This window comes from Pandoraea aquatica (assembly GCF_902459565.1).
In the GTDB taxonomy this organism is placed as follows: Bacteria; Pseudomonadota; Gammaproteobacteria; order Burkholderiales; family Burkholderiaceae; genus Pandoraea; species Pandoraea aquatica.
The window spans coordinates 1080987-1136563 of record NZ_CABPSN010000002.1 but is presented as its reverse complement, the minus strand read 5'-3'; the positions used below and the strand labels follow the sequence as shown (position 1 = coordinate 1136563).

Annotated in this window: 58 protein-coding genes and 1 tRNA gene (2 of these 59 cut by a window edge); 34 read left to right on the top strand and 25 right to left on the bottom strand. The window is 61.0% G+C overall.

Going from position 1 to position 55577, the window contains the following annotated elements; genetic code table 11:
• Together PAQ31011_RS10735 and PAQ31011_RS10730 are read left to right on the top strand one after the other, a co-directional pair.
• Positions 1-83, top strand: the 3' end of a protein-coding gene (locus PAQ31011_RS10735; protein ID WP_150575747.1) for a DoxX family protein. The gene continues 370 nt to the left of window position 1, outside the view; 83 of the gene's 453 nt are visible here — the last part of the coding sequence; its start codon lies beyond the left edge, outside the window; it ends in the stop codon at positions 81-83.
• Positions 80-361 carry a XapX domain-containing protein gene (locus PAQ31011_RS10730; RefSeq protein WP_150575746.1) on the top strand — a complete coding sequence of 94 codons (282 nt, stop codon included), beginning with the start codon at positions 80-82 and terminating at the stop codon, positions 359-361. The genes PAQ31011_RS10735 and PAQ31011_RS10730 overlap by 4 nt, the downstream gene beginning before the upstream one ends.
• A gap of 16 nt (positions 362-377) precedes the next feature.
• Here PAQ31011_RS10730 and PAQ31011_RS10725 read toward each other — a convergent pair whose 3' ends face one another.
• Together PAQ31011_RS10725 and PAQ31011_RS10720 are read right to left on the bottom strand one after the other, a co-directional pair.
• The gene (locus PAQ31011_RS10725; RefSeq protein WP_150575745.1) at positions 378-941 is read right to left on the bottom strand and encodes a hypothetical protein; all 564 of its coding nucleotides are present in this window, start codon (positions 939-941) and stop codon (positions 378-380) included.
• A 115-nt stretch (positions 942-1056) separates the two neighbouring features.
• Positions 1057-1974 carry a LysR family transcriptional regulator gene (locus tag PAQ31011_RS10720; RefSeq protein WP_150575744.1) on the bottom strand — a complete coding sequence of 306 codons (918 nt, stop codon included), beginning with the start codon at positions 1972-1974 and terminating at the stop codon, positions 1057-1059.
• Between the two features lie 109 nt (positions 1975-2083).
• Here PAQ31011_RS10720 and PAQ31011_RS10715 point away from each other — a divergent pair, with 109 nt between their 5' ends.
• Entirely contained in the window at positions 2084-3505 is a 1422-nt protein-coding gene (locus tag PAQ31011_RS10715; protein ID WP_150575743.1) for an aldehyde dehydrogenase family protein, read from the top strand.
• 78 nt (positions 3506-3583) lie between these two features.
• On the opposite strand, the gene PAQ31011_RS10710 is transcribed toward PAQ31011_RS10715, so the two are convergent.
• Positions 3584-3940 carry a hypothetical protein gene (locus PAQ31011_RS10710; protein ID WP_150575742.1) on the bottom strand — a complete coding sequence of 119 codons (357 nt, stop codon included), beginning with the start codon at positions 3938-3940 and terminating at the stop codon, positions 3584-3586.
• Between the two features lie 369 nt (positions 3941-4309).
• A complete protein-coding gene (locus PAQ31011_RS10705) occupies positions 4310-5482 on the bottom strand; it encodes an AAA family ATPase (protein ID WP_150575741.1) in 1173 nt (390 codons plus the stop codon).
• Positions 5483-5730: 248 nt separating this feature from the next.
• On the opposite strand from PAQ31011_RS10705, the gene PAQ31011_RS10700 reads away from it, so the two are divergent.
• Positions 5731-6498, top strand: a complete 768-nt coding sequence (locus PAQ31011_RS10700) for an IclR family transcriptional regulator (protein WP_150575740.1) — start codon at positions 5731-5733, stop codon at positions 6496-6498.
• On the opposite strand, the gene PAQ31011_RS10695 is transcribed toward PAQ31011_RS10700, so the two are convergent.
• From PAQ31011_RS10695 to PAQ31011_RS10670, 6 genes are all read right to left on the bottom strand, one after another.
• Positions 6474-7310, bottom strand: a complete 837-nt coding sequence (locus PAQ31011_RS10695) for a citryl-CoA lyase (protein ID WP_174990069.1) — start codon at positions 7308-7310, stop codon at positions 6474-6476. The genes PAQ31011_RS10700 and PAQ31011_RS10695 overlap by 25 nt on opposite strands.
• Positions 7311-7312: 2 nt before the next feature.
• Complete coding sequence (locus tag PAQ31011_RS10690) at positions 7313-8512, bottom strand: CaiB/BaiF CoA transferase family protein (RefSeq protein ID WP_150575739.1); 1200 nt, start codon at positions 8510-8512, stop codon at positions 7313-7315.
• A 58-nt stretch (positions 8513-8570) separates the two neighbouring features.
• Complete coding sequence (locus PAQ31011_RS10685; RefSeq protein WP_150575738.1) at positions 8571-10004, bottom strand: MFS transporter; 1434 nt, start codon at positions 10002-10004, stop codon at positions 8571-8573.
• A gap of 232 nt (positions 10005-10236) precedes the next feature.
• Complete coding sequence (locus PAQ31011_RS10680; protein WP_150575737.1) at positions 10237-10872, bottom strand: flavin reductase family protein; 636 nt, start codon at positions 10870-10872, stop codon at positions 10237-10239.
• A gap of 9 nt (positions 10873-10881) precedes the next feature.
• Complete coding sequence (locus tag PAQ31011_RS10675; protein ID WP_174990067.1) at positions 10882-11784, bottom strand: GntR family transcriptional regulator; 903 nt, start codon at positions 11782-11784, stop codon at positions 10882-10884.
• Between the two features lie 85 nt (positions 11785-11869).
• On the bottom strand, positions 11870-12847 hold the full coding sequence (locus PAQ31011_RS10670) for a polysaccharide deacetylase family protein (RefSeq protein WP_150575736.1): 978 nt from the start codon (positions 12845-12847) through the stop codon (positions 11870-11872).
• Between the two features lie 540 nt (positions 12848-13387).
• On the opposite strand from PAQ31011_RS10670, the gene PAQ31011_RS10665 reads away from it, so the two are divergent.
• The 4 genes from PAQ31011_RS10665 to PAQ31011_RS10650 all read left to right on the top strand — a co-directional run bounded on the left by PAQ31011_RS10665 (position 13388) and on the right by PAQ31011_RS10650 (position 19744).
• On the top strand, positions 13388-14539 hold the full coding sequence (locus PAQ31011_RS10665) for an ABC transporter substrate-binding protein (protein ID WP_150575860.1): 1152 nt from the start codon (positions 13388-13390) through the stop codon (positions 14537-14539).
• A gap of 83 nt (positions 14540-14622) precedes the next feature.
• Positions 14623-15501: a branched-chain amino acid ABC transporter permease gene (locus PAQ31011_RS10660; RefSeq protein ID WP_150575735.1), complete on the top strand. Its 879-nt coding sequence runs from the start codon at positions 14623-14625 to the stop codon at positions 15499-15501.
• A gap of 17 nt (positions 15502-15518) precedes the next feature.
• A complete protein-coding gene (locus PAQ31011_RS10655) occupies positions 15519-18107 on the top strand; it encodes a branched-chain amino acid ABC transporter ATP-binding protein/permease (protein ID WP_246179472.1) in 2589 nt (862 codons plus the stop codon).
• A gap of 56 nt (positions 18108-18163) precedes the next feature.
• The gene (locus tag PAQ31011_RS10650; protein WP_246179471.1) at positions 18164-19744 is read left to right on the top strand and encodes a gamma-glutamyltransferase family protein; all 1581 of its coding nucleotides are present in this window, start codon (positions 18164-18166) and stop codon (positions 19742-19744) included.
• Between the two features lie 49 nt (positions 19745-19793).
• On the opposite strand, the gene PAQ31011_RS10645 is transcribed toward PAQ31011_RS10650, so the two are convergent.
• Entirely contained in the window at positions 19794-20729 is a 936-nt protein-coding gene (locus tag PAQ31011_RS10645) for an AraC family transcriptional regulator (RefSeq protein WP_246179470.1), read from the bottom strand.
• Positions 20730-20998: 269 nt separating this feature from the next.
• On the opposite strand from PAQ31011_RS10645, the gene PAQ31011_RS10640 reads away from it, so the two are divergent.
• Complete coding sequence (locus PAQ31011_RS10640) at positions 20999-21856, top strand: SDR family oxidoreductase (protein WP_150575732.1); 858 nt, start codon at positions 20999-21001, stop codon at positions 21854-21856.
• 374 nt (positions 21857-22230) lie between these two features.
• Here the strand turns inward: PAQ31011_RS10640 and PAQ31011_RS10635 are convergent, their stop codons facing one another.
• The 4 genes from PAQ31011_RS10635 to PAQ31011_RS10620 form a co-directional block, all read right to left on the bottom strand.
• The gene (locus PAQ31011_RS10635; protein WP_246179469.1) at positions 22231-23409 is read right to left on the bottom strand and encodes a formylglycine-generating enzyme family protein; all 1179 of its coding nucleotides are present in this window, start codon (positions 23407-23409) and stop codon (positions 22231-22233) included.
• Positions 23406-25100 carry an arylsulfatase gene (locus tag PAQ31011_RS10630; protein ID WP_217424852.1) on the bottom strand — a complete coding sequence of 565 codons (1695 nt, stop codon included), beginning with the start codon at positions 25098-25100 and terminating at the stop codon, positions 23406-23408. The genes PAQ31011_RS10635 and PAQ31011_RS10630 overlap by 4 nt, the downstream gene beginning before the upstream one ends.
• Before the next feature lie 12 nt (positions 25101-25112).
• Positions 25113-26141: a porin gene (locus PAQ31011_RS10625; RefSeq protein WP_150575731.1), complete on the bottom strand. Its 1029-nt coding sequence runs from the start codon at positions 26139-26141 to the stop codon at positions 25113-25115.
• Positions 26142-26306: 165 nt separating this feature from the next.
• The gene (locus tag PAQ31011_RS10620; protein WP_150575730.1) at positions 26307-26624 is read right to left on the bottom strand and encodes a c-type cytochrome; all 318 of its coding nucleotides are present in this window, start codon (positions 26622-26624) and stop codon (positions 26307-26309) included.
• A 384-nt stretch (positions 26625-27008) separates the two neighbouring features.
• On the opposite strand from PAQ31011_RS10620, the gene PAQ31011_RS10615 reads away from it, so the two are divergent.
• Positions 27009-27350: a carboxymuconolactone decarboxylase family protein gene (locus PAQ31011_RS10615; protein ID WP_150575856.1), complete on the top strand. Its 342-nt coding sequence runs from the start codon at positions 27009-27011 to the stop codon at positions 27348-27350.
• 86 nt (positions 27351-27436) lie between these two features.
• Here PAQ31011_RS10615 and PAQ31011_RS10610 read toward each other — a convergent pair whose 3' ends face one another.
• Positions 27437-27934, bottom strand: a complete 498-nt coding sequence (locus tag PAQ31011_RS10610) for a DoxX family protein (protein WP_217424851.1) — start codon at positions 27932-27934, stop codon at positions 27437-27439.
• Positions 27935-28416: 482 nt separating this feature from the next.
• Here PAQ31011_RS10610 and PAQ31011_RS26355 point away from each other — a divergent pair, with 482 nt between their 5' ends.
• Positions 28417-28557, top strand: coding sequence for a hypothetical protein (locus PAQ31011_RS26355; protein ID WP_174990065.1), 141 nt, complete (start codon positions 28417-28419; stop codon positions 28555-28557).
• Positions 28558-28857: 300 nt separating this feature from the next.
• Here the strand turns inward: PAQ31011_RS26355 and PAQ31011_RS10605 are convergent, their stop codons facing one another.
• The gene (locus PAQ31011_RS10605; protein WP_150575729.1) at positions 28858-29229 is read right to left on the bottom strand and encodes a type II toxin-antitoxin system VapC family toxin; all 372 of its coding nucleotides are present in this window, start codon (positions 29227-29229) and stop codon (positions 28858-28860) included.
• Positions 29226-29423, bottom strand: coding sequence for a type II toxin-antitoxin system VapB family antitoxin (locus PAQ31011_RS10600; RefSeq protein WP_039408500.1), 198 nt, complete (start codon positions 29421-29423; stop codon positions 29226-29228). The genes PAQ31011_RS10605 and PAQ31011_RS10600 overlap by 4 nt, the downstream gene beginning before the upstream one ends.
• Before the next feature lie 157 nt (positions 29424-29580).
• Between PAQ31011_RS10600 and PAQ31011_RS10595 the strand changes: the two genes are divergently transcribed.
• From PAQ31011_RS10595 to PAQ31011_RS10550, 10 genes are all read left to right on the top strand, one after another.
• Positions 29581-29847 (top strand): acyl carrier protein, encoded by a 267-nt coding sequence (locus PAQ31011_RS10595; RefSeq protein ID WP_150575728.1) that lies wholly within the window; start codon positions 29581-29583, stop codon positions 29845-29847.
• A 1-nt stretch (position 29848) separates the two neighbouring features.
• Entirely contained in the window at positions 29849-30169 is a 321-nt protein-coding gene (locus PAQ31011_RS10590; RefSeq protein WP_150575727.1) for a helix-turn-helix domain-containing protein, read from the top strand.
• Positions 30169-31023, top strand: coding sequence for an ImmA/IrrE family metallo-endopeptidase (locus PAQ31011_RS10585; protein ID WP_150575726.1), 855 nt, complete (start codon positions 30169-30171; stop codon positions 31021-31023). The genes PAQ31011_RS10590 and PAQ31011_RS10585 overlap by 1 nt, the downstream gene beginning before the upstream one ends.
• Positions 31020-31790: a thymidylate synthase gene (locus PAQ31011_RS10580; RefSeq protein ID WP_150575725.1), complete on the top strand. Its 771-nt coding sequence runs from the start codon at positions 31020-31022 to the stop codon at positions 31788-31790. The genes PAQ31011_RS10585 and PAQ31011_RS10580 overlap by 4 nt, the downstream gene beginning before the upstream one ends.
• A gap of 34 nt (positions 31791-31824) precedes the next feature.
• Complete coding sequence (locus tag PAQ31011_RS10575; RefSeq protein ID WP_174990063.1) at positions 31825-32898, top strand: nucleotide kinase domain-containing protein; 1074 nt, start codon at positions 31825-31827, stop codon at positions 32896-32898.
• Positions 32899-32910: 12 nt separating this feature from the next.
• Positions 32911-33795, top strand: coding sequence for a nucleoside triphosphate pyrophosphohydrolase family protein (locus PAQ31011_RS10570; protein ID WP_150575724.1), 885 nt, complete (start codon positions 32911-32913; stop codon positions 33793-33795).
• A gap of 1182 nt (positions 33796-34977) precedes the next feature.
• Entirely contained in the window at positions 34978-35199 is a 222-nt protein-coding gene (locus tag PAQ31011_RS10565; protein WP_150575723.1) for a hypothetical protein, read from the top strand.
• 922 nt (positions 35200-36121) lie between these two features.
• A complete protein-coding gene (locus PAQ31011_RS10560) occupies positions 36122-36922 on the top strand; it encodes a rolling circle replication-associated protein (RefSeq protein ID WP_174990061.1) in 801 nt (266 codons plus the stop codon).
• 30 nt (positions 36923-36952) lie between these two features.
• Positions 36953-37180, top strand: coding sequence for a DUF4224 domain-containing protein (locus PAQ31011_RS10555; RefSeq protein WP_246179468.1), 228 nt, complete (start codon positions 36953-36955; stop codon positions 37178-37180).
• Positions 37181-37361: 181 nt separating this feature from the next.
• Entirely contained in the window at positions 37362-38216 is an 855-nt protein-coding gene (locus tag PAQ31011_RS10550) for a tyrosine-type recombinase/integrase (RefSeq protein WP_246179467.1), read from the top strand.
• Between the two features lie 58 nt (positions 38217-38274).
• Here PAQ31011_RS10550 and PAQ31011_RS10545 read toward each other — a convergent pair whose 3' ends face one another.
• From PAQ31011_RS10545 to acs, 5 genes are all read right to left on the bottom strand, one after another.
• Positions 38275-38571: a hypothetical protein gene (locus PAQ31011_RS10545; protein ID WP_150575720.1), complete on the bottom strand. Its 297-nt coding sequence runs from the start codon at positions 38569-38571 to the stop codon at positions 38275-38277.
• Between the two features lie 136 nt (positions 38572-38707).
• A tRNA-Ser gene (locus tag PAQ31011_RS10540) sits at positions 38708-38798 on the bottom strand.
• Positions 38799-38885: 87 nt separating this feature from the next.
• Positions 38886-40904, bottom strand: coding sequence for a sodium:solute symporter family protein (locus tag PAQ31011_RS10535; RefSeq protein ID WP_150575719.1), 2019 nt, complete (start codon positions 40902-40904; stop codon positions 38886-38888).
• Complete coding sequence (locus PAQ31011_RS10530; RefSeq protein WP_150575718.1) at positions 40901-41563, bottom strand: DUF4212 domain-containing protein; 663 nt, start codon at positions 41561-41563, stop codon at positions 40901-40903. Before PAQ31011_RS10530 ends, PAQ31011_RS10535 begins: the two co-directional genes overlap by 4 nt.
• Positions 41564-41590: 27 nt before the next feature.
• Positions 41591-43573 carry an acetate--CoA ligase gene (gene acs / locus PAQ31011_RS10525; protein WP_150575717.1) on the bottom strand — a complete coding sequence of 661 codons (1983 nt, stop codon included), beginning with the start codon at positions 43571-43573 and terminating at the stop codon, positions 41591-41593.
• A 325-nt stretch (positions 43574-43898) separates the two neighbouring features.
• Here acs and PAQ31011_RS10520 point away from each other — a divergent pair, with 325 nt between their 5' ends.
• The 13 genes from PAQ31011_RS10520 to hemP all read left to right on the top strand — a co-directional run bounded on the left by PAQ31011_RS10520 (position 43899) and on the right by hemP (position 54433).
• Positions 43899-44825, top strand: coding sequence for a DMT family transporter (locus PAQ31011_RS10520; RefSeq protein ID WP_281349993.1), 927 nt, complete (start codon positions 43899-43901; stop codon positions 44823-44825).
• A gap of 156 nt (positions 44826-44981) precedes the next feature.
• Positions 44982-45551: a TIGR00645 family protein gene (locus PAQ31011_RS10515; RefSeq protein WP_150575716.1), complete on the top strand. Its 570-nt coding sequence runs from the start codon at positions 44982-44984 to the stop codon at positions 45549-45551.
• Between the two features lie 64 nt (positions 45552-45615).
• Positions 45616-47139, top strand: coding sequence for a fumarate hydratase (locus tag PAQ31011_RS10510; RefSeq protein WP_150575715.1), 1524 nt, complete (start codon positions 45616-45618; stop codon positions 47137-47139).
• A 231-nt stretch (positions 47140-47370) separates the two neighbouring features.
• Positions 47371-47850 carry a bacterioferritin gene (bfr, locus tag PAQ31011_RS10505; RefSeq protein ID WP_039396360.1) on the top strand — a complete coding sequence of 160 codons (480 nt, stop codon included), beginning with the start codon at positions 47371-47373 and terminating at the stop codon, positions 47848-47850.
• Positions 47851-47983: 133 nt separating this feature from the next.
• Positions 47984-48925: a glutamate racemase gene (gene murI / locus PAQ31011_RS10500; protein ID WP_150575714.1), complete on the top strand. Its 942-nt coding sequence runs from the start codon at positions 47984-47986 to the stop codon at positions 48923-48925.
• Positions 48926-49062: 137 nt separating this feature from the next.
• The gene (locus PAQ31011_RS10495; RefSeq protein ID WP_150575713.1) at positions 49063-49326 is read left to right on the top strand and encodes a (2Fe-2S)-binding protein; all 264 of its coding nucleotides are present in this window, start codon (positions 49063-49065) and stop codon (positions 49324-49326) included.
• Positions 49327-49709: 383 nt separating this feature from the next.
• Positions 49710-50429, top strand: a complete 720-nt coding sequence (locus PAQ31011_RS26565; RefSeq protein WP_150575712.1) for an energy transducer TonB — start codon at positions 49710-49712, stop codon at positions 50427-50429.
• Between the two features lie 49 nt (positions 50430-50478).
• Positions 50479-51216: a MotA/TolQ/ExbB proton channel family protein gene (locus PAQ31011_RS10485; protein WP_046290946.1), complete on the top strand. Its 738-nt coding sequence runs from the start codon at positions 50479-50481 to the stop codon at positions 51214-51216.
• Positions 51217-51243: 27 nt separating this feature from the next.
• Entirely contained in the window at positions 51244-51666 is a 423-nt protein-coding gene (locus PAQ31011_RS10480) for an ExbD/TolR family protein (RefSeq protein WP_039396348.1), read from the top strand.
• Positions 51667-51941: 275 nt separating this feature from the next.
• The gene (locus PAQ31011_RS10475; RefSeq protein WP_150575711.1) at positions 51942-52841 is read left to right on the top strand and encodes a pirin family protein; all 900 of its coding nucleotides are present in this window, start codon (positions 51942-51944) and stop codon (positions 52839-52841) included.
• Positions 52842-53034: 193 nt separating this feature from the next.
• Complete coding sequence (locus PAQ31011_RS10470; protein WP_246179505.1) at positions 53035-53445, top strand: OsmC family protein; 411 nt, start codon at positions 53035-53037, stop codon at positions 53443-53445.
• Positions 53446-53520: 75 nt separating this feature from the next.
• Complete coding sequence (locus PAQ31011_RS10465; RefSeq protein ID WP_174990057.1) at positions 53521-53991, top strand: SRPBCC family protein; 471 nt, start codon at positions 53521-53523, stop codon at positions 53989-53991.
• A gap of 187 nt (positions 53992-54178) precedes the next feature.
• On the top strand, positions 54179-54433 hold the full coding sequence (gene hemP, locus PAQ31011_RS10460) for a hemin uptake protein HemP (protein ID WP_150575709.1): 255 nt from the start codon (positions 54179-54181) through the stop codon (positions 54431-54433).
• Between the two features lie 448 nt (positions 54434-54881).
• Here hemP and PAQ31011_RS10455 read toward each other — a convergent pair whose 3' ends face one another.
• Both PAQ31011_RS10455 and PAQ31011_RS10450 read right to left on the bottom strand, forming a co-directional pair.
• A complete protein-coding gene (locus PAQ31011_RS10455) occupies positions 54882-55289 on the bottom strand; it encodes a GlcG/HbpS family heme-binding protein (RefSeq protein ID WP_150575708.1) in 408 nt (135 codons plus the stop codon).
• A gap of 122 nt (positions 55290-55411) precedes the next feature.
• Positions 55412-55577, bottom strand: the 3' end of a protein-coding gene (locus PAQ31011_RS10450) for a YdcF family protein (protein WP_150575707.1). The gene runs 659 nt beyond the window's last position; only the last 166 of its 825 coding nucleotides appear in the window; its start codon lies beyond the right edge, outside the window — the gene reads right to left on this strand; it ends in the stop codon at positions 55412-55414.

Here is a 55577-nt window from a genome sequence, read left to right as displayed (position 1 = left end):
TCGAACACCTCGGACTCGTCGGCGGCTTTATCGCCGTGGCGTGGTACGACCTCAGAACGCGCACCGCGCGGAGTCAATCATGAAGCTCTATGTCATTTCGCTTGCCGTGGGCGTGCTCGTCGGCATCATCTACGGCGGCCTTGGCGTGCGCTCACCAGCACCGCCTGCCGTCGCACTCATCGGTCTGCTCGGCATGCTGATCGGCGAACAGGTTGTGCCGCCGGTCAAGCGTCTGCTCGCCGGGGAGCCGGTGAACCTCGTATGGTTTCATCGCGAGTGCGTGCCGAAGATTACCGGGCTGCCGGGGCCGGTCGCGCAGGCGACGAAGGATGGGGATAAGGCTGAGGTGCCGAAGGGGTAAGCCCCGGCGCAACGCTTCACTCGCGCAAGGCGACGTTGAGTTTCTTGAAGAAACTCGCTGCCGCTGTCCGATCGCTTTCTTGAAACGTCGAAAGACGAAGGAACTGCGACATGACTCGAACCTGCCCCTCCCCTCCCTTCAGAGCCGCAATGTGTTCCAGCGCAATCAGGAGGGATTCTGTGGGGCATGATTCGATTTTTTTGAGCCATTCCAAAATTCGATCTGGCGGATGCTCCGAAGACTGCAACTTCAGTGCGTGTCGTCCTGTGCTCCCAACCTCGGATTGGAAGGGCATACCCATGCCGAGGCCCATGCGACGGCACAGTGCTATCTCATCACCGAAACTGTAGTCTTCGTGTTTCGGATCGCAGCCCATTTCCATCTCATCGCCGACGCCGCAGCCTTCGTGATTCGGATCGCGCAGCGTCAACGCAGCCTGCCAGCTTTCCAATTCCGACTTTTGCCTCGCGCCGGTCAGATCTGTGGAAAACTCGCCCTCATCGGCGTCGCCAGTGCGGCACTCCTCTTTCGAGACTGAGCCAGCGCACGCGGCTGGTTGTCCTGCTTCCCCAACGTACATGATGACTCTCCATAAGTGACCTAAACCGTCACCCTGGCACTCGTCTGGCACGTCGATTTGCGCGTCGGATCTGTGATTTTCGGGTTCTGGTGACACTGGATGCGAGAGACGGCCGTTACCTACGCGCGCGTCTGGGAGACTTCACGTCCGCCAGTTCGCGAATCACGTCGATCAACGCGCGCAGCGCCGCCGGAATGTGACGTCGGCCGGGATAGTAGAGCGCGAGGCCGTCGAACGGCGGCGTCCAGGCTTGCAGCACGCGCACCAGCGTGCCCGCTTCGAGATCTTTGTGCACATCCCACTCAGTCAGATATCCCACACCGACGCCCGAGCGCACGGCTTCCAGAATCAGCGCACCGTCGTCCAGCGTCATCGGGCCGTCCACATCGACGCGCATCGTTTGGCCGTGCCGCTCGAACTCCCAGTGGAACATCTTGCCGCTCGGCATCCGGGTGCGAATGCACTGATGCTTGCGTAAGTCGTCCGGCGTACGCGGCGGCTTATGGCGGGAGAAATACGCTGGCGTGGCGACAACCGCGAAGCACTGTTGGTCGCCGAACGGCACGGCGATCATGTCCTGCGGCACCGACTCCCTCAGCCGAATCCCCGCATCGAACCCTTCCACAACGATGTCGATGAGACGGCCTTCCGTCACGATGTCCAGCTTGACGTCCGGGTAGCGCCGCGAGAACTCGATCAACACGGGCATGACCCGGTGCACCGCGCCGGCCGAACTATTGATGCGCAGCGTGCCCGAGGGAGAATCGCGAAAGCTGCCGGCTTCATCGAGCGCCGTCTGAATCGTCGAGAGCGCGGGTGCGACGCTGTTGACGAATTGCGCGCCGGCTTCGGAAAGCGACACGCTGCGCGTCGTCCGGTTAAAGAGCCGCACGCCGATGCGCGCTTCGAGCGCCGCGACGGCATGGCTTAACGCAGAGGTCGATACACCCATATCGTTTGCCGCCGCCCGAAAGCTCCGGTGACGCGCCACCGCCATGACGGCTTCCAGCTCGGTGAGTCCCGACGTCTTCATTGTCTTAAATTCCTCAACAAGGCATCCCGGATTGTACGGCTAGTCAGATCAATGACGGCGGACTATCTTGAGTCATCGAGACAGCCTTTCCCCCCGCCCCCCACTCATCATGAAGATCATCGATCAGATTTATATCGACGGTGCTTTCGTCACCCCGCACGGTGACGAGCTTTTCGATCTGTTCAACCCGGCGACCGAGCAAGTCATCGGCCGCGTTCGTCTGGCAGACGCCGAAGACGCCCGCCGTGCCATTGCAGCGGCCAAACGCGCGTTCCCGACGCATTCGCGAAGCACCAAAGCCGAACGCATCGCCATGCTTCAGCGCATGCATGCCGCCGTGTCCGCACGCGAAGACGACTTGCTCGACGCCATCATCGAGGAATATGGTGCCCCCGTCGCGTGGGCGCGCTGGATGGCGCGTCATGCGAGCGACGTCCTGTTGCAGGCCGCGAAGACGCTCGACAGCTACGACTTCGTGCGCCGAGCGGGCACGGCGGAAGTCGTGATGCAGCCGCTCGGCGTGGCGGGACTCATCACGCCCTGGAATAGCGATGCGGGCTTCATCTGCGGAAAACTGGCTGCGGCACTTGCTGCCGGTTGCACGGCCGTGATCAAGCCGAGCGAGATGAGTGCGATCCAGACGCGCATCGTGACCGAAGCACTGCACGACGCGCAGTTGCCGCCGGGCGTCGTCAATATCGTGACGGGGCGCGGTGACACCGTCGGCGCGCAGATCAGCACACACCCCGACGTCGCCAAGGTATCGTTCACCGGATCGACGGCGGTGGGCCGGTCGATCTTGCGTGCGGCGTCGGACACATTCAAACGGGTGACGCTTGAACTCGGCGGCAAATCGCCGATGATCGTGCTCGACGACGCGAACTTCACCGAGGCCATCCCGCTCGCGCTCAGCGCGGGCTTTATGAACAGTGGTCAGGCATGTGTCGCCGGGACACGGATTCTCGTGCCGCGAGCGCGACTGCGCGAATTCGAAGCGGGCATCGCCGCGGCGATGGCGCAGTTCCCGGCCGGCGATCCCCGCGATCCGAAGACGCACATCGGCCCGCTGGTCAGTCGAAAGCAATGGGATCGCGTGCAGCGCTACATTCGCATCGGCATCGAGGAGGGTGCGCGGTTGGTCGCCGGTGGCGAGGGTCGCCCGGCTGGGCTGGACGCCGGGTGGTTCGTACGCCCGACCGTCTTCAGCGACGTGCGCAACGACATGACGATTGCCCGTGAAGAAATCTTCGGGCCGGTGCTCTCGATCATTGCTTACCGCGATGAAGCGCAAGCCATCGCCATTGCCAACGACACGCCTTATGGCTTGCAAGCGTATGTCTGCGGTACGGATGTTGAGCGCGCCGCCGCCGTGTCAGCGCAAATCGAAGCGGGGCGCGTGCTCGTCAACACCCTCACCCACGAACCTGCCGCGCCGTTCGGCGGATTCAAGCAATCGGGTATCGGACGCGAGTACGGCACCTTCGGACTTGAAGCCTTCATGGAACCGAAGGCGGTGCTCGGCGTGTTGTGAGCAAAGCCGGATGGCGCGACGGGCACCGTTGAAGCACAACGACGCCCGTCATGCTGTCGGCAATATTTGCTGCTGGACTTACTTCCCAATCTCGTAGTGAAGCAGTAGCGCCGCTACGCGTGCCCGGTCCGCTTCGGGGATGCGGTCCATCCCCACGTACGCCCAGAATTCCTCGACGGCGGCGATGCCTTCGCGGCCATCTGTGAGCAGACACGCGAGTGCATCCGCGCGTCGTTCCGGCGGCAGAATGTCGAGGCTCAGGATCAGCGCATCCATCACGCGCTGCTTGCGGCTGCCTTTGAAGAAACGATCGCTGATGTCGCTAACGAATGCGGACCACGCTTCGGACTCGCTCCCGGCCGTCGCCGCGACGCCCCACTTTTCGATGAGCGCGGGGTTCGCCTTTAACGGTTCACGGAAAAACATGTAATCCACTGCGGGTTTCGGCACTGTCGGGTCGATCGTCCGCCTCGCGGAGAGGGTCGGCAGGGGTTGCCCCGCGCCGCGCGGCTCGACAAACACCGCGTCGGGGATGACCGACGGGCGAAGCCCGTGTCCGCGCATGAGTCGAACTGTGGTGAGATCGGCGCGAAAACGTTCGCGAAGCGGGCACAAATGCTGGTGAAGCGTGCGCGTCGCCGTTGGTACGGCACTCATCGTTGCTGCGCTCAGGGGATTCATCGTCGACCTCCATCAAGGAAAGGAGATCGCATCCTGACAGCGCTTCGCCTTCGGACTTTGCGATAGCAGCGGCGGGCTGTCAGTTCTGACGCAACAGCGGCCACATGCCTGCGTTCGCCAACGTCAGTTGCCGTTATCCGCCCATCGCCATGCGGGACGGTCGAGCGCGTGCTGGCCGAGAATTGTCGTCGCCGAGAAGGACTTCTCCAACTGGATCGAATTGCAGTCGGGGTCTTCTTCAAGTGCAGCGGCAAGACGCTGCGAGTGCGACACCACCCAGAGTTGGCTGCGCTGAGATGCACGACGGATCAAACGTCCCAACGCGGGCATCAGGTCGGGGTGAAGACTGGCCTCCGGTTCGTTGAGCACCATCAGTTCGGGCGGACGCGGCGTGAGCAAAGCGGCGCTCAGCAGCAAAAATCGCAGCGTTCCGTCGGACAGCTCTGCGGCGCTCAGCGGTCGCAGCAGGCCGTGCTGATTGAACTCCAGCATGAGTCCGCCACGCCCCGTGCCATCGATCGTGACGCTCGCACCGGGAAAAGCATCCGCCACCGTCTGCGCCAGCGCTTCGTGGTCGCCGATTTCGCGAATCGTTTGCCAGGCAGCGGCGAGATCCCGTCCGTCGTGATGCAACGCCACGGTGCGCGTGCCGATCTGAGGCCAGCGCGCGGGGGCGTCTGCATCGGTACGGAAGTGATCGTAGAAGCGCCAGTTGCGAATGCGTTCGCGCACGGTGAACACCTCGGGGCAGCTGTTGTCGTTGGCAATGTGAGAAAAGAGGCTCTCAAAGCGTGGCAGGCTGCTGGTGAGGATGTCCCACTCTCGCCCCGCCTTACGTCGCACCACGCCCCCCTGCCGGTCCACGAGCGTATTGGCGGGACGCAGAAAGTCGCCAGCCCAGATGCTCTCGTGCTTGAACTCCGGATCGGCACCGAACATGGAAACCCCTCCCGCGCTGCTCATCCCCATGCAGATGGCATAGCCGAAGGTGTCGCTGCTGAAACCGAGACGCATGCGCTCACGCTTTTGACGCGGGCCGCCCTGAATCGGCACTTCGCCGCGACGCATGCGTTCACTGATCGTCTCCGGCCCGGCCCACAGCACGGAGCCCAACCCACCCTCGCGCGCGATGGGACCGATGATGCCGTCGTTTGCCGTGGCGGCCAGCAAGCGCAGCGCGCGGTAAAGATTGGACTTCCCGCTGCCGTTGGCCCCGCTGATGACGTTAAGCCGTGTGAGCGGCATCACGAGCGACTGAATGGAACGGTAGTTGTCGATGGCGAGGGCGGTGAGCATGGCAGGCGGGGGGACTTGACGAATCGGGAGGAAACGGGAGCAAACGGGAGGAAGCGCAGCGCTCGAGCGCGAGGATTCAAGGATGACGAGGTTCGCAGATTATCCCTTCGAGCACGTCGCGCCGCCGACGTTCCCTAAATCCGGTGCGGCGCTTTCGCAGACGTCCCCTGTTCAAGGGACGCACAGCCGCGCCCACATGACATAAACTCACCGTTTCGACCTCTCACAGCGACACCTCGCCTGCCCCGATGTCAGACGTTACCCCTGAACCGAAAGACAGCTCCGGCGTTGCCGTCATCGACCGCGCCTGCGCCATTCTGTTCGCGTTCAAACCCGACGACAGCGCCCTCACGCTGGCCGAACTGGCTGCCCGCACCGGCCTCTACAAGAGCACCCTGCTGCGTCTCGCGGGCGCGCTTATCCAGCACCGCATGCTCATGCGGCTCGACGACGGCCGCTATCAGCTTGGCCCGGCGACGTTCATGCTCGGCGCGCAGTATCAGCGCAACCTGAACCTCGGCGACATTGTGCTGCCGTTGATGCGCGAGTTGGCCGACGCAAGCGGCGAGAGCGTGTCGTTCTACGTGCGGGACGACGCCGTGCGCGTGTGTCTGCATCGTGTCGATTCCACGCACGCCGTGCGATTCCACGTGCGCGAGGGCGACGTGCTGCCGCTCGAACACGGCTCGGGGGGATTGGCGTTGCTGGCCTTCGGTGGCGAGACGGGCGACGTCTACGACCGTATTCGCGAGGTGGGCTACAGCGTGTCGATGGGGGATCGCGAGCGCGATACGGCGGGGGTGTCGATGCCGGTGTTCGGTGTGCGTCAGACGCTGCGCGGTGTGGTGACGCTGGCCGGCCCTAGCTCACGCATCGACCGCGCGTTCATCGACCGACATCTGACGGATCTGTTTTCATGCGCCGCGCGCGCCACCGACGGACTCGGCGGTGACTCGCGGGTGCTGCGCGCACAGTGGCGCGCGTCCGACGCTCAGGGCAGCGAGCGCTCCGGCTGACCGGTGTAGCGATACGGCAACTGACGCGGCAACGGGCCTTTGTTGCGCTCGCCGCGTCCGCGCTGTTCCCACGCGTGCGACAGAATGCCCACGGCGCGCGACAACACGAACACCCCTCGCGCCAGCTCCGGCGCAAATCCCAGCTCGGCATAGATCACGGCAGTGATGCCGTCGATATTCATCGGCACCGGCTTTTGCTTGCGCGCCTTCAGATGCGCTTCGATGCCGCGTGCGATGGCCGCGTAATGCCCTTCGATCACCCCTTGCGCCACAGCATCGTCAACGATGGCGAGCAGTCGCGTTGCACGCGGATCGACGGGGTGGAAGCGATGACCGAAACCCGGCAGGTATTTTCCGTGTGCCTCGTTGAATGCGGCGATACCCTCCGCCACCGCGTCAGTGAGATCCGGCACTTCGGCGGTCGAGTCCGTCAGCCGCTGCGCGATGTCCTGATACAGCTCGACGGCCTGCTGACCCGCGCCACCATGCACGTCGTCCAGCGCATTGATGGCCGAGGCCATCGCGCCGTTGAGCGGCAAACCGCAGCTCGTGGCAATGCGCGAGATCGCAATCGACGGCGCATGCGGTCCGTGATCCACCGACGCGACGAGCGCCGCCTCCAGCAAGCGTGCCTGCGCATCGGTCGGCAGCTCGCCGCGCAGCATCAGCCAGATCATCTGCGGAAAGCTCACATGGCCGATCAGTTCCTGAATCGGATAGCCACGCACGTTGATCGATCCCGGGTGGATATCGATGATCGACGTGCTCCAGTAATCGGCGCACAGCGCCGCAGCATCGAGTGTCGGGTTCATGGTCAGATCACGCCGTCGGCGCGCAGTTGGTCGATGGAGGCGGCGTCGTAGCCGAGGCCGCTCAGCAGGGTCAGCGTATCCGCGCCGAGCGAAGGTGCGGGTGCAGTTGGCGCAGCATCGCCGTCGGAGAGACGGAAGCCCGCGCGCGTCACGCGCTGCGGCTGCGCTTCGCCCGGCACATCCAGTTCGCGCACGAACTCGCGCGAGGCGAGATGCGGATGCGCGAGAACGTCCGGCACCGAGAGCACACGCCCGGCGGGCACACCGCTCGCAACGAATTTCGTCTCCCAGTTCGCAGCGCTGTCGTGCGCGAGCGCAGCTTCGATTTCCGCTTTGAGCGCGTGACGATTCTGTTTGCGCGTATCGCGTTGCGCGAAGCGGGGATCGTCGGCGATATCCGGGCGGCCGATCAGCGCGCAAAGACTGACGAACTGACGCGTTTCGTTCGCCGCGATGTTGAGCAGGCCATCGCCGGTACGGAAGGTGCCGGACGGCGCAGCGGTGAAGTTCTCGTTGCCCATCGGCACCGGTGCGACGCCCGCGTTGAGGTAGTTCGAGACGACCCACCCCATCGTCGCGAGCGTGGCTTCGAGCATCGAGACGTCGAGCATGCGGCCCTGCCCTGTCGTGCGCGCATCGAGCAGCGCGGCGCAGATAGCGAACGCAGCCGTCAGTCCGCCGACGGTATCGGACACCGGATAACCGACACGCAACGGTGCGCTCTGCGCGTCGCCCGTCACGCTCATCACCCCCGAAATGCCCTGAATGATCTGATCGTAAGCGGGCCGCGACGACAACTCGCCGTCTGCGCCGAAGCCCGAGATCGCGCAATAGACGAGACGGGGATTGATCTCGCGCAGCACGTCGAAATCCAGACCGAGACGTGTCATCACGCCCGGACGGAAGTTCTCGACGAGCACGTCGCTCGACGCTACCAGATCCTTCAGGATGGCTTTGCCGCGCGGGTCTTTCAGGTTCAGCGTGAGCGAGCGCTTGCCGGCGTTCACTGCCACAAACGACGCGCCCATCTGACGTGAGGCGGCCGCTTTGTCAGCCCCCAGACGACGGGCCAGATCGCCCCCTTCGGGGTTTTCGACCTTGGTCACGTCAGCGCCCATCAGCGCCAGTTGATAAGCGCAGAACGGTCCCGCGAGGACGTTGGAGAGATCGAGGACTTTCACCCCGGCTAGCGGCAATGCCATCGTTGGCTCCCAAGAATGCGTGTTTCGGTTGAAGCGAGTTGCATCGGATCAGTACAAATCAATGCGAGATTTCGTCCAGCGTGCGCTGGTTGGTACGCGGCCCGAACAGGCCGATGGACGCCATCACCATGACCATCGCAAACGTGATCAGCGCGAACACGCCGGTCACATCGAAATGACGCAGGGCAAAGGCAATCATGAAGCCGGAGAACATGGCCGACAGACGCGACATCGAATACACGAAGCCAACGGCCCGGGCACGAATGCGCGTGGGGAACAGCTCGGTCTGATAGGCGTGATAGCCGACCGACAGCAGCGTGCCGCACAGCGTGATCGCCACACCCAGGATCATCAGCATGGCGGGCGAGGTCTGCACCGCGAACAGCGAACCGAAGATTGCGATGCCCAACGCCGAGAGCACGACCAGCGTCTTGCGTTCGATGCGATCGGCAATCGCCATACCGATGAGCGGACCGAACGGGTTCGAGATGGCGATGACGAACGAGTACATCAGGCTGTGCGTGATCGTGATGCCCTTGGACACGAGCAAGGTGGGCACCCATGACGCGAAGCCGTAGAACCCGATGGCTTGAAACAGGTTGAAGACCAGCAACGTGATGGCGCGACGGCGATACGGCTTCTGCCAGATTTCGCGGAACTTCGCCTTGGTCGCAGCGGGCTCGACACTCAGCACCGGCGGCGGCAACGGACGACCGGACTCACGTTGCACGCGCGCCTCCAGCGCCGAGAGAATCGCTTCGGCTTCGGCCGTGCGGCCTTGCTGCGCGAGCCAGCGCGGGCTCTCCGGCACACGACGGCGAATCGCCCAGACGATCAGTGCGCCCAGCGCGCCGATGATGACCACCGTACGCCACCCGTCCATCCCGAAGACTTGTTGCGGCACCAGCCACCACGACAGCAACGCCACCGCCGGCACGGCGAGGTATTGAATCAAGTGCATGAAGGCGAAGGCACGACCGCGCAGATGCTTCGGCGCGAGTTCGCTCACATACGTATCGATGGTCACCAGCTCGACGCCGACGCCGATCCCGGCAATCAGACGCCACAGGTTGATCATCGGAGCGGTGGTCTGAAACGCCATGATGAGCGTGGCGATGGAGTACCAGAGCAGCGAGACAGTGAAGATCGTGCGACGGCCGTAGCGGTCGGCGAGCCCCGTCAGAAAGAACGTGCCGATGAACAGCCCGGCGAAAGACGCCGCCACGAATGCACCGAGACCCGACACGCCGAAGAACGACGCCGTCGTTGTGGAGTACAACCCGCTCTTGACGAGGCCGGGGCCCACGTACGCGGTGAAGAAAAGATCGTAGAACTCGAACCAGCCGCCCAGCGCGAGCAGCAGGATCAGCATCCAGACGGAGCGCGTGGCCGGCAACCGGTCGATGCGCGCGTTGATCTGCCGACTCGCGTCGGACGGCCCGGAGTGGGCGGCGGGCGACTCGTGCACCGCGCCGACAGGCAAACTCGACATCTCAATCCTCCTTTGGATTGCGTTGCTGGTCATTCCGCAAAGTTCTGTCAGACAGAATGACGTTCTGTTTTATGAGAAGTCGAAGGGTATGCCTCGACATAGTGGGCGGATATCGGGGTTTACGCGGAGTGTCGGGGGGGGGGGGAAGGAGGAGGAGAGAGGGGGAGCGGTTCGGGCGCTGACGCCCGCCGCGAGTTCGGATCTGTGGACCTGGTCGATGGCCGCCAGGCCGTCACATCTCGTCCACCGCTGTGGTGGCGGTCGGCTGACCATCGTGGCACTCCAGCGAGAAGCGATTGCGCGTGTCGATGTAAAAGCTCGCACCGAAGCGTCCCACGGGGAAATAGTTTTGCAGACGCACACGCCACGCCTGCGTGTCGATCAGTTCGTCGCGCGCGTGCATGCGTTCCACGCGTCCGATGAAGATGTGGCGGCTCGGTGTCTCGAGCGTCTCCCAAAGTGTGCATTCGAACGCGACCGGGGCTTCGGCGATGCGAGGCGGGGCTACGAGACTACTCGCCACGGGTGTGAGCCCCGCATGCACGAGTTCGCTTCGCGTCGGCGGCAGACGCTCGCCGCACGCGTGCATGCGCGCCGCCATCGCCTCGTCCGTCAGGTGCACGACATATTCGCGCGTGCGCAGAATATTCACCGCCGTATCCTTGAGCGAATCGTCGTCTCGCCGGTTGATCGATAGCATCACGATCGGCGGTTCTTCGCCGAGCATGTTGAACATCGAGAATGGCGCGGCATTGACAACGCCCCCTTCGTTGACCGTCGTGACGAGTGCAATGGGACGCGGCACGATCAGGCTGGCCATCAACTTGTAGCGTTGATAAGCCGTAATTTCCCGGAAGTCGATTTCCATGCGATGGCCTCAGGCGCGCTGGCGAGTGGTGGATTTGGTTGATTTGGTAGCGCTGGTCGACGGTTTGGCGGCGTCGCGCTGCGCAGCGCCGGCCTCCGACAATCCGAGCAGCGAGGCAAGACTCTTCTGCCCACGCATCCGGGTCGTCTCGATGCGTCGCTCCAGTTCCTCCAGATGCGATTGCATACGGTCGATGGCACCCGCGGCATCCCGTTGCTCGATGCACGCCACGATGGCGGTGTGTTCGTCGTGCTCGCACGGCGCATAGCCCGGTGGCTCGTACAACCCCACGATGAGCGAGCAGCGCGAGATCAATTCACCGAGATAGCGCAGGAGCACCGCATTGCCTGCGAGCGCCGCCACGCGTAGATGGAAGTCACTCGCCAGCCGCGCCCAGGAGGGCTGATCGAAGCGGTGCATGGCCGCATGCTCGGCATCGAGTTGCCGACGCAGCATGACCAGATCCTCATCGGTCACCCTTGCCACCGCCAGTTCAACGAGCGCGCGCTCCAGCGCACGTCGCGCTTCGAAGATCTCGCGCGTTTCTTCCGGCGTCGGCTCGGCGATCACCGCGCCCTTGTTGGGACGCAGCGTGACGATGCCGTCATGCGCCAGACGTTCGAGCACTCGGCGTACGACCGCCCGGCCCACGTCGAAGAGCTGACAAAGCTCCGGCTCGGGGAGCTTGGTGCCGGGTGTCAGGCGGTGCGCCAGCACGCCGTCGACGATGGTCCGGTAGATATGCGTCTCGACGCGCGTCTCGGCGCTCTGCTCGAGCGTGTCGTCGGCCGGAGGAGAGTGCAGCGAGTGGAGCGAGAGCGGGCCGGAACCGGCGAGCCCGGTCGCTGCGGCGTCTGCGGCAGCACTGGTGGAATGACGGCGCGCTCGCGGCGCAGGCTTGTTGGTGGGCATAGCAGCTGAAGGCAGTAAGGTCGACGTCGGATCATCCGGACAATCCGGGCAATCGGGACAGTAAGGCTTGAGCGTCATGATGTCCTCAGCCCATCACGGCATCGGGCCGCGTCAGACTGACCGAGGCGACGTGTGCGGCGATATCGCCCGGGCGCGTGAGCCAAATCTCGCCGCGCTGTGCGGCTTGCACGATCGGTGTGAGCACCCGACGCAAGTGCCGCAGCCGGTAGGGTTGCCCTACGAGATAAGGATGCAACGCGATCCCCATGACCAGCGGCTGAGCGCGGGTCGGATGTTCGGCCTGTGCGTACATCTCGTCGAAGTTGTCGGCAATCATGTCGGCGAACGCCATGCCGTCCATCTGACGACCAACGATCATCGGAATGTCGTTGACCTCCTGCGGATAGGGCACCGACCAGAGCGTTCCATGGGTGGTTCGCATGCGCACCGGACGGTCGTCGTGGCACCAGTTCAGCGTATAGCGGTAACCGGTGCTGGCGAGCAGATCCGGCGTGTGATGCGTCTCCGAGATCCACGGCGAGAGCCATCCCGTGGGAGCACATCCCGTTGCCTGCGCCAGACGCGACCGGCAGTGCATGAGCAGATCGTGCTCGTGCGCGGGCTCGAAGTCGCTCTGACGTTGTGCGTTCGTGTGTCCGTGTCCGATCAGCTCGTCACCGCGAGCGACACAGGCGTGCACGAGCGCCGGGCAATGATCGAGCAGCGACGTGTTGAGCACGACACCTGCGGGCATCGACAGATCGTCGAACAAGTCCAGACAACGCCATGCGCCGACCCGATTGCCGTATTCGCGCCAGCTGAAATTGAGCACGTCCGGCTGCGGCGAAACGGGACCGAGATTCGCGCCCATCCCCTCCCCGAAGGCGAAGTGCTCCAGATTGAAACCCAGATAGACGGCCAGGCGCGCGCCATTGGGCCATCGATACGTATCGCGCGCCGTGATCGGCAGATAGTCGAAGCGGTCGTGGGAACGCAATGCGCCGAAGCGCGTGTCGCCGTTCGCCAGATCGTCACGTTCCGGAAGCGTCAGAGCAGAAGTCATCGGTATGTCGTCATTACGGTACGGCATCGCAGCAGGCTCAGCGACCAAGGCCGTTCATTCATCGTCGAATCGTTCGTTGTTCGAATCGCTTGTCCGGCGTCGGGCAGCTACACGACCGGACATGCATCCGCGTCATGAGCCGTCTTGAAACATCGGCGCACTGCCGCAGTGCGCGCGCGTTCCGAGTTGGCGCAAAACGCGTCGTCAACGAACACCACACAGAATCGTTCGCAATTTCAATGCCAGATCGTCAACACATTGCCGCGCATATCGTGCAAGGCGATTGCCATGAAATGTCGACGTGGTGGCACGCCTCTTGCGTACGGCGAAAACGTAGTGAGGGGTGCCCAATGCCTAAGCGCTCCTCGCCTTCGAATCGCTTCAGATGTGCCTTATGTGTTCTTACGGAGATTGCTCATGTCTGCCTCTGCACGTCGCCACACCCCCTGCTCCGCCCTCACCGGGGGCCCGGCACCGCTCGCCGCCCCCACCCGCCGCCGCTGGCTTCGCACCGGCGCGCTCGCCCTGGCGGCAGTGGGTATGACGTTTGCCGGCGTTTCGAGTTACGCAGCGGAAACGATCAAGATCGGCCTCGTCACCGCCCTCTCCGGCCAGTCGGCGCGAGCGGGTGACGCGTTGACCCGCGGCATGACCATCGCCATCGACGAGATCAACGCGAGCGGCGGCGTGCTCGGCGGCCGCAAGCTCGAACTGGTACGTCGCGACGACGAGGGCAACCCGGCCAAGGGCGTGCTCGCTGCGCGCGAACTGATTTACAAGGACAAGGTGGCTGTGCTCTTCGGCGGGCTGGATACGCCGGTCTCGATGGCCATCGTCCCGATCGCCAATCAGGAGAAAGTGCCTTTCATGGGGCCGTGGGCGGCAGGCACGCCGATTACCCGCAACGGTGCGAATCCGAATTACGTGTTCCGCGTCTCGGCGGTCGACGAGATCGTCGACGGTGCGATGGTGAACTACGCGCAGCAGACTTTCGGTGCGAAGAAGCTCGGCCTCATTCTCGTGAACAACCCGTGGGGTGAATCGAACGAAAAAGGCATCGTCGCGGCGCTCTCGGCAAAAGGCATGAAGCCTGCAGCGGTCGAGAAGTTCGAAGCCAACGACGTGGACGTCACACCGCAATTGGGACGCCTGAAGGCTGCCGGTGCAGACACACTGCTCATGGTCGGCAACGTCGGACCTTCGGCACAGGTCGTGAAGTCGCTCGACCGCATGGGCTGGAAGGTGCCCATCGTCTCTCACTGGGGCCCGGCAGGCGGGCGCTTCACCGAACTTGCAGGCCCCAACGCCAGAACCGTGCACTTCGTGCAGACGTACAGCTTCTTCGGTGCGACGTCACCGGTGAGTGCACGGGTGGTGGCTGCACTCAAGGCGAAGTACCCCGACATCAAGGGGCCGGACGACATCACGCCAGCGGTGGGCGTTGCCAATGCCTACGACGCGATGCGTCTCACAGCGCTCGCCATCGACCGCGCCGGGTCGACCAACGGGGATGCAATCCGCACAGGCTTCTACAAGATCGACCGCTACGACGGCCTCATCAAGACGTACGTAAAGCCGTTCAGCGAGCAGCAGCACGACGCGCTCTCTGCGCAGGACTACGTGTGGGCGCAATTCATCGACAACCGCATCGTGCCGGTGGCCGCCGCAGGGGCGAAGGTCGCGGCGAAGTAAAGCTTACGTAATGCCCGCGTCGTCGGTGACACGACGGCGCCAACGAACGGGCGTTGCCGAGGCAGCGTCCCGGAGGACATCTCATGCAATGGATCTCGGCGCTCGTCGCCGGCCTGGGGCTCGGCAGTATGTACGGCCTCATGGCGCTAGGCTTTCATCTGACTTTCGCCGTCAGCGCGACGGTCAATTTCGCGCAGGGCAGCTCGATGATGCTCGGCGCCGTACTGGCGTACACGTTTTCACAGACGCTCGGCTGGCCGATGCCGCTCGCCGTCGCCGCAGCGCTCGCGCTTTGCGCCGTCTACGGTCTGGTGGTCGAGCGGCTCGCGGTGCAGCCGTTCGTGCGGCGCGGTTCGAGCGCGTGGCTCATGGCGACGGTGGCGCTCGGCATCGTGCTCGATAACCTCGTCATGCTGACGTTCGGCACGGAGCCGCGCAGCCTGCCCTCTGCGCTCGCGCAAGGCGCGTTGCAGATCGGTGACACCGGGCTCGGCGTCTATCCGTTGCAACTGTTGATCCCCGTCGTCGGCCTCGCGCTCGCAGGCGTGCTGCATTACATCTTGCGACGCTCGCGCTGGGGTATCGCCATGCTGGCCGTTGTGCAGAACCGGGATGCGGCGCGCCTCATGGGGATTCCGATCCGGCGCACCATCGCCGGGGCCTTCGCTGTCTCGACGCTGCTTGCCGGGATTGCGGGCGTACTCATCGCGCCGCTGTTCAACGTGCAGGCGGACATGGGCACGGTCTTCGGTCTCAAGGCCTTTGCTGTCGCGATTCTCGGCGGATTGTCCAGCGCGTGGGGCGTGATGATTGCCGGCCTGCTGTTCGGCGTCGCCGAGGCGATGATCACGGCGACGCTCGGATCCGGCTACACCCAAATCATCACGTTCGGTCTGGTCATCGTGTTGCTGGCAATGCGTCCGGACGGCATGTTCGGTCGCGCGGAGGTACGTAAGGTATGAGCGATTCCGTGTTGCAAATGGCATCGAAAACCAACAGCGCCCGCGCAACGGCGACGCCCCGGCGTTCGCGCGACGATCTGGCATTGGGCGGCGCAATCGCCGTCGCGCTCCTGTCGATGGCCGGTGCTGCGTGTGTGGTGAACGGCTATTTCGTAGTGGTGATCGCTGGCGTGGCGTTGCTGGCTATCTGCGGTGTGGGCCTGAACCTTCTGCTGGGTTTGGCCGGACAGGTGTCGTTCGGCCACGTCGGCTTCTATGCGATTGGCGCCTACGCCGTGGCGATTCTGACCACACAGGCAGGCTGGCCGTTCTGGCCCGCGTGGCTGGCGGGTGGCGTCATCGCAGCATTCACCGGCGCCCTGCTGGCGGTACCGGCGCTGCGCGTGCGCGGGCCGGGACTCGCGATGGTGACGATTGCGTTCGGGTTCATCGTCGAGCATGGCGCGGTGGAGTGGCGCACGTTGACCGGCGGTCAGAACGGACTGATGGGCGTGATGCCGCCGGGCGTATTCGGCATAGCGGGCAGTGAACGAGTGGTGGCCGTGGCCGCGCTGGCGGTGCTGGCGGTCGCACTCGTCGTCTACGTTCGCATTTCACGTGGCACCTGGGGCGCTGCCATGCGCGCGGTGCGCGATAGCGAAACGGCGGCCGCATCGATCGGTGTCGACCCGCTGGTTGTGAAGACGGTGGCATTTGCGCTTTCTGCCGCGCTCGCCGGACTTGCGGGCGGACTCTTTGCGCCGTTGCAAGGCATGGTCACACCGGGCATGTTTTCCTTCCTGCAATCGATTCTCTTCGTGCTTGTCGTGATGATCGGCGGGGCGGGCACGATTGCGGGACCGCTCGTCGGGGCCGCGATCGTGGGCTTGCTGCCGGAGTTTCTGGCTAGTCTGGAGAACATGCGTCTGTTGTGCTTCGGCGTGTTGCTGCTGGTCGTGCTGTGGGGCGCGCCCAATGGCGTCATCGGGGTGCTCGGGCAATGGTGGATGTCGCGCAGACGTGTCGTGTCGGACAGCACGGACCTCGCGGCGACATCGACGCTGGCCCTGCCGGTGCTTGAAGCATCGCGACGAAAGGGACTGATGGCGCAAGGGCTGACGATGACCTTTGGGGGCGTCAAGGCCGTCGCCGATCTTTCGTTCACGTTGCCGGCAGGGCGTGTGACAAGCCTGATCGGGCCCAATGGCGCGGGCAAGTCGACCGTCCTCAATATGCTCTCGGGCTTTTACCGGCCGCTGTCGGGCACGCGTGCGCTCGGTGGTCATGCACTGGCAGCACGCGGCGCTTGCGACAGCGCGCGGCGCGGGGTGGCGCGCACGTATCAGACGTCGCAATTGTTCGGTGGCATGAGCGTGCTCGATAACGTCACGCTGGCACGCAGTGCCGGACGTCTCGGCGCACTGCTCGGCGGCGCAAGGATGCGGGGCGAGACACCGCGCCGGGAGGCCCTGGCGTTGCTGCGTGCGTGCGGCTATCTGGGCGACGTCGAGCTGATGGCAGCGGATCTCGCGCACGTCGACCGGCGTCTGGTCGAAATCGCGCGAGCGTTGGCAACGGGCCCGTCGGTGCTCCTGCTCGATGAACCTGCGGCCGGGCTCTCGACGCAGGACAAGGCGCAGTTGGGCAAGCTGTTGCGTCGCATTGCCGAGAGCGGCGTCACCGTGGGACTCGTGGAGCACGATATGTCGCTGGTAATGGGCGTATCGGACGGCATCGTCGTGATTGACGCAGGGCGCTTTCTTGCGCAGGGCTCGCCCGCCGCGATTCGTCATGACGAGCGGGTGCGCGAGGCCTATCTGGGGGCGTCGGTCCCCGACGCGACCGGCGCGCCGATAGCCCCAACAGCGCGCGACAAGGCAGTGACGCCGGAAATTCTCGGGGTCGGCAAATTGACGGCGGATTACGGCGCAGCGCCGGTATTGCACGACGTGTCGATTCAGGTACGGGAAGGAGAGCTCGTCGCCCTGCTCGGTGCCAACGGCGCAGGCAAGTCGACGCTCATGCGCGCGCTCGCGGGCCTTCACCGTCCGGTCAAGGGCGGCATCACCTTCAATGGACGCGATCTGTCACGTCTGGACGCCGCGCAGATCGCTGCGCTGGGCGTGGTGCTCGTCCCGGAGGGGCGGCAGGTGTTCCCCGAGTTGTCGGTCCTCGACAATTTGCGTCTCGGCGCTTTCCCATGCGGGCGTTTGCCGAGCGCCACGCTCGACGCACGCATCGCGCAGATGTTTGCACGCTACCCGCGACTGCACGAGCGTCAGCATCAACGCGCGGGCTTGCTCTCCGGCGGCGAGCAGCAAATGCTGGCAATTGCGCGAGCGTTGATGTCGTCGCCGCGCGTGTTGTTGCTCGACGAGCCTTCGCTCGGTCTGGCCCCGAAGGTCATTGCGTCGTTGTTTGCGTCGCTCGATGCGCTGCGCCGCGAATCGCTTTCGATGCTGCTCGTCGACCAGATGGCGGCCATGGCACTGTCGATTGCCGACCGTGGCTATGTTCTCGAAGAGGGACGTGTGACGGTCAGCGCAGCGGCGAGCGAACTGGCAGGCGACGCACGGCTGGCCGCAGCGTATCTCGGGGGCGAGCATGGCGCAGGGGCGGCAGCATGATGCGTGACAAGACCGTTTGCGAGTCGCCCGGTGCCGCAAGTGGGTGTCGTGGATTGGTGACGAGCCCACACACGCTTGCGAGTGCTGCAGGCCGCGACGTGTTGCAACAAGGTGGCAACGCCATCGAAGCGGGCATCGCCATCGCCGCGATGCTGTGCGTGACGATGCCTCACTTCACCGGCCTCGGCGGAGACGGCTTCTGGCTTGTCGCCGACGGTGCGTCCGAGGGCGGCGCAGCGCCGCTTGCCATCTCCGGCATCGGACAGGCTGCGCGGGATCTGCCGTCACGCTGGCTCAGCGGCGAGGCCATTCCCGTGCGCGGGCCGAGCGCCGCATTGACCTCGGCGGCGACGGTGGCGGCATGGGAGGCGGCGTTCCGCATCAGCCGCAGCACGTGGGGCGGGCGATTGTCGTGGGCATCGCTGCTCGCACCGGCGATCGCAGCCGCTGACGACGGATTCCCGACGAGTCGTTCTCAGGATTTCTGGTACACGTATCGCGCCGACGAGATGCACGATACGTCGACGTGGCGCGGCTTTGCACAGACGTTTCTGCCTGGCGGTCGCGCCCCCGCGGCAGGCGAGACATTTCGTCAACCGGCACTGGCAGCGACACTGCGTCGGCTGGCAGACGGCGGGCCCCGCGAATTCTATGAGGGCGAGCTGGCAGCGCGCATGGCGCACGGCTTGCAGGCGGCAGGCGCGCCACTCACGCGCGAGGATCTTGCCGCCACACGTGTGCACGTGTCGCCCGCGCTGACGATGCCTTATGCAGACGGCGTGCTCGCAACGATGCCGCCGCCGACGCAGGGCATCACAACACTCCAGATCATGGGCATTCTCGAGCGCGTCGGACTGAAAGACTGCGAACACGGCAGCGCGACGTATTACCACCGGCTGGTCGAAGCCGTGAAGCAGGCATTCCTCGATCGCGACCGATACGTCGCGGATCCGGGGTTCGTCGACGTTCCCATCGCGGCGATGCTGTCGGATGACCATCTCCGGGCTTGCGCCTCGAGAATCGACGATCGTACGGCGCTCGAATGGCCTCATCGGTTTCGCGAGGGCGATACGGTGTATTTCGCCGCGACCGACGCCGCTGGCCGGGCCGTGAGCGTTCTGCAAACGATCTATTTCGATTGGGGAAGCGGTGTCATGGCGGGCGACACCGGCGTGCTTTGGCACAACCGGGGCGCGGCCTTTCGTCCCGCTGGGAGCACGCATCCGAATGCGCTCATGTCGGGCAAGCGGCCGTTTCACACGCTCAATCCGGGCATGTATCTGAAGGGCGGGCGCGCACGGTTGTTGTACGGCACTCAGGGGGCCGACGGACAACCGCAAACGCTGAGTGCATTGCTGACCCGACTGATCGACTTCGGGATGTCTCCGCAAGAAGCGTTATCCCATCCACGCTTTCTGCTCGGACGTACGTTCTCCGACAGCCGGGACAATCTCAAACTCGAGCGCGATGCCGGGAAAGCGGTATTCGACAGCCTCAGCGAGCGCGGACATTCGGTGGCCCCCTTACCGGCCCACAGCCCGCTGGCCGGTCAGGCGGGCGTCATCGCGATTGCGGAGGATCGTGTTGCGACGGGCGCACATGACCCTCGCAGCGATGGGGTGGCGTTGGCGGTTTAGGGCCGATCTGCCTCGGGGTGGGCCGACGGTGCTTTCTCAGGCCATCCTTTTAATGCGGCAGAGCCAGCGCTTCAAGTTGGGCGGGGGCCATCAGCGCGAACGCCGAGCGCATCTCGCGCGCCTCTTCTCCCGGGCTTCGGCCGAAGAAGCGCTTGAATTCCCGATTGAATTGCGATGCGCTCTCATACCCGACCTTTGCCGCTGCGCCCGCAGCGGTGAGGTTGTCGCGAATCATCATCAGCCGCGCATGATGCAGGCGCACCGACTTGATGTATTGAATTGGCGACGTCGCCGCGACCGCCTTGAACTGCACGTGAAACGCCGGAACGCTCAGGCCTGCATCGCGTGCGAGCGTGCCCACATCCAGCGACGCCGCATAGTCGCTATGAATCCGCTGCAAGGCGCGCGCAATCCGTCCGAAGTTTCCATGGCTCGCCAACGCGGCCTGAATTGCCCCGCCCTGTTCACCCAGCAGCACGCGAAACGTCAGCTCGCGCACGATGCCCGGGCCTAATACGCGTGCTTCAAGCGGGGAGCGCAAAGCGCGGAGCAAACGAATCGTCGTATCGGCAAGCGTGACGTCCAGCGGTGTGGAGACGATGCCGACGGGCGGCGGCATCGGTCTCGGCGGTGTTGGCGCATCGCGACGCAAGTCCATCATCAGATCGGCAACGGACGTCATCTCCAGATCTACCGACACCGCCAGCAGCGGCTCGTCGGGCGACGCATCGGTCTCGGTCGAAAACGGCAGCGGCACGGAGAGCACCAGATAGTGCTGCGCGTCGTAGCGATAGATCTTGTCGGCAAGATAGCCGCGCTTGTGACCCGAACACACGATCACGATGCTCGGCTCGTACAGCACCGGCGTGCGCCCTAGCGGCCGGTCGGCGCGCATCAGACGCACCCCGTCGAGCAACGTCTGCGTGTGCCCTTCTTGCGGCGCGAGCTGGCAGATCAACGCCGCCATCTCCTGCTGACGAGGCATTACGGGTGTTTTTTCGGACATCTCACTGGACATGACGGATTGCGCCTCATGGCTACGAATAGGCCATATTTTGCACGTTTATCGAAGACGGCGCATCCCGAAGAATAGGATTAGGCAACGATGCAAGAGGCTTCTGTCTAGTCTGCCGAGCGTCGGATCTCTACGATTTCACCATGTTCACGACGCGCCGCGTATCGACCGATCCGGTGGCGATGTGAGCCTGACGATTTCGTCAGCCGATGACTTTCAGGACGCAGGAGCTTTCACACATGCAACAGCAATCACACAACATCAAGGTCTGGTTCATTACCGGTGCGGCGCGCGGCGTCGGTTTGTCGCTCGCGCGTCAGGTGCTGGCACAGGGCGATGCCGTCGCGGCGACGTCGCGAACATTGGAAAGCCTGCGACAAGCGCTGGGCGACGACAGCGCGAAATTGCTAGCGCTGGAAGTCGATCTGAGCAGCGAGACGAGCGTAGCGGCGGCCGTTGAGACGACCATCGCCACGTTTGGTCGTATCGATCGTGTTGTGAACAACGCCGGGTATGGTCAGCAGGGCACCGTCGAGGCGTTGACGGATGACGAACTGCGTCGCAATTTCGACGTCAACGTCTTCGCACCGTTGCATGTGCTGCGTCATGCGCTGCCGCACCTGCGTCAGCAGCGCAGCGGACACATCTTCAACATCGCGTCCATCGTCGGCTTTCAAGGCGGCTATGCCGGATGGGGCAGCTACGTCGCCAGCAAGTTCGCGCTCGCCGGGCTGACGGAAACGTTGGCGGTGGAAGTGGCCGAATTGGGCATCAAAGCGACGGTCATCTACCCGGGGCCTGTGCGCACCGGCTTCCTGTCGAAAGACAGTCTGGTGCTGGCAAAGCGCGCCATCGCCGACTACACCGAAGCCCAAGCATCACTCGATCTGCATCTCGATGGCCTGGACGGCAAACAGGCGGGAGACCCGGAGAAGCTGGCATGCTTGATTCTGCAAGCCGCCGAGTATGCCAAACCACCGGTGCACTTGTTTGCCGGGAAGATTGCGAACGCGATTGCTGAAGAGAAATTGCAAGCAGTGCGCGCGGATCTGGACGGCTGGCGTGAGGCGTCCGACGCTACGGATTTTGCGACGTAAATTGACGTAAAGCGACGCACGCCAGAATGGCCAGCTTGCTCGTGAATATCAAGCTACGAAGTCGCAATGAATCTGCAAGCTTTCGGTCTCGTTGCGGTGGATATGAAATCCACTTGGGAAGTTGCGTCTGAATATGCTGAAGGGCTTTCAGAACAGCGGCATCCACGCGAGCATGCCGCGAGGGCCATCGGGGGCTAACGCGTAGTCCTTCATGGGAGCCGCGTGTCAAAGTTACCAGGTGCATGCGGGGGCATTCTTGCGCATCAGGTTGAACTGCTACGGACATCGCGTGCGCGTAATGCGCCCGTCCGAATTGATGACGTGCAGTTTAATCGACGTCTCGCCCCCGAGCGTCCGAACCTAGCCGATGGACTTCATTCGTTCCGCGGCGCTTTGCGCCCCGGCTTACCTGCCCAATCGGCCGATGTCATCACCAGACGGAAGCCGATATGCGACATCGGATTCGCCGGGTCCGTGCCGCGTCTCGCGCTGGTGCGGTAGCCGCTGCAATAGGTATCGCTGCACAGGAACGAGCCACCGCGCGTGACGCGCTTCGGGGCATCTACCGGAGTGGCCCCATCGTCCGAATCGAAGCTTGACGTCGGGCCAGACGGATCGATGTTTCGGCCCCGACGCTTGGCCTGCATCGCGAATTCGTCTGCACGATACCAATCGGCCACCCATTGCCAGACGTTGCCCGCCATGTCGTAGAGGCCGTAGCCGTTGGGTGCAAACTGTCCGACAGGCGTTGTACCGACGTGAATCTTCGGCGAGTCGATAACGGGGAACGGACGCGCATTGTCGTCCCACACGTTGGCCATAGATTTGCCGTCGGGACGTTTCGCATCTCCCCAGGCATAGTCCGCTTGCGTCAGTCCCCCTCGTGCCGCCACCTCCCATTGCGCTTCGGTGGGCAAGCGCTTGCCCACCCACGTCGCATAGGCCAGAGCATCGTCGTAAGAGACCTGCACCACAGGATGATCGGCCTTGCCCGTCAGATCGCTGCCCGGCCCTTGAGGATGACGCCAGTTCGCCCCGGGCACGAATCGCCACCACGTCGAATAGTCCCGCAGCGACACCATCGCATCGGTGCCGACGAACACCATCGCGCCGGGCACGAGCACCTCCGGCTGGGGCGCGGGCGTTCCCGGCGGCAGTTGCACACGTAGGTCTTCCCAACGCGGTGGACGCTCGGCCGTCGTGACGTAGCCCGTAGCATCGACGAAGTGCTCGAACTCGGCATTGGTGACGTCATGCACGTCCATCCAGAATCCGCTCGTCGTCACATCAAAGGCGGGACGTTCGTTGCGCTGCGCCAGACGGCTGTCGGTGCCCATGAGGAACGTCTGCCCGGGAATCCACGCCATCTTCTCGGGACCGCGCTTGCCATCGCCGATGAGCGGCAACGTCAGCGGTGCGGGCCGAACGCTCGGCTGGCCCGGCTGAACCAGCGCCGACGCGTGTCGCGACGACGCCATCCACCCAATCGATACGCCCAGCAAGATGACCGCAAGCGCCCAGGCGAGGTGATCGTGACGCGTTCCCGCGCTCATTCGATCACGCCGGGTGCCAGCACCACACCGACACGTTTGGCGTAGTCGACCCAGCCCTGCTTCAGACGCGCCACGATGTCGGGATGATCGGCTGCGAGGTCCGTCGTCTCGCCACGATCACGCATCATGTCGTATAGCTTCCACTCAGGCGGTTCCGCGACCGGTTGCGGTCCGCGCTTCATATGCACCGAGAGTAATTTCCAGCGCTCGTCGCGGACGTAGCGGTTCCCGCCGAACTCCGCGCCGAGCAGATTGCCGTCGGGCAGATGGCGCTGCGTCTTGCCGGTCAATAGCGGGAGCAACGAAGTGCCGGTCATCGGATTGACCGATTCGCCGCGATAGCGGTCGCCCGGATTCGGCAAGCCAGCCAGTTGGAGGAAGGTCGGAGCGAGATCGAGCACCGTCGCCAGTTGCGTTGCTTTCGTCTGACTGCTTGATTGCTTCGGCATCCGTACGATAGCTGGCACGCTCACACCGCCCTCCGACGGATATCCCTTGAACAGCCTGAAAGGCGTCGCGCTCACTTCTGCCCAACGAGTGCCGAGGGCGATGTTGGAGCGACGGCGACCAAGATTCTCATAGCTGTTGTCGTTGTTCGGACCGTCCGGGTAGAACATGTCGACCTTCTCGCCCGACGGGCCGTTGTCGGATGCGAAAAAGATGAACGTATTCTCGTACGCGCCAACCGACTTCAGATGATCGACGAGTCGGCCGATGTTGGCGTCGAGCGTTTCGACCATCGCCGCATAGACCTCCATCTTGCGGGCTTCGGTTTTCTTTTGCTCTGGCGAGAGCTGATCCCAGCGAGGATTCATGGGCGACGCAGGCAGCAAGGCAGCCGGACGGAAATCCGGCGGCAACAATCCCAACTGCTTTTGGCGTGCGATTCGCTCGTTACGGATTGCGTCGTAGCCGGCGTCGTAGCGACCGCGATAGTTATCGATGCGGTCGTCCGGTGCTTGCAAGGGCCAATGGGGGGCCGTGTAGGCCGCGTACGCGAAGAAGGGCTTGCCATCGCCGAGATTCCGGTCGATGTAGTCGATCAGCTTGTCGGTGTAGCCGACGCTCGAATAGAAGTTCGGTGGCAGCGTCACCATCTTGCCGTTCTCGCGATACGACGCCCGGTCGGCGGAGGTGATCGCGCCGGGTGCCGGCGCGAAGTGCGCGGCACCGCCTTGAAGCAACACGAACGACGATTCGAAGCCGCGCGCCTGCGGACTTTGCCCCGGCGTGAGACCGAGGTGCCACTTGCCGACCATGTAGGTGTGATAGCCCCCGTCGCGCAACAGGCTTGCAATCGAGAACGACCGCTCGTTGAGATACCCCTCGTATCCGGGATGCCCGACCTGATAGATCTGCAGCGTCTCGGCCATCGTGCCCAGCCCCGACTGATGGTGATCGGCCCCCGAAAGCAGCATCGCGCGGGTGGGCGAGCAACTCGGCGCGACGTGGAAGTTCGTGAGGATGCGTCCGGACGCGATCAGCGCATCGAGGTTCGGCGTGCGAATCTCGCTGCCGAAAGCGCCGATGTCCGAGTAGCCGAGGTCGTCCGCGAGAATCATGAGGATGTTGGGCTTTTCGGACGGGGCTGCCACCGCGCATACGCTAGCCGTCGTCGCTACCAGTGCGCAGAGGCACGTGACGAGGTTACGTCGCATCTGCGCGCGCAGGTGTGTTCGTCGATGGTTCATGAGCGGCTCCTGTCAGAACGCGTGACTGATACCCAACGCCACGGCGCTGGTGTTCTCGCCGGGCATCGGGACCATGTCGAACGCCAGTGCGTAGCGGCTGTTGCCCCGGTTGTTGATGCGCGCGTAGCTGGCATAGAGGCGCGTGCGTTTGGACAGGCTGTGCTCGATACCGACGTATAGGCCTGTGGCGTCGCCGTTCGAGCCACCCGCTTCGTTGCGATTGACGAGGGACACGACCAGCTCGTTGGCGGGGGTGATCGAGTAGCGTCCGCCGATCTGCCAGTCGAAGCCTTGCTGCGACGGCTTGCCGGACGTGTACACGCCGGAATAGCGATGCAGCGCCGCCGTGATCTTGTATTCCCCTCGAATCCAGTATTCGCCGACGAGCCAGACGTCCTGCATGCCTTCACCGGGACGCGCGTTGTTGAAGTTGTCGTAGACGACGGACGCGAACCAAGGGCCGGTCGAGTAGCGCAGGCCGGTACTCGTGCCCTGCCCGCTCTTGGGGCGCTCGCCCGGTTGGAGGTTTTCCCCCTGCTTGCCGAGCGACAGCGATGAGATCACCTGAAAGCCCTGCCACTTCGGCGATTCGTACTTGACGGTGTTGTTCTCGAGCCAGCGCTCGTACGAGGCGATGACGTTGGTGATGACGCTGTAGTTGCCGGTGTAGGTGGGATCGATGCGTCCGTATGTGGTGGCGGACGTCACACGCATTCGACCGAGCAGAAGCCGGCCGAACTCGCCTTTGAGGCCGACGTACGCGTCGCGTGCGGGTGGCACGGGCGTCGTGCCGTTGTTCACGCGCAAGCGCCATTCCAGGACGGCTTGCGCTTCGAGGGTGTCGGTGATCTTCTCGACGTCGCGAAAGACGAAGCGCGACGTCTGAAGCCCGCCGCTCTGAAGCCGTTGCGTCGTGGTGTTTTGTGCCCGGATCGACTCGACGTAGCTGTCGACGAAGCCGGACAACGTCGGGCCGGTTTGCGCCCAGGATGCTCCCGCGCACTGCGCTAACGCGAGTGCGGTGCAGGCCTTCTTGTACATGTCTCCTCCTGTGCGCCGGACGACGCGCCACGCGTCATGGCGGTGCGTTGCAGGCGCAATGGCCCGGTGACGCCGTGGCGTCCCGGTGCTCGATATGGGGATGTTTCGATGGCGATGCCGACACGTCCGGTACGTCAAGGACCTATGTGACGGCGGGGTCTGGCCTTACTTGTTGAGGCTCATGACCCAGTGGGCGAAGCGCTCGGCTTCGTCGTCGGGAATGGCGTTCGCGGGCATGGGGATGTTCCCCCACTTACCGCTGCTGCCCTGGAGGATGCTCTTCTTGATCTTGGCGAGTGCGTCCGGATCGTTCCGGTACGACGCTGCAATTTCACGGAACGACGGCCCGACCTTCTTGCTGTTCATATCGTGACAGGCACGGCACGTCTGCTCGCTAGCCGACGGTGCGGCCCAGACGCTGCCGACGTGAACGGTCACAGCCATCGCCGCGACGAGACTCAACGAAACCTGGGAAAACTTCATGTTTACCTCGCAAATAAGCGATTCCCAGGGCCGAGGAATCGTGGTGGACTAAGGGAGTTTTTATGTATACATATTTATTCCAAAGAATACATTGAAATAATTCGGTGTACATGAAAGGTTTGGAAGTGGTTATTCCAAGGGGTTATAGCGGGGAGGATTTGCGGACAAATGGCGCGCGTGCTGCGGTCGCCCGCAAGGTCTCTTTCCAAACACTCACAGGTGTCGTGCCAAATCTTCGCTTCATCCGGAAATTTATTCCTGCTTCAATGAATTGGCTAACGACGGCATGGAACACCCAACATGCGCTCGGATGAGTGTGCAACGCACATCGCCGCTTTCATGCCGTCGTTTCTTTCGTCTGTCATTCAATTGGAGTCGGCACACATCATGAACAACTGGCCAGAAACCCTTTCCCACCTGAAAAAAGCTGCCGGTACGCTGGCACAAGTTAACCCGCCCGTTGTGAAGGCCTTTCAGGCGTTGAACCAATCGCTCGATCAGGGCACAGCGCTGGATGCAAAGACGCGCGAACTGATCGCCCTTGCGGTTGCCGTCACGACGCGCTGCGAAGGTTGTATTTCGTCGCACGCCGCTGCGGCGCAAAAGCTGGGGGCGTCGCGTGAAGAGGTCGCCGAAGCGCTGGGCACTGCGATCGCCTTGAATGCGGGCGCGGCCTTTGTCTACTCGACGAAGGCGCTCGAAGCGTACGATCAATTTGGCGGATGAGGCGCAGATAAACCGCTAAAAGCAACGCGGGCCGATCTGTTGACGATCGGCCCGTCGTTAAACAGAACAAGAACGCTATCTGCCGATTATTTTCTGTGAGGAAGGAAGCGTCGATCCAACGCGTAAGCGCCACCGCCGCGAGCCACCATATAGAGCGCAAGAAACGCCATGAGCACCGGGAATTCAATACCACGGTCGATCCACGGCCAGGTCGGTCCGAGTGCGTAGCTGATCCCCACCATCTCCAAAGCGAAGAGCAGCGCGACGGGGCGTGTGAGCAAACCCAGCGCGAGCATAATCGCGCCGACAGTCTCAAGCAGCATGACCAGGAATGCCAGTTGCGGCGCGAACGGTAACCCCATCACGTTCTGGATAAGGTTGATCGAACCGGCCATCGGGTTTGCCATGGAACCGTGCGATTCGCCCAGCACCTTGGGTAGGCCGTGCGTGAATAGCACGATGCCGAAAGCGACGCGCAGCAATGCATACAGCGCTGGCTCGCAGTGTTGGCAGATGCGTCGCCAAGCTGAGAACGACGCCAGCATGGGCGGTGCACTTTCTCGATTCGTCGCGTCGGTTGTCATCACGATTTCCAATCAGGTCCGGTAAGGCGGAGTGTCCCTGTTTGGCCGCCGGGGATAAATCCTGCAAATTTGGCTAGACAATTCAAATTGGGATAACAATCACCTCGCCGCTTCCCGTACCCTCGATTGGGCAGGCTCTCAAATTTCCGTGGCGCAAGTCCTCCGTTCATTGTCGTGACAACCGTGCCCCGTCGGAGCTAGCCACGATTTGTCACCAGGAAACCGCAGTCCAGGCACCCGCCCAAGGCTTTCCCTTCAGCATACAATCCGCCCCCACATCGTTTTGACGGTTGCCATCGTAGTTGCGGCTTACACGGTTCAGGACGCGACTTTAACCAAAGGAGCTGATCATGGCCGCCACCCCGACGCGCAAACGACTTGCGGCTAACGCATCCCGAGCGCGCTCTATCCGAAAAACCAGTCTTGCACCAAGCCGCTCGCTCTCCTCAAGTGGAAACCGTAAGCAGCCGTCTAGTGGGTTGGTGAAAGTTGTTACCACGCTCACGGGGGCCACCGCTGTGAGCCTTGCGGTGGCGCTCCTCACGCCCAGCGTGGTCGTTACGGTGATCGCAATGATCGTAGGGCTCATTGGCAGTGGCTTCCTCGTCAAGCGATACGGCTAAACATCGTTTCGCTGCATCCACGCGCATACGGAGCCGTTGGTCGGCTCCGTTTCCGTTTCTGGTTTTAGACGGCGTAAACGCACAAAGGGCTTCCCACTGGGAAGCCCTTTGTTTGTACTTGGCGGAGAGAGGGGGATTCGAACCCCCGATAGGCTATTAAAGTGGGGTGGGTGTGGCACGGAGCCCTGTGCAGCAAGGGATGCGGGGCAATCGTGTTTACTATTCCCGGCGTGATGCTATCGCAGTAAGTCTTTGAATTTAAAGACCACTGATTCTACGAATAGCAGGCCAACAGACAGCCTAGTGCAGGATTTTTGCCGCCAACGAAAGCCGCTCCGCTGTCGCGGCAAGGCGCTTGTCTCTAGTCCATAAAGCCGCCCCCGGAGTCAAACGCGTCGCGGCCAGCAGATGCACGTCCACGTAGCCGATCCCGAGGCCGAAGAGCGTTTGCTCACCAACGAATCGCAGCACCTCGTCATCCGTAGCAACGGTCACGCGAGGCAGATCCCCAAGCGTCGAAATCACGATCTCACGATTCTTCAAGCTTCCGAGAGCAAGCTCGCCGATGACGTACGGATGCGCCAGCACTCGTCCAGTCTCAAGCAACTGGACGAGTGCAGCATCACCTGATCGCAAATGATCAATCCAAACTGATGTGTCGACCAGAATCATGCAGGCTCCGTTTGGCGTCGCGGAATGTCACCAAGGTCAGCCTCGGTCCCCCCCAAACGAGCCAAGCGGCGGGCGCTTTCGCGCTCGATCAACGCCTTGAGCGCCTCTCGGATCAGCGCTGATTTTTCCTGCAAGCCGGTGAAGGCTTGAGCCTTCGCAAGAAGTTCATCATCAAGGGCCAACGTTGTACGCATACGACCTCCAAATTCAGACAGCACAATTATAGCATCGAATGATGCCCAAAATAGTGCCACCAAAGCAAACTTGCTCTTTCGCATTTTTGGTAAGATAATCTTACCAACTAGTAAAAACCACGCGAGGCGTATCGTGACACAGTCCGAACTGGAAAAGATGCTCATTGAGGCTGTCTCCAACATCCAAAAGGTAAGCGGCCGCGAAGAGACCGACGTGACCGCCGACACTGTCCCTCTGGATGACTTGCCGGGCTTCGACAGCTTGAACGGCGTCGAAATCACGGTTGACGTTATGGAGCAGCTCGAACTACCCCTTGAGGCAAATAACATTTTTGTCTCGGACGAAAAGCCGCTCTCGATTCGAGATGTCGCAAAAATGCTCTCGGATTCACATCCGAAATTGAACGGGAAAGTGGGAGTTTGAAATGTCTGTATCTGAGAGATTGAGGGAAGCTCGCGAAATCTCTGGATTGTCGCAGGGGCAAGTCGCGAAACGACTTGAAATGCACCGCCCCACCATTAGTGAGATCGAAGCGGGTCGACGAAAAGTTACGGCGGACGAGATAAATTTGTTCGCAGTACTTTATGATGTGTCAGTCGAATGGCTGATAAATGGCTCCGTAAAGGATGAAGCCGCGGACGCAAGAATAGTTATGGCCGCCCGAGAGTTGAGCAAGATGTCGGATCAAGATCTCGATCGCCTCATGAACATGCTTCGGATGATGAGAAAAGCTGAGGGCAAGTGATGTCGGACAAAAAGTCGCTGTTTACCAATGCTGTCGCCAAGGCACTACAGGTTCGCAAACGACTTGGCATCGCGCTGGAGGACGCTGTCTCACCTCTGGACGCCGCGGAAAAGCTGGGGGTAGAAGTCCGTCTAGTTGACCTTCCGTCAATGGAGGGCATGTACGTTTCGACCGGTCGCCCTACCATCGTACTTTCAAGCCTTCGGCCGTTTGGACGTCGAAATTTCACGTGCGCCCATGAGCTGGGACATCATGCCTTCGGGCATGGCGAGCAGTTTGACGAATTGATTAATGACCGCTCCTATCGGCGAGCAACTGATAGTAAAGAATTCCAGGCGGACGTATTCGCCGCATTCTTTCTAATGCCCAAAAGCGCGCTCGAAAGCGGAATGTTGCGCCGTGGCCTTAGCTATCCCTCCCTCGATCCGATGGCAATCTACCAGCTCGCAAATTGGTTAGGCGTCGGCTACTCGACGCTAGTTAACCATATGGTCAACGGATTGGGCACTATCTCGCGTGCCGCTGGCGAACTGCTCCTTCGCAGCTCACCACGAGATATCAGACTCACTTTGCTTGGCTCTGCGTCGTCCGCTCACCAAATGCTCCTCGCCGACTCCCATTGGTGCGGGCGACCTATCGACTGCGAAGTGGGTGACCTAATTCGCATACCGGCCAGCGCTCGCTACGAAGGCTCACTCGCATCCAGCCAGTTTCCAAGATTCGTTCGAGCTGAAGCCCCCGGCATCTCGCGAGTGGTGGATGAAAAAAGCAACTGGAGTTCTTTCGTTAGAGCGTCGTCAACAAATTACACCGGGCGCGCTTGCTTTCGCTTCGAAGAGGAAGTTCACGAATGACAAAACCACTCGTCAAATCAGCTCAAACAATATCCCAAGCATGGGCAGAGGTGTTTTTAGCGACGATGGAGAAGGGTGGAAGCCCTCGTCATCCAGTGATCGTCACCATTGATGGACTCGAAGATAACCATAATGTCGAAATTCCCTCGATACGCGAACGGCTCGACGCCGAACTTCTCGCATTCAAGCAAAGTACGTGCCTCACCGTGGCCAATACGATTTTCCCTATGTCGCTGTGGAATCCCGAAGCAGAAGACAATGCTGCCACCTTATATTCGCGGTATGAGAGAGCATGGCCCGGCATCAAAAAATGTCCGACGAATAAATACGGCGTTTATTTTCGAAGGATGACTTCATATCAACCCAAAGATTCTAAAACTTTCACCAATCAGCTTGAAAGTGTAATTGCATCCTACAAACAAGGGAATCATCGAAAAAGCGCGCTGCAATTGTCGATTTTTGACCCAACCCGGGACCACACAAATCAACGACAAAAAGGATTCCCATGTTTACAACAGGTTTCTTTTACACCTTTAAAAGGCGATCGCTTGTCAGTGACAGGGTTTTACGCTACTCAGTATCAGTTTGAGAAAGCATACGGAAACTACCTTGGGCTCTACTGGCTCGGAAAATTTGTCGCGAGTCAATTAGACATGTCGCTATCTCAAGTCATATGCTCCGCCGCAGTCTTATCTCGCGGCTCAAAAAAAGTCAATCAATTGAACTCGTTAGCGATTGACATAAAAAATTTGCTAATGAAGCAATGAAACAGACGACATAAACGAATGCAACAGGCGAAACATGACACGCACCGAAAAGTCAAGCGCGCCCAAACCTAAAAAATACAGTCGCTCAAAGCCGACGTTCACATCGCTTGCCCCAGCCGTCCCAACAGAGGTTTTTGATTCGTATTGGCGATTCGCAGCATTGCGACAGGATGTTTTTTTTTCGCGCATCGAGAAAAAGCCAAGACCCTGGTCGAAAGACCCAATACTGAACGAATATAAATTTACAAATGCATACAGAGCTTCTGATCGCGTTAGCCAGTATTTAATACGCAACGTGATTTATAGCTCGGAACGCAATCTAGAAGATATATTCTTCAGAATCCTACTATTCAAGTTATTCAATAAAATTGAAACATGGAAGCTTTTAGAGACAGCGCTTGGAGATATCAATTGGTCGACATATCGATATTCTGATTACGATCGCATTTTATCTGGCGCAATGGCAGCGAAAGCAACAATTTATTCTGCCGCATACATAATGGCGTCGGGACATCATATTTTTGGCGTCAATAGAAAGCATCAGGGGCATCTAAAATTACTCGAACTAATGCTCAACGATGCAGTACCACAACGAATTTCCGAATGTCGAAATATGCGCGAGGCGTTCGAACTTTTAAGATCCTATCCCTTGATAGGAGATTTCTTGGCGTACCAATTGGTTACCGACATTAACTATAGTGAACTGACATCATTTTCAGAAATGGAGTTCACAATCCCGGGCCCTGGCGCCCGTGATGGCATACGGAAGTGTTTCCATTCCCTTGGAGGACTTTCAGAAGTTGACATTATAAAAATAATGGCCGATCGACAGGAATATGAATTTGATCGACTTGGAATTGAATTTAAAAATCTCTGGGGTCGACGCCTTCAATTTATCGACATTCAAAACATATTCTGCGAGGTCGACAAATATGCAAGAGTCAAACACCCATTGATAGCCGGACTATCCGGACGCACTCGAATAAAACAGAAGTTTAGAGAAACTGAATTATCGATTGATTATTTCTATCCACCGAAATGGAATATTAATCTGCCTGCGACATCAAACTCTGGAAGCAATATCACACAACACGATTCACTTTTCTAATGGGGTGCAACGGTGCTGTTCTCAACTTATCAGAAGGAAGCGGAGAAGACGGATCAAACTGAAAATCGCAACTCCGACGCGATGACCAGCACCATGGTTCCACTATTGGGGCTCGCCGGCGAGGCCGGGAGTTTACTAACCGAGTATAAAAAATACTTAAGAGACGGGGCTGCTTACAAGATTTTTGATGAAAAAATCGCAGAAGAGCTTGGCGATATTCTTTGGTATGTCGCAACCATTGCAACCAGACAGGGCCTTGACCTTGAGTCAATTGCTAAGGGAAATCTCAGCAAAATATCAGATCGATGGTACGAGCATAGCAACCCATTGTTTGGTGCCAAGCTATTTGATGAAGAACTCTCGCAGAGTGAACAGTTCCCAAGAAAATTTGATGTTGTTGTACGGACTATCCGTGACGAAGATGGTAAGGAACGCGTAAAGCTGAGTCTGGATGGAGCCCCTCTTGGCGACGACCTGAGAGATAACACTTATGAGGATGACGGATATCGGCTTCATGACGTCTTCCACCTCTCCTACGTTGCGGTACTCGGCTGGTCCCCGGTAATGCGCAAGTTGTTCGGCAAGAAGCGGAAATCAAATCCGCAAGTTGATGAGAACGAGGACGGGGGACGTGCACAAGTTATTGATGAGGCTATCTCTGCACTTGTATTCGAAGTTGCTAGCAAGACCTCTTACTTCGACGACGTGACGACGCTTGATTACGATTTGCTGCGCACAATAAAAGGCCTTACCTCTAGGTTAGAAGTCGGTCGATGCTCAGGAAAGCAGTGGGAGGACGCCATCTTGAAGGGCTACAAGGTCTGGCGCGCATTAAGAGAGAGAGGCGAAGGGACGATCCACTGCGATCTAGTCCGGAGGACAATAAGCCTGCTTTGACGCTGTCGAACAAAGCGTTAGTTTGAGGGGGGGGAGGGCCGCTTGTGTATCGGAGCCCGCACACCTTCACCTGTTCGAGCCGAATACGAAGGGGTTCGCTCGGCGTCTGGCGATTTGCTACCGGCGACGCCCGACGGTCGCATCAAGGCATTGGAAAAGAAGGTCGTATGGACCGCGCCGAATCCGATCAAACCCCTTCACCACACCGCGGATCCAAGTCTGCGCGGGGTTTCCGAACTTCGAGAGCCTAATCGAGTAGTTTCCTCGCTCCTCGTCGCCCGTGCCGTCGTTGGCGATTTCGATGGTTCCCACGTGACGGCGTCGCGACTCATCGCCCCCCGGCACAACTTCAATCGTGACGCGAATCATGTCGTGTATCTCGTAGGCTTGTAATCGCCGAAGTCTAGCGAAATCGAACAGAGATGTCACTCGGGACCCGCCGAATTTGCTGTCATACCACCTTGAGGTACAACACTCTGCGAGATCCCACCTTGGCTAAGCAGACATCGCGGATTTTCGATACTTCTATGGATCCAGCCGCGTCCTATAGCACAAGCCTGTCGTGAAATCACGACTAGAATTTGCATCGCGCCGCACAGGAACTCGCCAACGAACCCTACATTTACTGGTGACGAGTATTCGAGAAGTCGATATTTCTCATACGTTTACGAGGATTGTCTCTGCCGACGAAACCCTACATTCATCCCTCCAAAAGTCCATGAGAACATTAGAGCGTACGTTTGAGAGTTTAGGAAGAATCTGCGAATAACCCGGTCCGAATCCCAGTGACGGCCTCGTGGCGTGAAGACACCCACCGTACGAGAAGAGTCCCTATTGACGCATCGGAATGATCTGAATCTCAACGAGTGACCTAGAATGCGACTCCGAACGCGTGGTGCCCTCAAAGTCGGATCGGTAATCTGGTTCCCGTCGCGCCCCAAACGCGACCGGGTTTGACGACCCGAACGGTCTTATCTCGGGCACACAGCCGCGATGTTTGCGGCTTTCGTGTGCGCTGTGCCACGCCTCGACGTCTACGGGCGGGCCTGGATTGGGACACCTTCGGGTGTGCCGCCTAATCCGAGTGACCAGCGGTTCGTCAACCTAGTCCAGTGCCCGCCCGCCCCTGCGCAATGCAGCGGGTGGCGGGAATCTCAGATTGGCTAGTTAGAGGTGCCCCGCATGACGCTTCATCTCCCCGCAGCTTCCTTAGTCCACGCTTCCGTCGACAGACTCAATACCCTCTCAGAACGCATCCTCGCGCTGACGATGTGTACCAACACCGACGCAGGCAAGGAAATACCTCATCGGTTCCTGCTCGCGATCTTCGAAGAGCTTGGCGAAATGACCGTCGAACTCGTCTGTGAATGCCACAAGTTGAAGGCTGATTGCCTCGACGCGTAGTCGTACCCCAGCAACTCATCCAACTCTGCCAACGGCATGGCCCCCCGCATGTTTCGGCTGTCTCTACAGCATTGCGCCACCCTCATGCGCTCTTGCTGTTTCAATTTCGCGCCAAGCCTTTCGCCATGCACGCCATCACTCCCCTCCCCGTCGCTTCAATCGGAATTTCCCCATATACGGTGCGTTCACGCGCTGCTTTAATAGCCCCACATTCTCGCCACGCTTCCATATGTGGCTTCCGATTGTGTTCAGTGCATAGCATCACCACTTCCGGCTACAGACGCTGGAAGTCAATTCGCGCTCAAGGGCGTTTGCTGGGGCATTTATACGAGAGCTCGGCCAAGATCCCATCGCGGGCAGTGTCCATCGTCGTACTGCGGCCATCATCCAAAAAATTCCCTTTCTCACCCAGCAGGTAAGACCGTCGTAACCCAACCTCACCCGTTGGTTCGTTCGTTGACGTTTGTACTTCTGTAAGCCGGTCGTCTTTCAGGACGTCTAGCGTCGGGAGTGTCAGCGCCGCACTCGGAGAGAGGGTTGCGTATGCGTGCCTTGCGGAGTCCGGGCGGTTGTCGCGCGGCTCAGCGCGGCTTGCGTGACCGAGCAGCGGGTATCACCTCCTGCGTCCGCCATCACCTCATACCTTTGCATTCTGGCCTTCATGCCAAGCCTTTCGGTCGTCCACGGCGCGCTATCGCTCGTCGTGTTCGTGAAAGGTTACTGACACGAGCTAGGAAGCACTGCGAGCGCCCGCCGCCCGCAGGGTCGAGGACGGCGGGCGCACGAAGTGCGCCCATAGACTTGAAGTAATAACACTTAACGTACAAGTCATCGGAATCGCAGGCCAGATCAGGCACCGCAGAAACTTACCCCCGAGCAATCAATGCGAAGGGAATGCCGATCACAGAGATTGAGGTTTGCGATGAATGACACCAACGTATTGGATTACTCGCCGTTCCGTCGTGAGTGGATTGTCCGTCGACGTGTGTTCGAAGATGGGCAAGTGGAGGCGTCTGCCGTTCGATTTGACCGCTACATGAAGACCCAGTCTATCCACCTTATGCCGCGAGCAAAGCGCGGTGAGTCTGAGGATGTTCACGAGAGCAGGTTAAGCGCGGCAAAGCGTGCTAAGCAGCAGGTCCGTCTTCGCTGCAAGGCCATCGGAGCCGACCGGATGATAACGCTCACGTACCGCGAGAACGTCCTCGACAAGAATCGAATCAAGCGCGACTTCGACTCTTTGCGACGTCTACTCGGTCGGATTCAAGACTTTCAGTATGTCGCCGTTCCCGAGCGCCAGAAACGCGGCGCTTGGCATCTGCACATAGCAGTGAAAGGGCGTCAGAACTATCGCGTCCTGCGCGCACTTTGGCTTCGCGTCGTGGGAGAGGGGAATGGCAACGTTGATGTGCGCAACCCGAATCGCGAAGTCGGCTTGCGCCACAAGATCGCCACATACATCGGGAAGTACATCGTCAAGAATTTTGACGAACACAAGCTCAATGAGAAGCGCTACTGGGCAAGTCGTGGCATCAAGATTCCTGAGCCGGAGACGATTCAACACTTTCTTGAGGATTGCCCTGTTCAGGCGATCGCTGCTGCATACGACGCAGCACTCTCCACCGGAGCCTCACTGGTTGGGCATCAGCAGCATTGGTGTCAGGCCGGAGGCTTCTTCTGGATGGCGACGCGTGAGCGGCCAGCGTCCTCAACGAAGGTGTAATAAGGAGCCTCGATGAGAAATCTATCCTCGATGTTTCTCGAACCGGAGGAAGTCGTTGCGCTCACCGGACGCCGCATGTACTCCGCTCAAGCGCGCGCACTGCGAATGATGGGCATTGAGCATCGCGTGCGGCCGAATGGCACGATTGTTGTCCTGAGTGAACACGTTGCCCTCGCGCTCGGTGCGCAAAGCGTTACAGCTGCGCGTGCCGCCTCCGTTGAACCGGATTGGAGGTCGATGAATGCCAAGAGAGCGTGACGCCCGAAACAAGGGGTTGCCCACGCGGTGGCGGCACATTGGTAACGCGTACTACTACCAAGTGCCGCCCGGTCTCGAATCGATGTGGGATGACAAGAAGACCTTTCGTCTTGGGTCTTCGCTGCCTGAGGCATATCGAGTGTGGGCCGACCGGCTTGGCGATCTGGAGAACATCCGGACCATGGACAAGCTGCTGGACCGATATACACGAGAGGTATTGCCAACCAAGGCAGTGACTACACAAGCACAGAACGCCTCCGCAGTGAAAGCGCTGAAACCTGTGTTCGGGCGAATGCCGCTCAACAGCATCAAGCCTCGTCACGTCTATCAGTACATCGATAAGCGCGAGGCAAAGGTGTCTGCCCGCCGCGAGATCGAAGTGCTATCGCACGCACTGACGAAGGCTGTCGAGTGGGGATACATCGACCGACATCCGTTCAAGGGCGAGCTACGGCTGGCAAGCATTCCGCCTCGAACTCGATACGTTGAAGACTGGGAGGTACTGGAATGCTTCTCGCTGACGTCGAAGCGAAAGGCTGGAAGCGTCCTCGCGATTCAGGCGTACATCCGCGTCAAGTTGCTCACGGGATTGCGTCGTGGCGATTTGCTTCGTTTGCGTCTCGATGACCTACAAGAGGACGGCATCCACGTCATGCCCGCCAAGACGGCCAACAGCACGCGCAAGCAGTTAATCATCGAATGGACTGACGCATTGCGAGAGGCCGTCGATGAAGCTAAGGCGGTCAGGCCGTGGAAACGGTCTGAGTGGTTATTTTGCACCCAGCGTGGCGATAGCTTCCTCAACGAGAAAACAGGTAGAGCGGGTTCGTGGGACTCGATGTGGCAAGGATTCATGCGGCGCGTATTGGCTGAGACAAAGCTCACGAACCGGTTTACCGAACACGACCTTAGAGCCAAATGTGCGAGCGACGCAGAATCACTGACGCACGCTCAAACACTTCTAGCCCATGCCGACAGTCGTCTAACAGCGAGGGTCTATCGCCGTAAGCCAGAGCGAGTAAAGCCACTTCGCTAGCCAGTCACATGACTCCAATACGTAGCGTTAAGCGCACATTTTCGTCTTCGCACTCTCCTCACTCTTCTTTATCGTCGGAATTTCGCTTGGCTCCAAAGTAATATCCAATGACGACGAAAACGACGTTCATCATCCCCGCCGTGAGGTCGTACTTTTCTTTGAAGGCGACTAGATAGCAAAGGGTCGCAACCAAGATGATCGCGATCACTGACGCAGCGTTGTTCTTGTCGGCAAACAGGTCGCCAATTACGAGTTGAAGCAAACCTCTTCGGCCAAACGTTCGCCACCACCACGGGTTTTCCTTGCGCGCACTCTTGTTAGGGGTCTGGCCTTCTTGATCGACAGGCTTGCTCATATTGTTCTCATTCGTGTTCAACTTACCCTCACGTGATCGTGGGTAGCTTGCGGGATCAGCCCAATCGAATAGTAAACATCCACCCAATAGTAAACGCACAAAGGGCCTCCCTACTGGGAAGCCCTTTGTTTGTTTTTGGCGGAGAGAGGGGGATTCGAACCCCCGATAGGCTATTAACCTATACACGCTTTCCAGGCGTGCGACTTAAACCGCTCATCCATCTCTCCTGAATGGTCGCGCATTATAGCAGGTCGGCAGCAACATCTCACCCTCTTTCGTGAAATGCAGCGTCAAATTCCTTTGGACGCCCGTCGTTACGGGCGTCGGAGATGGTCTACGAGATGGCGGTCTCGCTCGCTCGGGCGGCCACCCAGCAGGCTGAACGCGATCGCCACCGCAAAGCCCACCGGCACACCAAACGCCCCAGCCGAGATCGGGTCCACACCCCACCAACGGCTGCCCGCAAAGCCCGTCAGGCGGGTGAAGAACGGGTACGTCGTCATGATGTAGTACACGCACACAAGTAGCCCGCTGACCATGCCCGCCGTCGCGCCCAGCCTCGTCGTCCGCTTCCAGAACACCCCCAACACCAGCGCCGGGAACAGACACGACGCCGCCAACGAAAACGCCGCCCCCACCAAAAACAAAATGTTCCCGAGCTTCAGGGACGTCACGTACGACGCAAACATCGCCACGCATAACAGCAATATCTTCGACGTCGTCACCCGCTTCTGGCTCGATGCGTTCCGGTCCACCATGTGAAAGTAGACGTCGTGCGACAACGCATTCGCGATCGTCAGCAACAGACCATCCGCCGTCGACAATACCGCCGCCAGCGCACCCGCCGCCACCAACCCCGATATCACGTACGGCAGCCCCGCAATCTCCGGCCCCGCCAACACCAGCATGTCCGGCTGCATCCAGATCTCCCCCCACTGCACGACACCGTCGCGGTAGACGTCCGAGATGTCCAGTTGCACCGGCGTCGCGTGACGCCATTGCGTCACCCATCCCGGCAAGTTGTCGTAGCGCGCGCCGACGAGATGCAGCAGCACGTCGTACTTGAGCATCACCGCCAACGCCGGCGCACTCACATACAACAACGCGACGAAGAACAACGTCCATCCTACTGAGCTGCGTGCGCCTTGCACCGTCGCGGTCGTGCCGTAGCGCGTCAGGATGTGCGGCAAGCTCGCCGTCCCGATCATCAGACATACCATCAACAGCAAGAAATTCAGACGCTGCGAATTGCGCGTGGTGTCGTCGCGTGCCGGAAACGGCTCCGTCATCGCGCGTGGCGGTTCGCTGCGCTCCACATACTGGTTGCGCATCTCCAACCACTGGTTCTGCGCCTCACCCACGTCGCGCGGAAACGCCTCCAGCTTCGCTTCGAGTACCTTCACATCCCGCAGCGGACCATTGCGACGCTTCGTGTCCAGCAACTGCCGCTCCAACTCCGCCCGCTCACTAAAGAACGTGTCCGGTAATCCGTCCAGTCGCCGCTGCATCTGCTCTGCCTGCTCGCGGTAGTAGTCGCGCACCTCGCGCTCAGGCACGGAATTGCGCAGCTCCTTCTCCAGCACCTCGACCTTCGCCAGCGCCTCGCCGTAACTGAACTGCGGGAACCAGCCGTTGCCCGTCTGATGGCCGATCATCGCCGTCGGCACCAGGAACGCCGTGATCATGATGATGTACTGCGCCACCTGCGTCCAAGTCACTGCGCGCATACCGCCCAGAAACGAGCAGACGAGAATGCCCGCCAGCCCGAAGAAGATCCCGATGGTGAACTCGACACCGATGAAGCGCGACGCGATCAACCCCACGCCCTGAATCTGCGCGACGAGATACACGAACGAACACAGGATCGTCGAGAAGACACCCAACGCCCGCACCAGATTGCTGTCGTATCGCGTGCCAAGGAAGTCGGGCACCGTGTAGCGCCCCATCTTGCGCAAGTACGGGGCGAGCAGGAACGCCACCAGACAGTACCCACCCGTCCATCCCATGACGTAGGCAAGGCCGTCGTACCCAGAGACGTAAAGCGAACCCGCCAAGCCCATGAACGATGCGGCGCTCATCCAGTCCGCCGCGCAGGCCATCCCGTTGAACATCGGCGGCACGCGACGCCCGGCGACGTAGTACTCGGTCGCGTCGGACGTCCGCGAGATGAGACCGATCACCGCATACACGGCAATCGTCACGAAAAGAAAGGCGTAGCCGATCCATACGCCCGGGCCGTTGACGCGCTCGAGCAAGCCGATCATCAGCACGAACGCGAGAAATCCCGCCGTGTAATACAGGTAGTAGCGCAGCAGCCTGCGCGTGAAACTCATCGGTAGGTTTGCGCCGAGGCGGCGCGAGTGGAAGCACTGCCAGCGCTACGTGATGTGGCGGGTGCCATCGCACGCTCCAGCGTGTCGTCCGGCAGGCCGAGGCTGTCACGACGCGCTTCCCGTAACCTGTGCAACGCGTCGCGGTAACGCGCATCGTTGAGACGCTGCATCAACGCGTAGACGATGATGAGGCCAATGTCGATCAGGATCGAACCCTGCGCCCCCATGTAAAACGGCAACGGCCAGCCAGCGAATCGCATCGTCACCCACTCTCGCGCCCAGAACTGCGGCACGAACGTCACGACAAAACCAATCACCATCAGCACCGCCACCAGCCACAACGTCCGACGCCAGTGACGCGCCGCAATCGCGGTAGCTTCGCCATGCCAGTCGATATCGATGTCAGCAGAGGATACCGAAGGCGAACCACCGGGACCGGGATTCGCATCCGTCGACTGGGACTCGGTCCCGTGCTTGTCGATGTCACCAATCGCAGCAGCGGCGATCGGCGACGCGTCGTCCTGCTCGTCAGCTTTGCCCGCCCCCAACAACGAACGCGGCCCGCCCGCTGACGTGATATCAGCGGACAGGCCGTTGGCGTCGTGGGATTCCGGCGCAGCAGCGTTGCCGTGTGCGCCGGACCGCGAGCGTGTCGTCATTGCCGGCGAAGCGGATCGAACCCGCGCTTACTGCGCCTGCTTCAACTGGTCCAGAATGGCCGGGTTTTCAAGCGTCGACGTGTCCTGGGTGATCTCTTCACCCTTCGCAATCACACGCAGCAAACGACGCATGATCTTGCCCGAGCGCGTCTTCGGCAGGTTGTCACCGAAACGGATGTCCTTCGGCTTGGCGATCGGACCGATCTCCTTGCCCACCCAGTTACGCAGCTCCAACGCCAATTGCTTGGCTTCGTCACCCGTCGGACGCGAACGCTTGAGCACCACGAACGCGACAATCGCCTCGCCCGTCGTGTCGTCCGGACGCCCCACCACCGCAGCCTCAGCCACAATCGGGTTCGCCACCAGCGCCGACTCGATTTCCATCGTGCCCATGCGGTGACCCGACACGTTCAGCACGTCGTCGATACGGCCCATGATCGTGAAGTAGCCGGTCTTCGCATCGCGAATCGAACCGTCACCCGCCAGATAGATCTTGCCGCCCAGCTCCTGCGGGAAGTAGCTCGACTTGTAACGCTCCGGATCGCCCCAGATCGTACGAATCATCGACGGCCACGGACGCTTGATCACCAGCATCCCGCCCTGACCGTTCGGCACGTCCTGACCGGTTTCGTCGACGATAGCCACCGCAACACCCGGCAGACCCAGCGTGCACGAACCCGGCACCAGCGGCGTCGCGCCCGGCAACGGCGTGATTACGTGACCGCCCGTCTCCGTCTGCCACCACGTGTCGACGATCGGGCAACGACCGTGACCGACGTTCTCGTAGTACCACATCCACGCTTCCGGATTGATCGGTTCGCCGACCGACCCAAGAATGCGCAGCGACGACAGGTCGTACTGCTTCGGATGCACTTCCGGCGTCTGCTCCGCCGCCTTGATCAGCGAACGGATGGCCGTCGGCGCGGTGTAGAACACCGTCACCTTGTGACGGTCGATCATTTCCCAGAAACGGCCCGCGTTCGGATACGTCGGTACGCCCTCGAACACGACCTGCGTCGCACCCACTGCCAGTGGGCCGTACGCGATGTACGTGTGACCGGTGATCCAGCCGATGTCGGCCGTGCACCAGAAGATGTCGTCCGGCTTCATGTCGAACGTCCACTGCATCGTGAGCGACGCCCACAGCAGATAGCCGCCGGTGCTGTGCTGAACGCCCTTCGGCTTGCCCGTCGAGCCCGACGTATAGAGGATGAACAGCGGATGCTCAGCGCTCACCCACTCCGGCTCGCACTGGTCCGACTGCGTGGCGACGAGGTCTTGCAACACTTCGTCACGGCCCGCTTGCATGGCGACGTTGCCGCCCGTGCGACGGTAGACGATCACCGACTTCACGTGTTCGCAGCCGCCCATCGCGAGGGCTTCGTCGACGATGGCCTTCAGGGGCAGTGCCTTGCCGCCGCGCATCTGCTCGTCGGCGGTGACGATCGCGACAGCGCCGGCGTCGATCACGCGTTCGTTGAGCGATTTGGCGGAGAAACCACCGAACACGACCGAGTGAGTCGCGCCGATGCGGGCACACGCCTGCATCGCGACCACGCCTTCAATCGACATCGGCATGTAAATGACCACGCGGTCACCCTTTTTCACGCCCTTTGCCTTGAGCGCGTTCGCAAAGCGGTTCACGCGCGCGAGCAGGTCGCGATAGGTGACAGGGGTCACCGTGCCGTCGTCGGCTTCGAAAAGGATGGCGGGTTTGTCGCCCAGGCCCGCTTCGATCTGGCGGTCCAGGCAATTGTAGGAAGCGTTGATCTGTCCGTCTTCGAACCACGTATAGAACGGGGCGTTGGTCTCGTCGAGGACTTTGGTGAACGGCTTGTGCCAGGCCAGATTCTCACGCGCCTGACGCGCCCAGAATCCCTCGTAATCCTTCTCGGCCTCGGCGCACAGCGCCTCATAGGCGGGCATGCCGGAAATGTTCGCTTTGGCGACCAGCGCCTGCGGCGGCGCGAAAACGCGCTGCTCCTGCAATACCGATTCAATTGCTGCCATGAGTTGTCCCCTCTTATGGATATGCAAATACCATTGCAATCAAGCCAAAACACATCGCTATCGTCACCTAACGTCACATTAAGACGAGCGACTTACTAACGCCTTACACTGGTGCATTCGACTCCCGTGCCTTGCGTGCGGGGCTCACGCAAAACGCGTTGTCGCAGTGCAGCAAAGTGTGGCGTAATCGCTACAATCCTACGCTTATCACCCTCGTCCCGCCACCCCGGAATCGCCCGGAGCGCCCGTGAATTCGACATCTACGCCTCAAACGACCCGGCCCAACCCCACGGCCACGCACGCCGCACCGACCGGCACCGACCGCCTGTTCGCCCGATTTCCGAGTTTTGCGCTGGCGCTGGCGATGACGTTCGTCGGCACCAATGTCGGGATCGGCAAGACGATGGTCGCGGTCATGCCAGTGGCTGCCTTCGCGCTCTGGCGCTTCGTCATCGCCATCATTGCGCTTGCGCCGCGCTACCGGCCATCAAGCATGCGACGCGTCACCCGCAGCCAATGGGGCCACCTCTTCGTGCAGACGTTCTTCGGCACGTTCCTCTTCACGTTACTCATGCTCTACGGCGTGCGCATGACGACGGCCACCGCAGCCGGCGTCATCACCGCGACACTACCCGCCTGCGTCGCGCTGCTGTCCTGGGCCGTGCTGCGCGAACACCCGTCGCGACGCACACTCATCAGCATCGGGCTGGCGATCGCGGGCGTTGCGCTGCTCAACGCCTCGCGAGGCGACGCCCACGGCGCGGGTGGGGCCGACGCTACCAGCGGGGCATGGCTCGGTAACGCCCTGGTGCTCGGCGCGGTGGTCTGCGAAGCGATTTACGTGATCGTCTCGAAACGCCTTGCGGCGGAACTCTCGGCCATCGATATCTGCGCCTATACGCACCTGATCGGCGGCGCGCTGATGCTACCGCTGGGCATCGTCGGGCTGATGGCCGTGGATTATTCGGCCCTCACGCCGGGGCACTGGGCGCTGATCGTCTGGTACGGACTCGCCGCAAGCGTCTTCTCGTTCTTCCTGTGGATGCGCGGGATTCGCCATGTCAGCGCGCAGCTTGCGGGGGTCTTTACGGCCATGGTGCCGGTCGCGGCCACGGCCTACGGCGTGATCTTTCTGGGCGAGCGGCTGTCCGTCGCGCAGGGCAGCGCGCTGGCGTTGACGGTCGCAGGGATCGTGCTCGCGGCGCTACCGTCCGCCGGATCGCGAAAGACGCTATTGCCAGCCCGAGACTGAATCGGACGCGGTGTCGCCGCCAAGACGTTGTAAAATGCCCGCCATGCCGGATAGCGCGCCGCGCTATCCGTGCCCGTGCACTTTGCTTGCGATTTGCGTAACCGATAACTAGAGCCCGCGTCACGAGGCGCAGGTCAACACCCCTTCAAAATAGCCATGTCGACTCCTGGCCGCCCGTCTGATGCGCCGCCGCGCAGCATTCGTCCGATGCGCCCTCTGCCCCGCGTCATCTTCTTCAGCCGCTGGCTGCAACTGCCGCTGTACCTCGGGCTGATCGCCGCGCAAGGCGTCTACGTCTACAAATTCCTCGTCGAACTGTTCCACCTGGTGACGCACGCCGCCACCTTCGACGAAACGCAGATCATGCTCGTCGTGCTCGGCCTGATCGACGTGGTGATGATCTCGAACCTGCTCATCATGGTGATCATCGGCGGCTATGAGACCTTCGTCTCGCGCCTCGGCGTGGAAGGCCACCCCGACGAGCCCGAATGGCTCGATCACGTGAACGCCGGCGTGCTCAAGGTGAAGCTGTCGATGGCGCTCATCAGCATCTCGTCGATTCATCTGCTCAAGACGTTCATCGATGCGTCCCAGCAAACGCCGCACACCATCATGTGGCAAGTGATCATTCACTGCGCTTTCCTGCTTTCCGCCGTTGTCATGGCCTACGTCAACAAGATGACGAACGACAGCCATGCGCCCGCGTATGCGAGCGCGCAGCATTGAACAGCATTCAGTCGTAGCAAGTCAGTACAAAAAAACCAGTCCCCACTAAGTCGAGAGCCGTTTCATGTCTACCGTCATTAAAGAAGACGACGTCATTCAGAGCGTCGCCGGTGCCCTGCAGTACATCAGCTACTACCATCCGGACGATTACATCCAGGCACTGGGTCGCGCCTACGAGGCCGAAGAAAGCCCCGCTGCCAAGGACGCCATCGCGCAGATCCTGACCAACAGCCGCATGTGCGCCGAAGGCCGCCGTCCGCTGTGCCAGGACACCGGCATCGTGACCGTGTTCGTGAAGGTCGGCATGAACGTGCGCTGGGACGCCAAGCGCAGCCTCACCGACATGATCAACGAAGGCGTGCGTCAGGCTTACATGCACCCGGACAACGTGCTGCGCGCCTCGATCGTCGCGCCGCCGGAAGCCGGTCGCAAGAACACGAAGGACAACACGCCCGCCGTCATCCACTACGAAATCGTGGAAGGCGACAAGGTCGACATCACGGTCGCAGCCAAAGGCGGCGGCTCGGAGAACAAGTCGAAGTTCGTGATGCTCAACCCGTCCGACTCGATCGTCGACTGGGTCGTGAAGACGGTCCCGACGATGGGTGCCGGCTGGTGCCCGCCGGGCATGCTCGGCATCGGTATCGGCGGCACGGCCGAGAAGGCCATGGTCCTCGCGAAGGAATCGCTGATGGACCCGATCGATATCCATGACGTGATCAAGCGCGGCCCGCAAAACTGGAACGAAGAGCTGCGTATCGAGCTGTTCGAGAAGGTCAACGCACTGGGCATCGGCGCGCAGGGCCTCGGCGGTCTGGCCACCGTGCTCGACGTCAAGATCCTCGACTACCCGACGCACGCCGCCTCCAAGCCGGTCGCCATGATCCCGAACTGCGCAGCGACGCGTCACGCGCACTTCACGCTGGATGGCTCGGGCCCGTCGTTCCTCGCCGCACCGTCGCTCGACGCCTGGCCGAACGTCCACTGGGCACCGAACACGGAAACCAGCAAGCGCGTCGATCTGGACACGCTCACGCCGGAAGAAATCACGAGCTGGAAGCCGGGTCAGACCCTGCTGCTCTCGGGCAAGATGCTCACGGGCCGCGACGCTGCGCACAAGCGCATCGCCGACATGGTCGCCAAGGGCGAACCGCTGCCGGTGGACTTCAAGGGCCGTGCAATTTATTACGTCGGCCCGGTCGATCCGGTGCGCGACGAAGTCGTCGGCCCGGCAGGCCCGACCACGTCGACCCGCATGGACAAGTTCTCCGATCTGATGCTCGGCAAGCTCGGCCTGTCGGTGATGATCGGCAAGTCGGAACGTGGCCCCGCAGCGATTGAAGCCATCAAGAAGCAAAAGGCCGCTTATCTGATGGCCGTCGGTGGTGCCGCCTACCTCGTGTCGAAGGCGATTCGCGGCGCGCGCGTGCTGGCCTTCGAAGACCTCGGCATGGAAGCCATCTACGAGTTCGACGTGAAGGACATGCCGGTGACGGTGGCCGTCGATTCGACCGGTGTCTCGGTGCACCAGACCGGCCCGAAGGAATGGCAAGCCAAGATCGGCAAGATTCCGGTCGCAGCTGAGTAACTCCGGCTAAGTCTGACGTGACGTCAGTCAGTTGGAAAAGCCCGGATTCGTCCGGGCTTTTTTTCGTCTTCCGTAGAGTGGTCGACTGCAGTTGCGACGGTGAGGAATGTCACGGAAGCGAGCGAGAATAACTCGCATTACCATTCACGAAAAGCCTTGTGGGGCTTGGCTTTCCGCGCTTTTCAGGCTACTCTTCAACCGCTCGCAAATTGCTTAAGACAGGGATCCAAAATGAAAGGCGACAAGAAAGTCCTCGAACTCCTCAACGCCCAGCTCACGAACGAGCTGACGGCGATCAACCAGTACTTTCTGCACGCCCGCATGTACAACCATTGGGGCCTGACCAAGCTGGGCAAGCACGAGTACGACGAATCCATCGGTGAAATGAAGCACGCCGACAAGCTGATCGAACGCATCTTCATGCTCGACGGCCTGCCGAACCTGCAAGATCTGCACAAGCTGCTCATCGGTGAGAACACCGAAGAAATTCTGCAGTGCGATCTGAAGCTCGAATACCTCTCGCAGAAGACCTGCAAGGAAGGCGTTGCTCACTGCGAAAGCGTGAAGGACTTCGTCTCGCGCGAAATCTTCAACGAGATCCTGCACGACACCGAAGAGCACATCGACTGGCTGGAAACGCAGATCGATCTCATCGGCAAGGTCGGCATTCAGAATTACCAGCAGTCGGGCATGGCGTCGTTCGAAGAATAAGCCCGACACCCCGCAAAACCCAGATAATAAAAGCGCATCACCGCACTGTAGGCACCGTATCCTCCGATATCGGGTCGCAGGCTTTGCGCTAGAATTTCAGGGCCGGCAACTTGCCGGCCCTTTTTCATTTGCCATGCCCTCCAACGCGCCGATTGGCGTCTTCGATTCCGGCCTCGGTGGCCTCTCGGTCCTTCAGGCCGTTCGCGCTCTGCTTCCGCACGAGTCGCTCATCTATGTCGCCGACTCTCGCTACGCACCGTACGGGGAACGCCCGGACGCCTTCATCGAGCAACGCAGTCTCGCCATCGGTCGATGGCTGCGCGAGCACGGTGCCAAGGCATTCGTCGTGGCCTGCAATACGGCGACGGCGCATGGCGTGGCGGCACTACGGGCCGACGACGCGTGGCCGGTCGTCGGTGTCGAACCCGGGATCAAACCGGCTGCCGCCACGTCGCGCAGCGGTGTGATCGGCGTGTTGGCCACGGCCGCCACGCTGCGCAGCGCCCGCTTCGCGAATTTGCTCGCGCGTCACACCGCGCAAGGGCAGCGCTTCCTGTGTCAGCCCGGGCATGGACTGGTCGAGCGCATCGAAGCCGGGGATGTCGATTCACCCGCGGTGATGGCGCTGCTCGACAAGTACATCGCGCCCATGATTGCCGAAGGGGCCGACACGCTCGTGCTCGGCTGTACGCATTACCCCTTCCTGATTCCCGCCATCCAACAACAATTCGGCACGGCGCTCACGCTGATCGACACGGGTGCCGCCATCGCCCGCCAGCTTCAGCGCCGTCTTGAAGATGCCGATCTGGCAGCCCCCGCAATATCGGGTGCAAACGCAGGTGCCAGCGGCAGCATCCAGCTGTTCACCACCGCCAACGCCATGGCACTGCAAACCATGGCAGATCGACTGATGCCCGACGCGCCCGCCGCCTCCGGTTCGACAGATGCAACCGGCGAGCTCGACCTATCCGCCACATCCGGCACGGTTTCCCGCCACCCCACCGCACCCCGCGTAGCCACCGTCGAGATTGCGGAAACCGCGCCGCAAGCCGCAGCCGGTCTGGCTTTGCCGTAAAACCCTCCCATCATTCCCGCTTGACATCCTGTCCGTATATCCATGAGGGGTATATGGGATAGGCCAATGGCGCTTGCAAAAGGCGCCAACTTAAATAATAATTATTCTCATTAGTGTTACATTTTGACGTTTCCATCATGATCGTCTGCGTCTGTAAATCCGTTTCCGACCGTCAGATCAAGGCTTGCCTCGACGCCGGTGCTACCACCATGGAAGATCTTCAGATCGACCTTGGCGTTGCATTGTGCTGCGGCAAGTGCGGTCCGTATGTCCAGGAGATGGTGACCGGTGCCACGCCGTGCTGTGGTCGCTCGTGCGGTGGCTGCTGCCAGTCCGCACATGTCGAGACGACGCAAGTCGAAGTCGTGATGGTGCGTCAGGAACTCGCACTGGCAGCGTAATCGTAGTAAGCGCGCTGTATGCGCGCTCGCCGTACACGGGTCTTCGAACCCACGGAATCCGCCTGCGTGACCGGCATCGACTGAGGTCATGGGGCAACGGAGCCAGCCAGGCGTCTTCAGGCGTCATGCGCCAGCCAGCGACTTGTCACCCTGGAGGTGTCAGATGGAACTCCTGATTGGCTTTGTTTCGACGTTATGTTTATCGTTTTTCCTGTTTCGAAGGTGAGTTGCAGCACGGTTTCCAACTCACTGCGTTCGCCGACCGCGCCCCTTGGCGCGGTTTTCCTTTGATCGTACGTCCGGCCATTCCCGAACCCGAGGCTTCGCACACCGCGCTTCACTCACCGTTCATCGCCGCAATTTAGCGTACCCTAGCCGTTATCATGTCGACCGCCGTGCCCCCCGCCGTGACCTCATCCGGCCTTGCGATCCAGCAATTCCGCGATCCATTGACGTCGCCGCGCACCATTGCCATTGCGGCAGCGATCGTTGTCGTCCACCTTGCCGCCCTGATCGGTTTGTCGCACCTGCGCAACGATCCTGAAAAGGCGACGATCGAGCCGACCACGTTTACCGCCACGATCATTCCGCTCACGCCCGCCCCGACGCCGCCGCAACCCGCGCCGCCCAAACCGCAGCCGGAACCGCCCAAGCCGAAGGTCGCACCGCCGCCGCCCAAGCCGCGCGAGCAACCGAAGAACGCCATCACGCAGAAGGCCGAACCGGTCGCCCCGCCGCAACAAGCGCAGGTCGAGCCGGTGCAGAATGCTGCGCCCACGCCGCCGGCACCGCCGGCACCGGCCCCCGCGCCTGCGCCGTCCGGTCCGATCGAAGGTCTCGCCGTGAAGTGCGACGAGCCGCGCGTGGCCTACCCGACGCAATCGCGTCGCGTCGGCGAAGAAGGCACCGTCACGTTGCGTCTCGTGATCGACACCCGTGGGGTGGTTTCGAGCGCCAATGTCGTCAAGTCGAGTGGCTTCCCCCGTCTCGATCAGGCCGCCCGCAGCGCCGCACTGGCGATGCGTTGTGCGCCCCCGATGCAAAACGGCCGTGCGGTGGAAGCCGCCGCGACCAAACCGTTTAATTTCAATCTGAACGACTAACGAACGCCTAACAAACGTTTAACGAATTGGATCTTCCGAGGAACGCAAAATGCAAGAGTATGGTTTGAGCCACGTCTGGTCGCAGGGCGATTTCGTCACCCGCGCCATCGCGATCGTGTTGCTGGTGATGTCGGTGCTGTCGTGGACGGTCATCATCATCAAGGGCACGCAAGTCTTCCGCCTGAGCCGTCTCACGCGCACCGCCGAGCCGGACTTCTGGCACTCGGAGAATTTCTCTGCCGGTCTGCAAAAGCTGGGCGAATCGGGTCAGAACAACCCGTTCCTCGCGCTGGCTCTCGCCGGTCAGGACGCCGCCGAACATCACCGTCAGAGCCAGCCGCATCTGCACGACAAGATGGACGTGAGCGACTGGATCACGCGAGCACTGAAGAACTCGGTGGACGATACGGTTTCGCGCCTGCAAAGCGGTCTGGCCATGCTGGCTTCGATCGGCTCGACCTCGCCGTTCGTCGGTCTGTTCGGCACGGTGTGGGGCATCTATCACGCCCTGCTGGCCATCGGTGCATCGGGTCAGACGACCATCGACAAGGTGGCCGGTCCCGTGGGTGAAGCGCTGATCATGACCGCCTTCGGTCTGTTCGTCGCGATCCCGGCAGTGCTCGGCTTCAACGCCCTGACGCGCGCCAACAAGGGTATCGTCTCGAAGCTCAACCGCTTTGCACACAGCCTGCACGGTTACTTCCTGACGGGCGCCAGCGTGCACTCGACGCAGTTCACCAGCAACGTCACGCCGGTGCGCAAGTCGACCTCGGCCAGCGCCAGCTAAGCCGCCGCGCAAGACAAGGAGTTCGCTATGGCTATGGGTTCATACAGCAGCGACGACGGTGCCGATGACGCGATGATGAGCGAAATCAACATGACGCCGCTCGTCGACGTCATGCTGGTGCTGCTGATCATCTTCATCGTGACGCTGCCGGTGCTCAATCACGCGGTCAAGCTCGACCTCCCGCAGGCGAGCAGCCAGCCGGAAGACACCAAGCCTGCCAAGGTCGACCTGTCGATCCAGGCAGACGGCAGTGTCTTCTGGGACAAACAGCAGATCGACGACGACACGCTCAAGGCGCGTCTGGCGCAGGCCGCCGAAGCGCAGCCGCAACCGGAACTGCACCTGTTCGCCGACAAGAGCGTGCGTTACGAAAGCGTCGCCAAGGTGCTTTCCGAAGCACAGACGGCCGGCGTGACCAAACTCGGTTTCGTGACCGAACCGGCGAAGTAAGTCGTGAAGTAGGCCGGTAAATCCACGAATCGCAGAAGTGAAAAGCGCGGTGCCAGTCACCGCGCTTTTTTTCGTCCGTACGGTTCGAAATCGATTGGGATTCCACAGACTTTTCACCCATTGTTCCAATCAGGTAACAATCCTTCCTGTGTTACGGGCTACTCCCGGGGCCCTACGTCCGCATATAGTTTGGACATGACAACGGATGTCGGCGACACCCGAAGCGGCGCTCAGGCACGCCTCGCTCGCCCATCCCTAACAGGAGAACGCCCCCCATGAGCACCCCCGACACCCGCCCGGTTGCCCGCGTCTTTACCGCAGCACAAACGCAGGAAGGCGCTGGCTTTCACGTCAACCGCCCGTTCCCGACGCGCATGATGATGGACTTCGATCCGTTCCTGCTGCTCGACGAAATGGGTCCGATGCAAGTGGCCCCCGGCGACGCCAAGGGCGCGCCCGATCACCCGCATCGCGGCTTCGAAACCGTCACTTACCTGCTCGCAGGCGAGATGGAGCACCGTGACTCGCAAGGTCACGCAGGCAAGCTCACGCCGGGCGACGTACAGTGGATGACGGCCGGTGCCGGGGTGATTCACTCGGAAGAGCCGTCGCACGCGTTCCAGCAACGCGGCGGCGAGATGCACGGCTTCCAGCTGTGGGTGAATCTGCCGAGCACCGACAAGATGATGACGCCGCGCTATCAGGAGCTGCCCGCCGCTGGCATTCCCACGGCGACGAGTGACGACGGCAAGGTCTCCGTGCGCGTGATCGCCGGTGAAGCGCTGGGCACACGTGCCGCCATCGAAACGCGTACGCCGATTCTGTATCAGCACTTCACGCTGCAACCGCAGGCGTTGCTCGATCATCCTGTGCCGACGGATTTCAACGTGTTTGCGTACGTCGTCGACGGCGAAGGACATTTCGGTGCGGAATCGACGCCGGCCAAAGCGCATCAGATGGTCGTGTTCGGCACGGACGGCGAAGGCGTGACGGTGCGTAACGATGGCGACAAACCGCTGTCGTTCCTGCTGATCGGCGGCAAGCCGCTGGGCGAGCCGGTAGCGCGTTACGGCCCGTTCGTTATGAACACGGAAGGCGAGATTCGTCAGGCGATTCTCGACTTTCAGGCGGGACGTATGGGGCACATTCCGGCATCGGTGTCGCGCACGTCTTAATCGTACCGGGCGCTTGCGCCTAACGACGGTCCGGCGAAATTGGGCCACAATGACACTCATGGTGCGTAACTAACGCCGAGTGTGTTGTGGCCCGTTCCTTTTGATCCCGCAGATCTTCTCGACCGCGGGATCGTTTCGCCGGGCCGTTCTCATCGAAGTGAATCAGGACCCATCCAGACCTCCAGGAGCTGCCATGGCCGCAGAAGCGATTGTCATTGCCCACTTGGGCGCCGCCGGATACACCACCCAACTGTCGGACGGCAAACACGAATGGCTTGCCGACGAACCTGAATCGCTGGGCGGCGGCAACCTCGGCCCGGCACCGTCGGCGCTGCTGCTCTCGAGTCTCGGGGCCTGCACGTCGATCACGCTGCACATGTATGCACGCCGCAAAGAGTGGCCGCTCAAGGACGTGAAAGTGACGCTCGCGATGAATCCGGACGGCAAACCGCCCGCCGGCACCACGCAGATCACGCGCAAGATTGAACTCGCGGGCGATTTGTCGGAGGAACAGCGTCAGCGCCTCTTGGAAATTGCCAATGCATGCCCAATTCACAAGGTGTTGTCCGGCACCATCGCCATCGACAGTTCGTTGGTTGAGTAATATCCGGCACGAGGCTGGCGCAGTGTCCACAGCTTCGCCAAGCGCCAGCCATCATCGACAGAAGGGGAAATAGTCTTGCAGTACGAACACCTGATCGAGGTCAACGACCTCCTGAATCCGCTGACCTTCGCGCTCTCGCGCGATCAACTGTGGCGCGGCCTCGTGTTGCGTGCCGAACAGCCGGAGGCATTCGTGCTGGGACTCGACGAGTGCACGATGCTTGAACGCACCGAAGACGCACTGAGCCGCGAGCTGCGCTTCGGCGAGACCGTTGTGCTGGACCGGGTCGTCTTCGAGTCCATGCAATCGGTGCGTTACGAAACGGCAGCGACCGACGCGCATGCGGGTGGCACCCTTACGATGCGTATCGAAGAGCCGAATCCGACGCATCTTTTCGTACGATTTACGTATAGCACCACGCTGCAAGAAGACGCCGTGACCGCCGACACGCGCTATAGCGAGTTTGTGAAATCGGCCTATCGCGAAGCGGACATCGACACCGTGCGCCGAATTCGCGAGCTTGCCGAACAGGGCGCGTTGGACTGATTGGCCGTCCGGGCCTTGTGGCCGGGGCTGCCGTCGATTCGACAGCAGGGTTGGTTGGACGATGTCCGCCATCGTCCAACCAATGCAATTTAGACAAAAACTACCAAAACAATAATCACAATAGCCAAATTCAAATATAAATGGGAATGATTCTCATTTAATATTCTTCTCACAGTCAGCCACACGGATGAGCGAGATGACCGCAAGCCACACCACTGCCCGCCAGACCACGCCCGCCACGGCACCGCGCCGCACCTTGTCGGTGTCGCGCTCGCAAGTGGCCAGCCCGGTGGCAGAAAAGCCGGCCACCAGCCAAACCAACGGTCGCGTGCTGACGAGCGATCACCTGCTGCAGGGCACGCAATGCGTGAACATCCTGCACAACGGGCAGACCTATCAACTACGCGCTACGCGTTACGGCAAGCTGATCCTGACGAAGTAAGCGATTGAGTTCAAAGCAGTAGACGTAAAGCAGTCGGGCTTTTTTAAAGAATTTTGGCGACGGCGAGACCACGACCTTGCCGCCACCTTCACCGAGTTTTGTGGGGACCACCTCGCCTAAGAGGTGTTTGGCAGTAGCCAGCGAACGCAACGCGATCCCATGTAGTTACGGCAAGCCCCTCTCTACCTGCGTTGCGCGCCAGCCAAGCCGCTTTTTTTGTCCATCCACTCGGGTTTCATTGATGTTCTCCTCTTGACCAACCTGCCAAGCCTCAGGTTTGTCATACGGCCTGACAAGCCTTTAACCCGTTCGCGAGAGCGGGTTTTTCTTTTTGTAGCGCAGCGCTTCACGTACAAAAAAAAGCATCGCCAACTTTCACTGGCGATGCTTTTTTTGCTTCCTGCGCTGGCACGGATGCCGTGCCAGCGCGCAATGCTTGGCGGATAAATTACGCGCCGGTGATGGCTGCGATGCCCGCGCGGGCGATCTGCGCGTCCTGGTTCGACTTCACACCCGACACACCCACGGCACCGATCACGTTGCCATCGACGACGATAGGCACGCCGCCTTCAAGCATGGCCGTGTTCGGTGCGCTCAGGAACGCGAAGCGGCCACCGTTGATCATCTCTTCGAATGCACCGCTTTCACGACGGCCGACCGCCGAGGTCTGCGCTTTGCCCAGCGACATCATGGCCGTGCTGGGGGCAGCACCGTCCATGCGATGCAGCGACAGGGCATGACCACCGTCGTCGACGATCGTAATGCACACGTTCCAGCCGTTCGAAGTGGCTTCCGCCACGGCGGCCGCGTTGATCTTCTGCACGTCTTCAACGGTCAGGACAGCTTTCGTCTTCATACGTCTCTCTCGTTTAGGGTTGGCAAATCATGGAGCCTGCACGACGGCAACGCTCCGAATCATCATCGTCTTTTTTTGTTACCGCCAGCGACGACCGACGTCGTCGCCGAACAGTCCGACGCTCAATGCCCCACACTCAGCGCCATCCACTCGCGCAGCGACACGCGTGTAGCGCGCAGGCTGTCGAGCGTTGGCCACCAGCCGGAAGCGGCGTCGGGGTCCTGCGCATTGCCGTTGCAGCACGGTGCGGGTACCACCGTGAGACCGGCACGTACGAACTGGTCACGC

What these genes read in the sequence shown, in the direction of transcription:
- PAQ31011_RS10730 (WP_150575746.1), top strand. Translation starts at nt 80, where the DNA reads ATGAAGCTCTATGTCATTTCGCTTGCCGTGGGCGTGCTCGTCGGCATC.
- PAQ31011_RS10725 (WP_150575745.1), bottom strand. Translation starts at nt 941, where the DNA reads ATGTACGTTGGGGAAGCAGGACAACCAGCCGCGTGCGCTGGCTCAGTC.
- PAQ31011_RS10720 (WP_150575744.1), bottom strand. Translation starts at nt 1,974, where the DNA reads ATGAAGACGTCGGGACTCACCGAGCTGGAAGCCGTCATGGCGGTGGCG.
- PAQ31011_RS10715 (WP_150575743.1), top strand. Translation starts at nt 2,084, where the DNA reads ATGAAGATCATCGATCAGATTTATATCGACGGTGCTTTCGTCACCCCG.
- PAQ31011_RS10705 (WP_150575741.1), bottom strand. Translation starts at nt 5,482, where the DNA reads ATGCTCACCGCCCTCGCCATCGACAACTACCGTTCCATTCAGTCGCTC.
- PAQ31011_RS10700 (WP_150575740.1), top strand. Translation starts at nt 5,731, where the DNA reads ATGTCAGACGTTACCCCTGAACCGAAAGACAGCTCCGGCGTTGCCGTC.
- PAQ31011_RS10695 (WP_174990069.1), bottom strand. Translation starts at nt 7,310, where the DNA reads ATGAACCCGACACTCGATGCTGCGGCGCTGTGCGCCGATTACTGGAGC.
- PAQ31011_RS10690 (WP_150575739.1), bottom strand. Translation starts at nt 8,512, where the DNA reads ATGGCATTGCCGCTAGCCGGGGTGAAAGTCCTCGATCTCTCCAACGTC.
- PAQ31011_RS10685 (WP_150575738.1), bottom strand. Translation starts at nt 10,004, where the DNA reads ATGTCGAGTTTGCCTGTCGGCGCGGTGCACGAGTCGCCCGCCGCCCAC.
- PAQ31011_RS10680 (WP_150575737.1), bottom strand. Translation starts at nt 10,872, where the DNA reads ATGGAAATCGACTTCCGGGAAATTACGGCTTATCAACGCTACAAGTTG.
- PAQ31011_RS10675 (WP_174990067.1), bottom strand. Translation starts at nt 11,784, where the DNA reads ATGCCCACCAACAAGCCTGCGCCGCGAGCGCGCCGTCATTCCACCAGT.
- PAQ31011_RS10670 (WP_150575736.1), bottom strand. Translation starts at nt 12,847, where the DNA reads ATGACTTCTGCTCTGACGCTTCCGGAACGTGACGATCTGGCGAACGGC.
- PAQ31011_RS10665 (WP_150575860.1), top strand. Translation starts at nt 13,388, where the DNA reads ATGACGTTTGCCGGCGTTTCGAGTTACGCAGCGGAAACGATCAAGATC.
- PAQ31011_RS10660 (WP_150575735.1), top strand. Translation starts at nt 14,623, where the DNA reads ATGCAATGGATCTCGGCGCTCGTCGCCGGCCTGGGGCTCGGCAGTATG.
- PAQ31011_RS10655 (WP_246179472.1), top strand. Translation starts at nt 15,519, where the DNA reads ATGGCATCGAAAACCAACAGCGCCCGCGCAACGGCGACGCCCCGGCGT.
- PAQ31011_RS10645 (WP_246179470.1), bottom strand. Translation starts at nt 20,729, where the DNA reads ATGCCTCGTCAGCAGGAGATGGCGGCGTTGATCTGCCAGCTCGCGCCG.
- PAQ31011_RS10640 (WP_150575732.1), top strand. Translation starts at nt 20,999, where the DNA reads ATGCAACAGCAATCACACAACATCAAGGTCTGGTTCATTACCGGTGCG.
- PAQ31011_RS10635 (WP_246179469.1), bottom strand. Translation starts at nt 23,409, where the DNA reads ATGAGCGCGGGAACGCGTCACGATCACCTCGCCTGGGCGCTTGCGGTC.
- PAQ31011_RS10630 (WP_217424852.1), bottom strand. Translation starts at nt 25,100, where the DNA reads ATGAACCATCGACGAACACACCTGCGCGCGCAGATGCGACGTAACCTC.
- PAQ31011_RS10625 (WP_150575731.1), bottom strand. Translation starts at nt 26,141, where the DNA reads ATGTACAAGAAGGCCTGCACCGCACTCGCGTTAGCGCAGTGCGCGGGA.
- PAQ31011_RS10620 (WP_150575730.1), bottom strand. Translation starts at nt 26,624, where the DNA reads ATGAAGTTTTCCCAGGTTTCGTTGAGTCTCGTCGCGGCGATGGCTGTG.
- PAQ31011_RS10610 (WP_217424851.1), bottom strand. Translation starts at nt 27,934, where the DNA reads ATGACAACCGACGCGACGAATCGAGAAAGTGCACCGCCCATGCTGGCG.
- PAQ31011_RS10605 (WP_150575729.1), bottom strand. Translation starts at nt 29,229, where the DNA reads ATGATTCTGGTCGACACATCAGTTTGGATTGATCATTTGCGATCAGGT.
- PAQ31011_RS10600 (WP_039408500.1), bottom strand. Translation starts at nt 29,423, where the DNA reads ATGCGTACAACGTTGGCCCTTGATGATGAACTTCTTGCGAAGGCTCAA.
- PAQ31011_RS10595 (WP_150575728.1), top strand. Translation starts at nt 29,581, where the DNA reads ATGCTCATTGAGGCTGTCTCCAACATCCAAAAGGTAAGCGGCCGCGAA.
- PAQ31011_RS10590 (WP_150575727.1), top strand. Translation starts at nt 29,849, where the DNA reads ATGTCTGTATCTGAGAGATTGAGGGAAGCTCGCGAAATCTCTGGATTG.
- PAQ31011_RS10585 (WP_150575726.1), top strand. Translation starts at nt 30,169, where the DNA reads ATGTCGGACAAAAAGTCGCTGTTTACCAATGCTGTCGCCAAGGCACTA.
- PAQ31011_RS10580 (WP_150575725.1), top strand. Translation starts at nt 31,020, where the DNA reads ATGACAAAACCACTCGTCAAATCAGCTCAAACAATATCCCAAGCATGG.
- PAQ31011_RS10575 (WP_174990063.1), top strand. Translation starts at nt 31,825, where the DNA reads ATGACACGCACCGAAAAGTCAAGCGCGCCCAAACCTAAAAAATACAGT.
- PAQ31011_RS10565 (WP_150575723.1), top strand. Translation starts at nt 34,978, where the DNA reads ATGACGCTTCATCTCCCCGCAGCTTCCTTAGTCCACGCTTCCGTCGAC.
- PAQ31011_RS10560 (WP_174990061.1), top strand. Translation starts at nt 36,122, where the DNA reads ATGAATGACACCAACGTATTGGATTACTCGCCGTTCCGTCGTGAGTGG.
- PAQ31011_RS10555 (WP_246179468.1), top strand. Translation starts at nt 36,953, where the DNA reads ATGTTTCTCGAACCGGAGGAAGTCGTTGCGCTCACCGGACGCCGCATG.
- PAQ31011_RS10550 (WP_246179467.1), top strand. Translation starts at nt 37,362, where the DNA reads ATGGACAAGCTGCTGGACCGATATACACGAGAGGTATTGCCAACCAAG.
- PAQ31011_RS10545 (WP_150575720.1), bottom strand. Translation starts at nt 38,571, where the DNA reads ATGAGCAAGCCTGTCGATCAAGAAGGCCAGACCCCTAACAAGAGTGCG.
- PAQ31011_RS10535 (WP_150575719.1), bottom strand. Translation starts at nt 40,904, where the DNA reads ATGAGTTTCACGCGCAGGCTGCTGCGCTACTACCTGTATTACACGGCG.
- PAQ31011_RS10530 (WP_150575718.1), bottom strand. Translation starts at nt 41,563, where the DNA reads ATGACGACACGCTCGCGGTCCGGCGCACACGGCAACGCTGCTGCGCCG.
- acs (WP_150575717.1), bottom strand. Translation starts at nt 43,573, where the DNA reads ATGGCAGCAATTGAATCGGTATTGCAGGAGCAGCGCGTTTTCGCGCCG.
- PAQ31011_RS10515 (WP_150575716.1), top strand. Translation starts at nt 44,982, where the DNA reads ATGTCGACTCCTGGCCGCCCGTCTGATGCGCCGCCGCGCAGCATTCGT.
- PAQ31011_RS10510 (WP_150575715.1), top strand. Translation starts at nt 45,616, where the DNA reads ATGTCTACCGTCATTAAAGAAGACGACGTCATTCAGAGCGTCGCCGGT.
- bfr (WP_039396360.1), top strand. Translation starts at nt 47,371, where the DNA reads ATGAAAGGCGACAAGAAAGTCCTCGAACTCCTCAACGCCCAGCTCACG.
- murI (WP_150575714.1), top strand. Translation starts at nt 47,984, where the DNA reads ATGCCCTCCAACGCGCCGATTGGCGTCTTCGATTCCGGCCTCGGTGGC.
- PAQ31011_RS10495 (WP_150575713.1), top strand. Translation starts at nt 49,063, where the DNA reads ATGATCGTCTGCGTCTGTAAATCCGTTTCCGACCGTCAGATCAAGGCT.
- PAQ31011_RS26565 (WP_150575712.1), top strand. Translation starts at nt 49,710, where the DNA reads ATGTCGACCGCCGTGCCCCCCGCCGTGACCTCATCCGGCCTTGCGATC.
- PAQ31011_RS10485 (WP_046290946.1), top strand. Translation starts at nt 50,479, where the DNA reads ATGCAAGAGTATGGTTTGAGCCACGTCTGGTCGCAGGGCGATTTCGTC.
- PAQ31011_RS10480 (WP_039396348.1), top strand. Translation starts at nt 51,244, where the DNA reads ATGGCTATGGGTTCATACAGCAGCGACGACGGTGCCGATGACGCGATG.
- PAQ31011_RS10475 (WP_150575711.1), top strand. Translation starts at nt 51,942, where the DNA reads ATGAGCACCCCCGACACCCGCCCGGTTGCCCGCGTCTTTACCGCAGCA.
- PAQ31011_RS10470 (WP_246179505.1), top strand. Translation starts at nt 53,035, where the DNA reads ATGGCCGCAGAAGCGATTGTCATTGCCCACTTGGGCGCCGCCGGATAC.
- hemP (WP_150575709.1), top strand. Translation starts at nt 54,179, where the DNA reads ATGAGCGAGATGACCGCAAGCCACACCACTGCCCGCCAGACCACGCCC.
- PAQ31011_RS10455 (WP_150575708.1), bottom strand. Translation starts at nt 55,289, where the DNA reads ATGAAGACGAAAGCTGTCCTGACCGTTGAAGACGTGCAGAAGATCAAC.